The following is a 55,324-nucleotide window of genomic DNA, read 5'->3' as shown; positions in this document are numbered from 1 at the left end:
AGACCGTGAAAGCCTTCACGACCCCCACTCACCACTGACCACTTCCCACTCACCCCTAACCCCCACGCCGGACCCCTGACCTAAACTGCCTCCCATGACGGCCCGCGCGCTCTCTCCCTCCGCCGAGGATTACCTCAAGCACCTGTACCTGCTGGGGCAGCGCGGCAAGGTCAACACGCAGGCCCTGGCCGACGCCCTGGGTGTGATGCCCGCCAGCGTAACGGGGATGCTCCGCAAACTCAGCGAGCAGGGGCTGGTGGCCCACGCGCCGTATCAGGGCGCGAGCCTGACCGCCGAGGGGCAGCGGGTCGCGCTGGAGGTACTGCGGCATCACCGGCTGCTGGAACTCTTCCTGCACCGGGCGCTGGGCGTGCCGCTTGACGAGGTCCACGAGGAGGCGGAGCGGCTGGAACATGCCCTCTCCGAACGGCTGGAGGCGCGCATCGCGGCCTGGCTGGGCGACCCCACCCACGACCCGCACGGCGACCCGATTCCCACCCTGGCGGGCGAGTTGCCCACCCGCGCCGAGCGCCGCCTGACCCAGCTCGCGCCCGGTGAGGCCGCCACCGTGGCCCGCGTGCCCGACAGTGACGCGGCGGGGCTGCGCGCACTCGTTGCGGCGGGCCTCACGCCGGGGGTGCCCGTCACGCTGCGGCAGGTGGACGCGCCGCTGGGCACTCTGACCGTTACGCTGCGGGGTGGCGAGGCCCTCACCCTGGCCCTGGCGGTGGCCGCGCAGGTGCAGGTGCACGGAGACCGGGATTGACCACCCCCGCCCCCCGCCCCGGCTGGCGGCGGCAGCTTCAGGCCGCGCACCTGGCCCTGACCTTCCTGACCACGCTGCCCCTGCCCCACGTCCGCGAGGTCCGCGAGGGCGACTTCGCGCGGGCCAGCGCCTATTACCCCCTGGCGGGGTACGCGGTGGGCGGGCTGGTGGCGTTGGTGCTGTGGCTGCCGCTGCCGCTGCCGGAGGGCGTGCGCGCGGCCCTTGCGGTGGGGGCGTGGCTGGCCGTCACCGGGATGCTGCATTTCGACGGGCTGGTGGACAGCGCCGATGCCCTCTTCGCCATGAAAAGCCCGGAGCGGCGGCTGGAGATTCTGCGCGACGTGCATGTGGGGGCCTTCGGGCTGGCGACCGGGGTGCTGGCGCTGCTGGTGTTGTGGAGCCTGCTGGCCGCGCCGATTCCCGCCTACGCGCCCGTCGTCGCGGCAGTGGTCGCGCGGGGGCTGGTGCTGCTGCCCATAAACCTCTACCCGGCGGCGCGGCAGGAGTCGCTGGGCGCACGCTCGCGCGAGGGACGCTGGGGCGCGGCGCTGGTGCTGGCCCTGCCCGCCCTGCTGCTGCCGGGGGCGTGGGCGGCGGCCCTGGCCGCGCTGGTGGCCGTGCTGTTGGCCGCCCGTTTCTCCGCCGCGCGCCTGGGTGGGGGCCTGAACGGCGACGTGTACGGCCTGCTGGTGGTGACGGCGGAACTGGTCGCGCTGGGGGCGTATGCGTGGGGGCGGGGGTGAGGCGCGGCGGTCAGAGAAACAGGCCTGCCTCTACCCCGAAGTAGCGGCCCAGCGCGCGGGCGTGGTCGGCGGTCAGGGCGCGTTTGCGGTGCAGCAACTGACTGAGGGTACTCTGCTGAATGCCGGTCGCCTCGGCCAGTTGCTGCTGGGTCAGGTTGTTCTGCTCCAGGTAAAAGGCCAGCATGGCCGGACCATCCGCCTTGGGAACAGGAAAATGCTCCGCCTCATAGGCCATGATCCGGTGCATCAGCGTGTCCGCGAGGTCGGCCAGCGGATGCCCTGGCGTTTCGCCTATCTCGGCGTCGAGCGCCTTCAGAAAGATGGTCGCGCGCGCCAGATCGTCGCCGCTTTCGATGGGGGCAAACGCTTCCGGGGCCAGGGCGTGCAGGTGCTGCCAGGTGCGCGAGAGTTCGGAGAAGTTGGTCATCTCAGGGCCTCCAGTGGTCATACTGCCGGTGGGTCAGGGCGGCCTCGATATAAAACCGCTTGCCCACGAAATTGGGCCGGACAATCAGGCGGTACTTCTTGCCCCCGATGTCGAACACGATAAGGCCGCCCACCCAGTCGGCGCTGCCGAAGTCGGCCTTGACCTCGGCAAAAGAGCCGTACTCCCGGGAACGGACGTGCCGGTACCAGGCCCGGAGCGGCGCTGCGGCATCCGGATGCTCTTCCCCGAAGGCGAGCAGGGTACTCAGGGTGAGAACGTTCATCCCCATTGCCACAGTATCGCATATTGTAATAAGGCGGCGGGCCGGACGTGTCCTGGGTGTCCGCTGCCCGGTTAGAGTGGCTGTATCTCGCCCCTTACCCTCCACCTCATCCGCCACGCGCCCACCCTCCCGAATGCCGAGCGCCGCTATCCGCGCTCTGACGAGGACGCGCCCCTATCGGAGACGGGCCTAGCTCTCGCCCGCGCGCTGAGGCTGCCAGAGTCGGCCCTGGCCTTCACCTCCCCCAGCCTGCGCGCCCGGCAGACGGCGGCGCTGGCCGGGTTCCCCCACGCGCGGTCGGTCCCGGCGCTGGCAGAGGCCAACTTCGGCGTGATGGCGGGCCGCACCTGGGCCGAGCTGGAAGCCGCCCACGGGGAAGCGCCCCGCGCCTGGATTGACGCCCTGGCCGACCCCACCTCCGACCGGGGGCCGCCGGAAGGGGAGACGGGCCTGGCCCTTCACGCACGGCTGGAGGGCTGGCTGGCCGCCCTGCCTGACGCAGGCGAGGTGGTCGCCTTTACCCACGCGGGGCCGCTGCTGGCCGCCCTGCGCCTGACGGTAGGCCTGCGCGCCGCCGAGGTCAGGCCGGGCGGCGTCGCCACGCTGCGGCGGGCGGGCGGCGCGTGGTGGCTGGCCGAACTGCGCGTGCCCCCCGACCTCCCCTGACCTGCTGGTTGCTGGAAGCTGGCCGCTGGCCGCTCCCATGCCATCATCCCCCCATGCCCGCCACCCCCACGCGGCCCCCGCTCAAGCTGGCGACCTGGAACGTCAATTCGCTGAACGTGCGCCTGCCCCAGGTCATCGCCTGGCTGGAGGCGCAGCGGCCCGACCTGCTGGCCCTTCAGGAAACCAAGCTGGAGGACCACCGCTTTCCCCTGGCGGAACTGGAGGCGCTGGGTTACCACGCCGCCTTTTCCGGGCAGAAGACCTACAACGGGGTCGCGCTGCTGTCGCGCCTGCCGCTGACGGACGTGCAGGTGGGCATTCCTGGTTTCGCGGACGAGCAGCGCCGGGTATTGGCCGCGACGGTGGGCGGCGTGCGGGTCGTGTGCCTGTACGTACCCAACGGGCAGGCGGTCGGCTCCGGGAAGTACGCCTACAAGCTGGCATGGCTGGCGGCCGTCCGCGACTGGCTGCGGGATGAACTGACGCGGCACAGACGACTCGCCGTGATGGGCGACTTCAACGTGGCCCCCGAAGACCGCGACGTCCACAGCCCGAAACGCTGGGAGGGGCAGGTGCTGGTCAGTGAACCCGAACGCGCCGCCTTCCGCGACCTGCTCGCCCTGGGCCTGCACGACGCCTTCCGCCTGTTGCCCCAGCCCGAGCGCGTCTTCAGTTGGTGGAACTACGGGCGGCTGGCCTTCCCACGCAACTGGGGCCTGAGAATCGACCACGTGCTCGTCTCCGCCGCCCTGGCTGCTGAATGCCAGTCCTGCACCGTGGACACTGGCCCCCGCACCCACGAGCGCCCCTCCGACCACGCCCCCGTGCTGGCGACCTTCTCGACCCGCCTGCAGGAGACTCCCCCCACCGAATAGGGCCTGCCCCGCCTCTGCTGGCCGCTGGAAGCTGGTCGCTGGCTGCCCCTCACAACCTCACCCCCCGCCACCGCCCCGACGCGAAGCGCCACGCATACGCCACCGCCGCGAGCGCGATAAAGACCAGCGCCGACCCCCACGCGCCCGTCACGCCCGCGCGCGGGGCCAGCCATGCGGCTCCCAGCACCATCACCAGCCACGCCCCGGCCAGGGTCACGAGGAGGCGGAAGCGCGTGTCGCCCGCGCCGCCCAGCGCCCCGCCCAGCACAATCGCCACACCGTCGAAGACCTGATAGGCGGCCATGACGGCCAGGACGGTGCGGCCCACCGCCAGCACCTCCGGATCGCGGTTAAAGAGGCCGATGAGTGCCCCCGGCAGCGCCACGAAGAGGAGCGCCAGCACGCCCATCAGCGCGGCGGCAATCCCGGCCCCCCGCCAGCCGATGCGGGCGGCGATGTCCGGGCGACCCGCCCCCAGCGCCCGCGACAGCAGGCTCCCGGTCGCCGACGCCAGCGCGAAGGCGGGCAGGAACCCCAGGCTGGCGAGCTGGTTGGCAATCTGCGACGCGGCGAGTTCCACCGCCCCCAGCCGCGAAATGATGCCCTGAAAGACCGTGAAGGCCCCCACCTCCGCCAGTTCGGTGACGCCGGCGGGCAGGCTGACCCGCGCCAGCCGCGCCAGTTCCCCGCGGGCGGGCCGCACCAGCCCGAACGGCCCGAAGCGCGGCCCGTGCAGGCGGCCCAGCAGCCCCAGCGCCAGCCCGTTCTGGAGGCTCACCGCCACCACGGCGGCCCACGCCGCGCCCGTCACCCCCCACCCGAACCCGAAGATGAACAGCACCGCCAGCGCCGCGTTGACCACCATCACCAGCCAGGCGAGTTGCATGGGCGTGCGGGTGTTGCCCAGGCCCACCATCACCGAGAGGGCGGCGTTGCCCAGCAGCATCGCTGGAATCTCCCACACGCGGATATGGGCGTAGGTGCGCGCCACCGCGGTGATGTCCGGCCCCGGCCGCAGCAGCGCGAACAGCCCGTCCAGCAGCGCGGGGCCGACCAGGGCCAGCGGCAGGCCCACCAGCCCGCAGCTCAGGAACACGCTGGCCCAGCGGCGCACGCCCGCCGGGTCCCCTGCGCCCAGACTGCGGGCCACGAAGGTTGCGGCAGTGTTCAGGCTCCCGCGAAACAGCAGCACCAGCGTCAGCAGGCAGATGTTGGCAAAGCCCACCGCGCCGACCTCCAGCACGCCCAGACGGCCCATCAGCAGGGTGTCGGTCAGGCCGACCGCCGTGTAGGCGAGGTTGGAGAGCATCAGGGGCCAGGCCAGCCGCAGCAGTTCGCGGGTGCTGCCCTGCGGCGGGGTGCCCTGGGCGGGGGAGTCGGCAGACACGAGCGGCACGCTAGCACCCCGGGGTCGAGGGGGAGTGGCTCCGGGTAACCTCCCTGGGGCCATCCCCTAAACTCCGCACGTGCGTCCCTACCGGCAGGAGGATTTCGAGGCTTGTCTCGCGCTGTTTGACAGCAACACACCCAGTTTCTTTGCCCCGGAAGAACGCGCCGCCTTTGAACGCTTTCTCCTGAAGGGCAGTGGCCGGTATTTCGTGCTGGAGGAGGAAGGGCGCGTCGTGGCCTGTGGTGGGGTCGCGCTGGCCCCGGACGCCTATCCGGCATGTTCGGGAGGTGTTCCCCTGCCGCCGGACAGCAGCGGCCTGACGTGGGGCATGGTGGCCCAGAATCTTCATCGCCGCGGTCTGGGGACGCAGTTGCTTCAGGCCCGCCTGGGCTGGCTACGTGCCCACGCGCCCCACGTGCGCGAGGTGCGGCTCTCCACCAGCCAGTTCACTGCGCCCTATTACGCCCGCCAGGGCTTCCGCCCCCTGAACGTGACGCCGGACGGCTTCGCGCCGGGCATCGACGCGGTGGAGATGCGGCTGGAATGGCTGACCCCCGGACTGAATGGGGAAGGCCAGTCGGGTCAGCCATAGGCGCACTTCTGCTACCCTGTTCCCACCTGGGAGCGGGGAAGTCCGGTGAGAATCCGGCGCTGTCGCGCAACGGTATGCAGGCCCGGTCTGTAAGCCCGAATGCCCCTCAGGGACGCCCTGCCCGCGTGGCGGGGCACCTCTCGCCGTCAGAGGGCCACGCACCGAGCTTTGCACGCTGACACCGCTGCACCCGCTCTGGCCCCGGCTGGAGTGGGTTTTTCGCTGTGCGCCCCCTCCTGCTGCCGCCTCCATGCACGCCGCGGAGCCTTTCATGCGTCACCTCGCCCTGCTCACGGCCCTCGCGCTGCTTTCCAGCGCCGCCGCCACGAAATACCCCCTCACCGTCACCGACGATCTGGGCCGCACCGTCACGCTGAAGGCCGAGCCGAAGCGCATCATCGCCATGCTGCCCAGCCACACCGAGACGCTGATTGCCCTCGGGGCGGGGGACAAGCTGGTGGCGGTGGACCGTTTCAGCAACTATCCCAAAAACGTCACCGACAAACTTCCCAAGATGGGCAGTGCGTACCAGCCCAACCTGGAAGCCATCCTGGCCCTCAAGCCCGCTCTGGTGCTGGCCGACGAGTCGGCGGGGTCGCGCCTCACCGAGAAGCTGGCGGCGGCGGGCCTGACCGTGTACGGCGGCACCGCCCAGACCTACAACGAGGTCTTCGAGAAAATCGCCGTGCTGGGCAAGCTCACCAACCATGAGGCGGGGGCCACGCGCCTCATTACATCGATGCGCTCGGAGCTGAACGCGCTGCAAAAGAGCGTGGTGGGCCTGCCGAAAGTCAGCACCTACTACGAGGTGGACCCCGCCCCCTACAGCGTCGGCCCGAACTCCTTCATCGGCACGCTGCTGACCAAGGCGGGCGGGCAGACCATCGTGCCCGCGCGGCTCGGGGACTTTCCCAAGCTGGACCCCGAACTGATTGTCAAGGCCAACCCCCAGACGATGATTGGCCTGGGCCTGGACGACGCCCGCAAGCGCCCCGGCTGGCAGGGCCTTCAGGCAGTGAAGGCGGGGCGCGTGTATATGCCCACGCCCGAGGAACGTGATGCCCTCTCGCGCCCCGGTCCCCGGCTGCCCGCCGCCCTGCGCGCCCTGATTCGCTGGCTGCACCCGGAGGCGCTGAAATGACGGACGACGCGACGCAAGCACGCCGCGAGGCCGCCATGCGCGAACTGGCGGAGGCGCGCGACAGCCACCAGAAACGCGAGGACCTGAGCCGGGGCCGCCGGGGCCTCCTTATCGTCAACACCGGCAAGGGCAAGGGCAAGACGACCGCCGCGCTGGGGCTGATGCTGCGGGCGCACGGGCGGGGCCTGAAGGTCCGCATGTTCCAGTTTCTCAAGCACGAGAAGGCCAAGTTCGGGGAACACCGCACCCTCGACCTGCTGGGCATCCCCTACGAGGGCCTGGGCGACGGCTTCACCTGGCGCTCGCGCGACCTGGAAAACTCCGCGAGCCTGGCCGCCCACGGCTGGGAACTGGCGAAGGCGGCGATTCAGTCCGGCGAGTACGACCTCATCGTGCTGGACGAGTTCACCTACGCCCTCAAGTACGGCTGGGTCCCCTGGCCCGACGTGGAGGCGACCCTGAAGGCACGCGACCCGAAACTCCACGTGGTCATCACTGGCCGCGACGCCCTGCCCGAACTCGTGGCGCTGGCCGATACCGTGAGCGAGATTCAGCCCGTCAAGCACGCCTACGAGGCGGGCATCGGCGCGCAGCCGGGGATTGAGCACTGATGGGGAGGACGCGATGATTGTCTGTATCGGTGCGGGTCCCGGCCACCTCGACTTTCTGACGCGCCGGGGGGCGGAACTCGTCTCCAACGCCGATGTGGTCGCGGGCTTCGACGCCGTGGTGGATGTGGTGCGGCCCCTGCTGCTGGCGGAACAGCAGGTGGTCACGATGGGCTACCGCGACCAGGTGGCGAAACTGGCCGAGGTGGCCGAGCTGCACCACGCCGGGAAAAACTGCGTGGTGGTGTTCATGGGGGACATCCACTTCAGCGGCTTTCAATTTCTGGAGCGGGTGGAGACGGCCTGCGGACATCCGGTGGAGACGGTGCCGGGCATCTCCAGCGCGCAGATGCTCGCCAGCAAGGGCCGCGTGTGCTTCGATGAGACCACCTTTCTGACCTTTCACCGCCGGGGCGACCTGACGCCCTTCAAGACGCACCTGCGCGACGTGCTGCACGCCGGGCGCAACGCCATCGTGATTCCGCGCCCGTGGGACTTCATGCCGAAGGACGTGGCGGCGTACCTGCTCGCCCACGGCGCGAGTCCGGCGCACAAAGTCGAGGTCTGGGAGAACCTCTCCCGCGCCGAGGCGGAATGGACCGGCACCCTGGCCGAGCTGGAGGGCCACGACTTCTCCGACATGAGCATCCTGCTGATTCGCGCGCTGACGCCGATGCTGACGGGTTTGGAGGGCGAGGCGTGAACGACTATGCCATCGTGCTGGCCGCGCACGGCAGCCGTGACCCCGCGAGTGCCGCGCAGTTCGAGCAGCTCGCCGCGCGGGTGCGGGCGCTCGATCCGGACCGGGTCATCACCCACGGCTTTCTGGAGTTCAACGCGCCCACCCTCGACGAGGCCGCGCGGGAGGCAGTGGCAGCGGGGGCACGCGAAGTGGTGTTGGTGCCCGGCGTGCTGCTGGCCGCCACCCACGCCAAGAACGACCTGCCCAGCGAACTGAACGCGCTGCGCCAGGAGTTCCCCGACGTGACCTTCCACTACGGTGCGGCGATGGACCTGCACCCGGCCCTGCTGGAAGTCTGCCGCGAGCGTCTGATTGAGGCCGAGGCGGCAGCCGAGCGCGAAGTCCGCCGCGACGAAACGCTGTTGCTGCTGGTGGGGCGCGGCACCACTGACCCCGATGCGAACGGCGACGTTCACAAGCTCGCCCGCTTTCTGGAGGAGGGCCTGGGCTACGGCGCGAGCCTGGTCTGCTACAGCGGGACGGCGAAACCCGACCTGCCCACCGGCCTCGCCCGCGCCGCCCGCCTGGGCTTCGCGCGGGTGGTGGTGCTGCCCTACCTGCTGTTCGACGGGGTGCTGGCCCGCCGGGTGCGCGAGGCGGTGGCCGCCGCCGCCCAACGCTGGCCCGGCACCGAGTTCCTGACCGCCGGGCACCTGGGGCCGCACGAGAAGGTCGCGCAGGTCTTTCTGGAACGAGCGCGCGAGGGCGTGCAGGGCCAGGGCCACATGAACTGCTCGCTGTGCAAGTACCGCGTGGGCGTGGTCGGCTACGAGGCGCAGGTGGGTGCGCCGCAGGTGGGGCACCACGGGGCGGTGCGCGGGCTGCTGGCCGGGGGAGAGGCCCCGGAACGCAAAACCATCGCCCCCTACGAACCGCACCCCATCGAGCGCCAGTCCTTCGACATCATCGAGACGCTGCGGGATTGGTCTACCGTCAACCCCGCCGACCGCTACGCGATGCAGCGCCTCGTCCATACGGCGGGCACCCCCGACATCGTAGATGACCTGTACTTCTCGCCCGGCGCGACCGAGGCGGGTGTGATGGCGATTCTGCGCGGATTGACCGTCGTGACCGACGTGACGATGGTGCAGAGCGGCCTCAAGCGCGAGGTGCTGCGGACGCTGAACGTGTCGGTGTGGTGCGGCGTCCACGACCCCGAAACGCACCTGCTGAGTCGCGAGGCGGGTATCACCCGCTCCGCCGCCGGAATCCGCCGCGCCTACGAGAAGTTCGGCAACGACTGCATCGTCGCCATCGGGGACGCCCCCACCGCGATTTTCGAGACGGTGCGCCTGATTCGGGAGCGGCACTGGCGGCCGGGTCTGGTGGTTGGCCTGCCGGTGGGCTTCGTGGGCACCCGCGAGAGCAAGGCGGCCCTGCGCGCCTGCCTCAGCGTGCCGCGCCTCACCAACGCGGGCACGCGGGGGGGCAGCCCCTGGGCCAGCAGCGTGGTGAACGCGCTGATGATTGAGGCCCAGAATCGCCTCGCCGCCGTTGCCGCCGCTCCCGCCGGGACAGACGGGTGAGCCTCGCCATGACGCCGACGCCGCCCCAGCGCCTCGACCTCTCGCTGCCCGCACCCAACGGGTTGAAGCGGGGCTTTACCACCGGCAGCGCGGCGACGGCGGCCCTCGCGGCGGCGCTGCACCTCTTGCTGCGCGGCGAGACGCCCGAGCGCGTGACCATCCGCCTCCCGGACGACCTGCGGCTGGACATCCCCGTGCAGCAGGTCCGCCTCACCGACGCCGGAGCTTACGCCGAGGTCGTCAAGGACGGCGGCGACGACCCCGACGCCACCCACGGCGCGACCCTGTGGGTGACGGTCACGCCGAACGGCAGCGGGCACATGACCTTCCACGCCGGAGAGGGCGTGGGCACCGTCACCGCCCCCGGCATCCGCGTGCCGGTGGGCGAGCCGGCCATCAACCCGGTACCGCGCGAGATGCTGCGGCGGGCGGCGCTCGACCTCGCGGGGCAGGAGGGCTTCGCGGTGACGGTGGGCTGCGTGAACGGCGAGGCCATCGCCCGCAAGACCTTCAACCCCCGGCTGGGCATCCTGGGCGGCATCTCCATCCTGGGCACCACCGGCATCGTGGAACCGATGAGCCTGGAAGCCTACGCGGCGTCGGTGGAGGTCTACGCCCGCGTGGCCGTCCACGCCCGCCCGGACGCCGTGGTCTTCACGCCCGGCAAGCTGGGCCGCGACTACGCGCGGGACACCCTGAACGTGCCCCCGCAGGCCATCGTGCAGATGAGCAACTTCGTGGGGACGGCGCTGGACGCGCTGCAAGGGGCGCTGGAGGAAACCGGGCACCCACTGCCGCTGCTGCTCGTCGCCGGGCATCCTGGCAAGCTCGCCAAGGTCCTCAACGGCGACTGGAACACCCACAGCCGGCACAGCGGCATGGCGATGAACGCGCTGGCGCGGGTGGCGGCGGGGCTGGGGGTGGACGGGGAAACGGTGCGGGCGCTGGCCGACGCCAACACGGTGGACGCCTGCGTGGCGCTTCTGGCCGGCCACGGGCGCGGCGCGGAAGTCTGGCAGGAGGCGGCGCGGCAGGTCGCCCAAACCCTGCACGAGCGTACCCCCGGCGTAGGTCGCGTCCGGGTGGCCCTCTTTGCGCTGGACGGCACCGGGCTGGGGGAGGCGGAGGCGTGACCACGCCCGGCACCTTTTACGGCCTCGGCGTCGGCCCTGGCCCTTACGGTCTGCTGCCCGTCGCCGCGCTGGAGATTCTTCAGACCGCCGACCTCATCTACGCCCCCCGCTCCCGCGTTTCGCCCGATTCGGTGGCCCTCGCGGCGCTGGACGGCCTGCCCTTTCCCCGCGAGCGGGTGCGCGAGGTGGAGTTCCTGATGGACGGCGACGACGCCCGCATCGGGGAGCATTACGCGGCCCTGGCCCGCGAAATCGCCGCCCACCAGTGGGCCGGGCGCAGCATCGCCTACCTGACCATCGGGGACGCGATGACGTACAGCACGCTGGGCTACCTGGTGGCGGCCCTGACCCGCGAGGCCCCTGACCTCCCGCGCCGCGTGTTCCCCGGCGTGACCAGTTATGCCACCGCCGCCGCCCTCACCGGTTTCTCGCTGGGCGAGGGCAAGGAGCGGGTGCTCATCCTGCCCTGCCCCGACGACATGGCGGCCCTGCGCGCCGACATCCTCTCGCACGACGTGGTGGCCCTGATGAAGGTGGGGCGGCGCATGGCGGACGTGCTGGCGCTGCTGACCGAACTGGGCATCGCGGAACACTGCGCCCTCGCGCACCGCCTGGGGCTGGACGGGGAAGTTGTTCTGCCCTCGCTCGCGCCCGCCCCCGACCCCGGACGCCTGGGCTACCTGAGCGTCGTCCTGATTCGCCGCGAGGCTCCCCGGAGGTTTGCTTGAAGGTTTATTTCATCGGCGCTGGTCCCGGTGCCCCCGACCTCATCACGCTGCGCGGTGCGCGGTTGCTAGGCGAATGCCGCCTGATTCTCTACGCCGGGTCGCTGGTGCCCGAGGCCGTGCTGGAACACGCGCACCCGGAGGCCGAGACGTTCAACACAGCGGGCATGCACCTTGACGAGCAGATGGCCCTATACCGCCGCGCTCAGGCAGAGGGATTGAACGTGGCTCGCGTGCATTCCGGCGACCCGGCCATCTACGGCGCGACCGCCGAGCAGATGCGGGCACTGCGCGAACTGGATATTCCCTACGAGGTGGTGCCCGGCGTGAGCAGCTTTACTGCGAGCGCGGCCGTGCTGGGTGCGGAACTCACCCGTCCCAACGTCACCCAGACGGTCATCCTGACGCGGGTGTCGGGTCGGGCAAGTCCTGTTCCCGAGCGGGAGAACCTGCCCAGTCTCGCGGCGCACGGGGCCAGTCTGTGCCTGTTCCTGGGGGGCAACCAGCTTCCGCAAATCGTGGCGGACCTGCTCACCGCCTACCCGCCCGAGACGCCGGTGGCCCTGGTGCAGCGCGCCACCCAGCCCGACGAGCGCCAGCACGTCAGCACACTGGAGCGCCTGCTCTCCGAAATCCGCGTCAGCGAGTGGGCGCTGACCACCATGCTGATTGTGAGTCCCGCCCTCTCCGACCCCGACACCAGCAGCCGCCTCTACGACCCGGCCTATGCCCACCGCTTCCGCCGCGCGGAGAAGGAGGGGGCGTGACGGCGGCCCCGCAGAGCCTGGCCGTCTGGCCCGTCCGCCGCGAGTCGGAGGGGCTGGCCGGGCGGCTGGCGGATGAGTTGGGAGCGGCCCTGCACCGCCCCTGGCAGGACGCCGGACGGCAGAGGGACGCTTTCCGCGCTGCCTTCCACACCGCCCGCGCCTGGGTCTTTATCGGCGCGGCGGGCATCGCCACCCGCTTCGTGTCGGGGCTGCCGCACAGCAAGCTGACTGACCCCGCAGTGGTGGTCCTGGACGACGCCGCCCGCTTCGCCGTCGCGCTGCTGGGCGGGCACGAGGGCGGCGCGAATGCCCTGGCCTACCGGGTGGCCCGCCTGACCGGGGCCGTGCCCGTCGTGACCACCGCGACCGAGGCCGTGAAGCCCCTCACCCTGGGCATCGGCTGCCGCCGGGGCGTGAGCGAGGAACAGATTGCCGCCGCCGTGGCACACGCCCTGGGAGAGCACTCCCTGACGGACGTGCGCGAGGTCGCCACAGTGGACCTCAAGGCGAACGAGGCGGGCCTGCTCGCCTTCTGCGAACGCCACGGCCTGCCGCTGCGGATTTTCGCCGCCGCCGACCTGGAGGCCCGCCCCTTCGTGACGCGGCACAGCGAGTGGGTGCAGCAAAGCGTGGGCCTGAGCGGCGTCTGCGAACCCTGCGCCCTGCTCGCCAGCCCGCGCGGGCGGCTAACCGTGCCCAAGACCGCCCTGAACGGCGTGACTGTCGCCGTGGTGGAGGACCGGGGCGCGGCTGTTTTCGAGGAGAAGTTATGACGAGTCCACACCGCACCGGACATCTCAGCCTCGTTTCCGTGGGGCCGGGCGACCTGTCGCTGGTGCCCGAGCGTGCCCGGCAGGCGCTGACGCAGGCCGACGTGATTGTCGCCTACGACCTCTACCTGACCTGGGTGCGCCCGCTGCTGACCACGCAGGAACTCCTGACGCCACCGCTGACGCAGGAAAAGTACCGGGCAGAACTGGCGATTCAGAAGGCGGCGGAGGGGAAGCGGGTGGCCCTCGTCAGCTCCGGCGATATCGGCGTGTACGCGATGGCGGGCCTGGTCTTCGAGGACCTGCCCGAAGACCCCCCCTTCGGCGTGGAGGTGATTCCCGGCATCACCAGCGCCACCGCCTGCGCCAGCCTGCTGGGATCGCCCCTCACGCACGATTTCGCCACGCTGAGCCTCTCGGACCTGCTATGCCCCTGGGAGTGGATTGAGCAGCGGGCGAGCCACATCGCCCAGGCCGACCTCGCCGCCGTGCTGTACAACGTGCAGAGCAAATCCCGGCGCGAGGGCGTCTACCGCGTGCTGCGCCTGATGCTGGAACACAAGCGCCCCGACACCGTCTGCGGCGTGGTCCGCAACGCCTACCGCGAGGGCCAGGAGGTGCGCGTCACCACCCTGGAGGCCTTGCTGGGCGACGAGTTCGACATGCTCACTACCATCGTCATCGGCAACCGCTTTACCACCCGGAAAGGCCGCTGGATGTACACCCCGCGCGGCTACAACGACTGGCAGCCGGAGCGGGCGGGGGAGAGCGTGGCCGCGCCCCAACCCGAAGGCACTGTCTGGGTCTACAGCGGCACCCGCGACGGCAACGCGCTCGCGCTGCGCCTGGCTGAAACGGGCCAGCCGGTCACGCTGAGTGTGGCTTCCGACCTGGGGGCACAGGTGGCCCCGACGCACCCGAACCTGCACCTCTACAGCGGCCAGCCCGGTGTGGAGGCCCGCCGCCGCGCCCTGCGTTCGGCCCGCGCCGTGGTGGACGCCACCCACCCCTACGCGCAGGCCATCACCGCGCAACTGCGGGAGCTGACGGGCGAGCTGGGCGTGCCCTACCTGCGCTATGAGCGGCCCAGCGGCCTGCCCGAAGACACGAGCGGGCTGATTCTGGTGGACTCCTTCGAGGAAGCCGCGCGGGCTGCCCTTGCTTATGGCCGGGTCTTCCTCGCCACCGGCAGCAAGGACCTGGAAGCCTTCCTGCACGCCGCCCCCGGGGCGGAGGTCTTCGTGCGTCTCACCCCGCAGCCCGACGTGCTGCGCCGCGCTGGGGAACTCGGCATCCCCGCCGCCCGCATCTGCGCGATGATTGGCCCCTTTTCCCGCGAGTTCAACGCGGCGCAGTGGCGGGCCTGGAATATCGGCGCAGTCGTCACCAAGGAAAGCGGCGACGCGGGGGGCTTCGGGGCCAAACGCGAGGCGGCCCGCGAGCTGGGCCTGCCCCTCATCGTGGTGCGCCGCCCGCCGCCCGTGCCCGGTGCCTTTGCCACCGCAGGTGCGCTGCTGGACGCCCTGAACACTCTTTCCAAGGAGCTTGCATGACCTCTCCCAAGACGCCCGTCACCCTCGTCAGCGGTTTTCTGGGCAGCGGCAAGACCACGCTGCTGGGCAACCTGCTCAGCCAGACGCACGACCGCACCCTGGCCCTCATCGTCAACGAGTTCGGGGAGGTCAGCATCGACGGTCCGCTGCTCGAAACCCGCGAGGACGGCGTGGAACTGCACGACGTTCACGGCGGCCTGCTGGCCTACGGCGGCGAGGGCGACGCCTTCCGCCGCACGTTGCGCGCCCTGCTGGAGCGCCGCCACACCTTCGACCACGTGCTTATCGAGACGAGCGGCCTGGCCGTGCCCACCGCCGTGATGGTCACGCTGCAGGAGCCGGAGTTCGCCGCCGACTTCGTGCTGGACGCCACCCTGGTCGTGGTGGACACGCCGCTGCTGCTGGCCGGGGCCTTCGGCGCGGACGCGGGCGACGAGGCTGCCCGCAGCGCGGCCCGCGTGTTCGACGCGCAACTCGAATATGCCGATGTGGCCGTGCTGAACAAGATTGACGGCCTGAACGACGCGGATTTGCTTCAGGCCGAGGCGGACGTGCGGCACCGCGCCCCCCGCGTGCGCTTTCTGGAACTGGCCTACGAGGCGCGGCTGGACACGCAGCTCACGCTCGGCCTGAACCTGCACGGGAGCCGCCGCAGCGCCGCGCACCACGCGCCCGTCAGCGGCACGCCCGGCGACCTCGCGCAGCCGCTCCACGACCACAGCACCCTGGACGGCCACTCGCACGGCGACCTCGATGCCCACGTCCACAGCCTCAGCACCCACCAGCACTTCCACGAACACGACCCCGGCTGGCAGTCCTTCCGCCTCACCAGTGACGACGTGCAGAACGTGCCCGAACTGGTACGGACGGTGCAGAACGTGGCCCGCGTCTTCCCGGTGCTGCGCGTGAAGGGCTTCGTGCAGGGCGAGGACGGCACCCGGCACGCGGTGCAGGCGGTGCGCTCGCGGGTGGAAGCGCAGCCCGCTCCCGCGAAGGCGGACGCGCCCAACGAACTGGTTTTCATCGGCTATCACGTCAGCCGCAAGAAGGTCATCGAGGCGCTGCAAAAGGCGCTGCCGCAACGGTGGGCCTAGCGTGAGCGTGCCCACCGCCTCCCCCGTCACGGCCCGCGCGACCCTCACCCGCAGCGCGCCCTACCTGCTGGGCGTGCTGGGCCTGCACCTGCTGGCGCTCTCGCTGCTGGTCCCCTCCGCGCTCCAGAATCCCCTGGTGTGGGGGCTGGGCCTGACCGCCTACCTGTTCGGGATGCGCCATGCCTGGGACGCCGACCACATCGCCGTCATCGACAACACCGTGCGCAAGCTCCTCACGCTGGGCCGCCCCGCGCATGGGGTCGGGCTGTTCTTCAGCCTGGGGCATTCCAGCGTGGTGCTGCTGATGGCGCTCGTGGCGGCCGTCGTGGGCAAGGCGCTGCTGGGCGCGCAGGAGGATATCGGCCTGTTCGGGGGCTGGGTCGGCCCCTTCGTGGCGGGGGCGTACCTGCTGCTGGTCGCGGCCTTTAACCTGCACGCCGTCTGGCGCATGGGGCGCGGGGAGCCGGAGGGGCATCACCACGGCGGCCTGCTGGCCCGGCTGCTGGCCCCCCTGACCCGCCTGGTGAACCGGCAGTGGCACGTCTTCCCGCTGGGCTTCCTGATGGGCCTGGGCTTCGACACTGCCAGCGAGATTGCCCTGCTGGCACTCGCGGGGCAGGCGGGGCAGCAGGGGCTGACCTGGACAGCCATTCTGGCCCTGCCGCTGCTGTTCGGCGCGGGCATGACCCTCTTCGACACCCTCAACGGCGCGTTCATGACCCATGCCTACGCCTGGGCGCTGGACCGGCCGGGGGCCAAGCGTACCTACAACCTGCTGATTACCGGCCTGTCCGGGGTGCTGGCCCTGGTCATCGGGGTCGTCACGCTTGCGCAGTGGGCGGGGGAACACTTCCCGGCCGCCGCCCGCGCCCTGGCCGCCTTCCAGAGTGTGGACGTGTCCCCGCTGGGCTTCGGGCTGGCCGCCGCCGCCCTGGTGCTGTTCGTGGGGGCGCAGCTTTGGACGCGGGGCCGGCGGGCCTGATGCACCCCGGCGACCGCGAGGCCCTCTGGCGCGTCCTGCGTGCCCGGCGTGACCACCGCCATTTCCGGCCCGACCCCGTGCCGCCGGAAGCCCTGGAGCGCGTGCTGGACGCCTTTCGCGTCGCCCCCAGCGTGGCCCTCAGCCAGCCGTGGCACGTCACGGTTGTCCGCCGCGCCGAACTGCGGGAAGCGGTCCACGCGAGCTTCACGGCCGTGCGGACACGCGAGCGGGAGCGCTTCGGCGGTGAGCGCCGCGCGCTGTACGACACCCTCAAGCTGGAAGGCATCCGCGAAGCGCCCGTGGGCCTGCTGGTCAGCTTCGTGCCGCCCACGGACGCGGTGCTGGGCACGACCAGCCTGCCCGCCGCGCTGGAATACAGCGTGGTCAGTGCCATCACCCTCGCGTGGCTGGCCGCGACCGCCGAGGGGCTGGGCCTGGGCTGGGTGAGTCTGGTGGAACCGGAGCCTCTGCGCGAAGCCCTCGCCCTGCCGCCCCACGTCCGGCCCCTCGCGTACCTGTGCCTCGGCTTTCCGGCCCTGGACCTCAAAGAACCGCTGCTCCAGACCGTCGGGTGGGCGGGGGCGCGTCCCCTGGCCGTGGACTGGCGCGACTGAAGGAGATTGACGTGACCAAGCCCACCTCCCGCCAGCCCACCTCCAGACAACGTGTCACCCGCGCCGACGGCCGCACCATCAACGTGGTCCGCAAGCGCGGGCACCTGAGCTACTGCTTTCACGGCTGCTGCTGCGGGCGCACGGATAAGGGCTACCCCGCCGCTCCCGAAGGCGTGTACAAGGAGGAGTGGACGCGGCGCAAGATGAGAAACGCTGTCCACCTCACCAAGGGCGGTTGCCTGGGGCCGTGCTCCCTCGCCAACGTCGCCCACCTCGTCTTCGACGGGCACGACGTGTGGTTCCACTCGGTGAACGACGCCTGGCTGGTGCGGGCCATCTTCGACTACATCGACGCGATGCTGGCGGCCGACGGCCACCTGCCCCCGCCCCCGGAACTGGTGGAATACACCTTCAACTATTACGCCTGGGATGCGGCGGGCGGGGCACCGGGCGCAGCGGTGGCCCTGCCGCTGGCGACCCCGGAGGCTCCCGCCGCCCTCTCCGGCTTTGCCCTCCTGACCCACGCCGACACGGACCTGCTCAACCTCCGCGCCGCGCAGGAGACGCTACCGCCCGATTTCGGCCCGGTGACGGGGGTGGCGCTGGGCGGCATCCGGTCGGACACGCAGATGGGCACGCTGCTGTTGGGGGCGGTGGGGCAGGCCGAGGTCGTGCTGGTGCGGATTCACGGGAAGTTCTCGGCGGTGCCGGGGGCGGAGCTGCTGCTCTCGCATGCCCGGAAAGCCGGGCAACACCTGCTGCTCGTCAGCGGCACGAACGAACCCGATGCGGAACTGGCTGCCCTGAGCCTCGCCCCTGCCCACACGCTGGACACCGCCCGCGCCTACCTCGCCGCGAGCGGCTGGCAGAACACGCGGGAGTTGCTGCTGTCCCTCAGCGACACACTGCGCCTGACCGGCTACGGCGCGCAGCCCCCACTGGCCCTGCCTGAGCACGGGATTTATCACCCCGACCTGCCGGAAAACGCCACGCTGGCCGACTGGCAACGCCTCCGCACGCCGGGCCGTCCCGCCGTGGGCGTGCTGCTGTACCGCGCCCACGCGCTCAGCGGCAACACGGCCTTTATCGACGCGCTCGTGACCGCGCTGGACGAGGCGGGGGCGGACGCGCTGCCGGTGTTCACGACCAGCCTCAAGGATGTGGACGGGGCCGGGGACCCCAAAGCCTTCGCCCTGCTGCGCGGCGAGGTGGACGCCCTGATTTCTACCCTCTCCTTCGCCATGGCCGACGTGCAGGCTGGGGACGTGACGGCGGCGGGGGCGAACGTCGGCGCGCTGGAACGCCTCGGCGTGCCCGTCGTGCAGGGCCTCACCAGCGGCGGGGCGCGTGGGCCGTGGGAAACGAGTGCGCGGGGCCTCAATCCACTCGACACCGCCATGAACGTCGCCCTGCCGGAGTTCGACGGACGGATTATTGGCGTGCCCTTCGCCTTCAAGGAGCAGGAAGCGGGGGAGGCCCGCCGCCTGGCCGCCGACCACGAGCGCACCGTGCGGCTGGCCGGCATCGCCGTGCGGCTGGCGCGGCTGCGGCACCTGCCCAACTTCGACAAGCGGCTGGCCTTCGTCTTCACCAATTCCACCGCGAAGGCGTCTCAGGTGGGCAACGCGGTGGGGCTGGACTCGGCGGCGTCGCTGCTGCGTATCCTCCACGCGCTGAAGGCGGAGGGCTACGACGTGGGCGAGCTGCCCGCCACGAGTGATGAACTGATGCACGCGCTCATCGAGCGCACCTCCTACGACACCACGCAGCTCACCCCGGCACAGCTCGCGCAGGCCGCCGCCCACGTCCCGGCCGACCTCTATGCCCGCTGGTTCGCCGACCTCCCCGACAGCCAGCAGCGGCGGATGCGCCAGCAGTGGGGCAACCCGCCCGGCGAGGCGTATGTGCATGACGGGGCGCTGGCCCTCGCGGGGCTGCACTTCGGCAAGGTGTTCGTGGCGCTGCAACCCCCGCGCGGCTACGGCATGGACCCCGACGTCATCTACCACACGCCCGACCTCCCGCCCACCCACCACTATCACGCCCTCTACCGCTGGCTGCGCGAGCCGCCGGAGCTGGGGGGCTTCGGCGCGCACGCGCTGGTGCATGTGGGCAAGCACGGCACGCTGGAATGGTTGCCCGGTAAGGGCGTGGGCCTCAGCGCGAAGTGCTTTCCCGACTCGCTGCTGGGCGACCTGCCGCTGTTTTACCCCTTCGTCATCAACGACCCCGGCGAGGGTACGCAGGCCAAGCGCCGCGCCCACGCGACCATCCTCGACCACCTGCCGCCGCCGCTGACCCGCGCGGACACTTACGGCCCGCTGGCCGAACTGGCCGCCCTGGTGGACGAGTATTACCAGCTCGAACTGCTCGACCCCTCCAAGCTGCCGCTGCTTCAGGGCCAGATCTGGGAATTGGTGCAGCAGGCGAACCTGGGCACCGACCTGGGCCTGGATTTGGGAACGGTGCTCCGGCGCGACCACGGCGACCACGTCCACGAGTGGGACGACGAGTTCACCGAGGAAGGCGTACCCGTGACGTTGAGTGAGATGAACGGCTCCGACGTGGCGCACCTGCTCGAAGACATCGACGGGTATCTGTGCGAGCTGGGCGCGGCGCAGATTCGGGACGGGTTGCATACTTTCGGGCAGGCTCCGGAGGGCGAGCAGTTGCCGGAAATGCTTCGCGCCCTGACCCGGCTGGCGAACGCAGACGTGCCGGGCATGAACGCGGGGCTGGCGGCAGTGCTGGGGCTGGACCTGAACGCCCTGCTGGATTCGCCTGGAACGCGGTTGGACGCACGCCCCGACCTCGACGCACTCGCGGGCCGCCCCGTCCTCACGCACGGCGACGCCCTCGAACTCCTCGACGAACTCGCCCTGCACCTCTACCAGACCTTGCAGGCGCGGCACTTCGACCCCGCCGCCATCCCCGATGTGCTGGCCCTCGCGCTGGGGGTGCGCGACGATGACGGGACGCTGCCGCAAACGCTGGCCTACGCCTGCCGGGTCCTGAAACCGAATCTGGACGCGACGACGGATGAAATCACTCACCTGCTCGCGGGCCTCTCCGGGCGGTATGTGCCTGCCGGGCCGAGTGGGGCACCGTCGCGCGGGCTGGCGCACATCCTGCCCACCGGGCGCAACTTCTATGCGGTGGACCCTCGCGCGCTGCCCTCTCAGGCGGCGTGGACGGTGGGGAGCAGCCTCGCGCGGGAGGTGCTGGAACGGCACCTGAAGGAAGCCGGGACGTACCCCGAACACGTCGCCATCAGCGTATGGGGCACCTCTAACATGCGGACGCAGGGCGACGACGTGGCGCAGATTCTGGCGCTGCTGGGCGCACGGCCCCTCTGGCACCCCCAGAGCCGCCGCCTGACGGGCGTGGAACTCGTTCCCCTCGCGGAACTGGGCCGCCCCCGCATCGACGTGACGGTGCGCCTGAGCGGCTTTTTCCGTGACGCCTTCCCGCACCTCATCGCCCTGCTCGACGAGGCGGTGAACCTCGCCATGCAGGCCGACGAGCCGGAGGAACAGAACTTCCCCCGCAAGCACTACCTGACCGACCTGCGGGAGCGGCTGGCCGACCTCCCGCCCGAGGAGGCGCAGGCCCGCGCGAGTTACCGCCTGTTCGGCAGTGCCCCCGGCACCTACGGCGCGGGCATCCTCGACCTGATTCACGAGGGGAACTGGCAGGACGAGGCCGACTTCGCCCGCACCTTCATCAACTGGGGCGGGTACGCCTACACGGCCGCCGAGGCAGGCACCGACGCCCGCGAGGACTTCCGCGCCCGCCTCTCGCAGACGCAACTCGTGCTGCACAACCAGGACAACCGCGAACACGACATCTTCGACTCCGACGATTACTTGCAATTCTTCGGCGGCATGATTGCTTCCGTGCGTTCCCTCAGCGGCACCCAGCCCCGGCACTACTTCGGGGACACCGCCAACCCCGAACGGGCGCGCGTGCGCGACCTGGGCGAGGAGGCGCTGCGGGTGTACCGCTCGCGGGTGATCAACCCCAAATGGCTGGAGGGCATCCGCCGCCACGGCTACAAGGGCGGGCTGGAGCAGACGGCGACGGTGGATTACCTCTTCGGCTTCGACGCGACCGCCCAGATTGCCCATGACTTCATGTACGAGGGCGTGGCGCAGGCGTATGCGCTTGACCCGGAGAATCAGGCGTTCCTGCGGGAATCGAACCCCTGGGCGCTGAACGCGATTGCCGGGCGGCTGCTCGAAGCCCACGCCCGCGACCTCTGGACACCCGAGCAGGCGACGCTGGACGCCCTACAGAACCTGCTCGCGGAGAGCGAGGGACTGCTGGAGGACCGCGGCGAAGCGGCGCGGGTGGGGGGATGACCCTGCCCACCCCCTTTCCCCGCTGGCGGGCGCAGGTGCTGGCGGCCCGCTCGGAGCGCTGGCGGCCGGAGCGCGACCGGGCATTCTGGGCGCGGCACGCCGCCGAGTACGACCACAATATGCCGCCGCTGCCGCAGACGGTGGCCTGGCTGCGCGCCCGGCTGACTGGCCTGGAGAGCCTGCTGGATGTCGGCGCGGGCACCGGCCGCCTGCTGCTGCCGCTGGCGGACGTGGCGGCGCGAGTCACGGCGCTCGACCCCTCGCCGCACATGCTGGAGCAGTTGCGAGGCAAGCACCCGCCGGGGCATGTGCAGGTGCGTGAGCAGTGTCTCGCCCAGGCTGCCGCCGACCCTGGCCTGCCCCCGCACGACGCGGTGCTGGTGGCCTGGGCGCTGGCCTACGAGCCGGAACTGGAAACGGCCCTGCGCCGCCTGCTCACCCTGACCCGCCGTGACCTCTATCTGCTGGAGGACGACGGCGAGGGCAGTCCACATGTCCGCTTGCGCCGCGAAGCGAGGGACCAGACCCCGCCGCGCCGCGCCACCCTGCTCGCGGAGGCGCTGGCCGCGCTGGGCCTGCCGTGTGAACGCTGCACCATTCCGGAGGAACTCACCCTGACTTTCCCATCCACCGCCGCGCTGCTGGAATACTGCCGCCTGCTGCCGCCGGAAGCCGAAACGCTGCGCTGTTTGGCCCCTTTTCTGACCCCCTGTGGCGAGGGCTGGCGCTACCGCTGGACCTTCGCGGTGCATGTGCTGCACGTGCCGCTGGGGGGCCGCGCATGACCCCCCTCTACCCCCTCTCCGCCGTGGCCCACCAACCGGAGCTGCTGCTGGCCCTCTCCCTGCTGGCCGTCTCGCCCGACATCGGCGGCGTGCTGATTCGCGGCGACCGGGGCGCGGCCAAGAGTACGGCGGCGCGCGGGCTGGCGGCCCTGCTCCCGCCCGCGCCGGACGGCAGCCCCGCCCCCTTCGTGAACCTGCCGCTGGGCGCGACCGAGGACCGCGTGGTGGGCACCCTCGACCTCGACGCGGCGCTGCGGGGCGAGGTGCGGCTGAAGCCCGGCCTGATTGCGGGCGCGGATGGCGGCGTGCTGTACATCGACGAGGTGAACCTGCTGGCCGACTACCTGGTGGACGTGCTGCTCGACGTGGCCGCGATGGGCGTCAACCGCGTGCAGCGCGACGGCCTGAGCGCCGAATACCCCGCCCGCCTCGCGCTGGTGGGCAGCATGAACCCCGAGGAAGGCACGCTGCGCCCGCAATTCCTCGACCGCTTCGGCCTGTGCGTGGACGTGCAGGCCCCGGCCGACCCGGTGCAGCGGGCCGACATCGTGCGCCGCCGCATGGCCTTCGAGGCCGACCCGCCGGGGTTTGCCGCCGTCTGGGAAGCCGAGGAAGCCGCGCTGGCCGCCCGCCTCGCCGCCGCCCGGCAGTGCCTGCCGCGTGTGCGCGTGCCGGATGCCCTGCTGGACAGCATCGCCGCCCTGAGTGCCGGGGCGGGTGTGCGGAGCTTGCGCGCCGACCTGGTGCTGTACCGCGCCGCCCGCGCCCTGGCCGCGCTGGAAGGCCGGGGGGAAGTGCGCGAGGCCGACCTGCACCGCGTCGCCCCCCTCGTTCTGGCGCATCGCCGCGACCCACGCCTGCCGCCCCCGCCGCCACCCCCCGCACCCCCGCCCGAAGCGGACCCGCCTTCGCCGGAGGAAACGCCGCCCCAACCTGAGCAGAACGGCCCTCCCGCCCCGCAGGACACGCCGGAGGAGGTCTTCGCGCCCACCGCAAATGCCGTGCCCCTGACCCTGCCCCCCGCGCCCGCCCCCGGTGCGCGCCGGGGCGAGGGCGGGCCGGGCCGCGTGGTGCGGAGCGTGCCCGACCCGCAAACCGCCACGCTGGCCGTGCCCGCCACCCTGCGCGCCGCCCTGACGCGCACGGCGGTGGCTGGAGGGGGCACCGTCACCCTCACCCGTGAGGACTTTCGCGCCCCCGTCCGCGAGGAGGTCACGGGCCGCCGCGTGCTGTTCGTCGCGGACGCGAGCGGCAGCATGGGCACCCGCGAACGGATGGGAGCCGTCAAGGGCGCGATGTTGGAGGTGCTGGCCGAACAGGGGCGGCGCGACCGGGTGGCCCTGCTGACCTTCCGGGGGGCGGGAGCCACGCTGGCCCTGGACTTCACGACCGACGCTGCCGCCGCCGAAGCCGCCATCACCGCCGCACCAACCGGTGGCCGCACGCCGCTGGCCCACGCGCTGCACCTGGCCGCCGAGGTCTTGGCCGGGGAGCGGCACGCCCAGCTCGTGCTGTTCACCGACGGCCGCGCGAACGTGCCGTTGACGCCCGGCGGGGACGCCTGGGCCGACGCCCTCGCCGCCGCCCGCGCCCTGCAGGGCGTGCTCGCCCTCGTCGTGGACACCGAGACGGGGCATGTCCGGTTGAACCGCGCGGCGCGGCTCGCGGAGGTGCTGGGGGCCGACCTGACTACCCTGGAGGGGAACCGATGAAACGCCTCGTCCTCGCCGCTCCGCATTCGGGTAGCGGCAAGACCACCGTGGCCTCGCTGCTGTGCCTGGCGCTGCGGCAGCGCGGGCTGAAGGTGGCCCCCTTCAAGCTGGGGCCGGACTATCTCGACCCCACGCACCTCACGCGGGCAGCCGGGCATCCCGCCCGCAACCTCGACTCGTTCCTGCTGCCCCCCACGCGGCTGCGCGAACTGTTCGCCCGTGCCGCGGCGGGGGTCGACATCAGCATCTTGGAAGGCGTGATGGGCCTCTATGACGGCCGCGACCCCGCCAGCGACGCCCACTCCACCGCCGACCTCGCCCGCCTGCTGGAAGCCCCGGTGGTGCTGGTCATCGACGCGGGCGGCAGCGCGCGGACGGTGGCGGCAGTGGCGCATGGTCTGCGCTCCTTCGGTCAGGGGCAGGGCGGGCCAGACGTGAATGTGGTCGGCGTGATTCTCAACCGCGTGGCGGGCGAGCGGCATGCTTCTCTCTGCGAGGTGGCCCTCTCGCAAATCGGGCTGCCGGTGCTGGGGTTCGTCGCGCGGGACCAGACCCTGCACCTCCCCGCCCGGCACCTGGGGCTGCTGAGTGCAGAGCAGGCGAGCTGGGATGAAGAGGACGCGCTGCGAGCCGCCGCGACCCTGCGGCTGGACGCGCTGCTGGCGGCAGCGGACGCGCCCGCGTTGCCCCTGCCCGCACCCGCCCGGCACCGCCCCGAACGCCGCGCCCGCATCGCCTACGCGCTGGACGAGGCGTTTCACTTCTACTACCCCGACGCGCTGGACGCCCTGCGGGACGCGGGCGCGGAACTCCTGCCCTTCAGCCCATTGCGGGACGCCGGATTGCCGCCGGACGTGGGCGGCGTTCTGCTGGGCGGCGGCTACCCGGAAGCGCACGCGGCCGACCTGTCGGCCAACGGCTCCCTGCGGGCGGCCCTCCGCGCTTTTGCCGCGACCGGCCGTCCCGTGGTCGGGGAATGCGGCGGCCTGATGTACCTGGGCGAGACGCTGGAGGACGAAGGAGGCCGCCTGTTCGAGATGTGCGGCGTCATCCCCTACCGCACGCGCATGGCCCCGCGCCTGACACTGGGCTACCGCGACGCGACCGCGCTCAGCCACTCGCCGCTCGCCCCGACCGGTGCGGTGCTGCGCGGCCACGAGTTTCACCACAGCGTGCTGACCCACGCCCCCACGCACCCCGCCTACGCCTGGACCGACGCGGCGGGCACGCGGGTGGAGGAGGGGTACGCGCGGGGCAACGTGCTGGCGAGCTACCTCCACCTGCACTGGGGCGCGACGGCGGAGATGGCGGAGCGGGTGGTGGGGATGTGTTCGTGAGGGGGGAGGCGGTGCGCGGGACGCGGTGCGCGGTGTTGCTGGCGCTGGTGCTGGATGGGTTGGGGGAACCTCCGGTGCGGTGGCATCCCGTCGTATGGATGGGAAACTTCCTGAAGGCGGCGCGGGGGCGCTGGGAGGGCACCACACCCGCGGAGCAGTTCCGGGAAGGTGCGGCGGGTTGGGCGGTCGGGGCAGGGCTGGTGGGCGGAGTGGGGATGCTGGCGGCGCGGCTGCCGGGCGGCTGGGTGACGCGGGGCGTTCTCCTCAAGCCGTTGCTGGCGCGGCGGGCGCTGTTCGGGGCGGTGGGGGAGGTCCATGCGGCCCTCGCGGCGGGCGACCTGCCGGGGGCGCGGCGGTTGCTGGCGTGGCACTTGGTCAGCCGGGACACGTCCGAACTGAGCGCGGCGGAGGTCGCGGGCGCGTGCATCGAGAGTCTGGCGGAGAACCTCAGCGACAGTGTGGTCGCGCCACTGCTGTGCTTCCGGGTGGGTGGCTTGCCACTGGCGGCCCTGTACCGCTACGCCAACACCGCCGACGCCATGTGGGGCTACCGCACGCCCGAACTGGAATACGCCGGGAAGCTGGCCGCCCGTGCCGACGACCTGCTTAATCTGGCCCCCGCCCGGCTGACGGCCCTCTGCGCGCTCCTGGCGGCCCTTCCCGCCAGGCTGGACGCTCCCGGTGCCTTCCGGGTCTGGCGGCAGGATGCTCGCAACACGGCCAGCCCCAACGCCGGACATCCCATGAGTGCCTTCGCCGGGGCGCTGGGCGTGCGGCTGGACAAGCGGGGCGTGTATGTGCTGAACGTGGGCGGACGCGAACCCACCGCAGCGGACCTTCCCCGCGCGCTGCGCCTCGCCCGCCTGACGCTGGCGCTGGCCGTCCTCACCCTGCTGTGGCCTTCCCGGAGTCGCTGTGGCTGACCTGCCCCCCCTGCTGCCCCGCGCGCCGCACGGTGGGCCGACCGCCCGGCTCTTCACGGGGCTGGATTTCAGCGTGAACGCTAACCCCTACGGCCCGAATCCCATGCTGGTGCGGGTACTGCGGGAGGCCGACCACGCCCACTACCCCGACCCGACCTACCGCGAGGTGCGGGAACGGCTGGCGGCCTGGCACGGCGTAGACGTGGACGAGGTGGCTCTGTCGGTGGGCGCGTCCGACCTGCTGCACCGGCTGGTGCGGGCCTTCCTTCCCCCCGGCGGCACGCTGCTGAGCCTGCACGCCCCGTTCGGGGAACTCGCCCGCGCGGCCGCTTTAGCGCGGGCACGGGTGGAGGTCATCAAGGACCTTCCGGAGCAGCTTCCCCCTGGCACGGCCCTGGTGTACGTCGGCCACCCCCACAACCCCACCGGGCGGCGGTCCACGCCGGAAGAACTCGGGCGACTGGCGGACACCTGCGCCACCACCAACGCTCTCCTCATCGTGGACGAGGCGTATGCACCCTTCCTCCCCGCGCACCGCCTCCCGCGCACCGCGTCCCTCCTCCGCCTGCTCTCGCCGGGCAAGGCACACGGCTTGGTCGGTGCCCGGCCCGCCTATGCCCTGGCCGCACCGGAGGTCGTGGTGCGGCTGGACAACCTCGCGCCCGCGTGGCATCTCCCCGCGGGTACGGCAGCGGTGCTGGCGGCGTTGCCCGAGGTGGGGGACTTCTTGGCGGAGACGCTGCCGCGGGTACGCCGGGACGCACAGGAGCTGGCCGCTGCCCTCCAGCGGTTCGTGGCAGTGGAACACCACAGCACGCCATACCTGACCCTGGAAGTCGGGGACGCGGCGCGCGTGACCGCCGCCCTGCTCGAACATGGGGTAAGGGTGCGCGACTGCACCAGCTACGGTTTTCCCGACCGCATCCGCATTTCGACCCGTCTGCCGGGGGAGAATGCGCGGCTGGTGGCGGCCGTGCGGGCCGTGCTGGAGGGAGGACACTGTGGGTAAGGCTGTCATGGTTCAGGGCTGCACCAGCAACGCGGGCAAGAGCTACCTGTGCGCCGCGCTGTGCCGTGCCCTCTCGGACGAGGGGCTGCGGGTCGCGCCCTTCAAGGCCCAGAACATGAGCAACAACGCCGGGGTCACGCCCGCTGGGCTGGAAATGGGCCGCGCCCAGCTCGTGCAGGCGCAGGCCGCGCGGGTGGTGCCCGACGTGCGGATGAACCCCGTCCTGCTCAAGCCCGAGGCCGACACCCGCTCCCAGGTCGTGCTGCTGGGCCGCGCCAACCCGGAACTGACCGCCCTGGGCTGGCGCGAACGCAAGGCGCATCTGTGGCCGCATGTGCAGACCGCCCTGCATAGCCTCCTAGCCGAGTACGACGTGGTGGTCATCGAGGGCGCGGGCAGCCCCGCCGAGGTCAATCTGCGCTCCTCCGACATCGTGAACATGCGGGTGGCGCGGGAAGCCCAGGCGTCCGTCCTCCTCGCCTGCGACATCGACCGGGGCGGGGCCTTCGCGCACCTGCTGGGGACGTGGCACTGCCTGACGCCGGAGGAACGCGCCCTGCTGCGGGGCTTCATCCTCAACCGCTTCCGGGGCGACCCGCGCCTGCTGGCCCCCGCGCCCGAGTGGCTGGAACAGCAGACCGGTGTGCCGACGGTGGGGGTGGTGCCGATGCTGGATATTCCTTTGCCGGAGGAAGACGGGGTATCGCTGCCCGAAGGGCCGAGCGGAGCGAGAAGCGAAAGGCGGGCCGGGCCGCCCCGGTCCGCTCATGACGGCGGCTTCGTCGCCATTGCCCGGCTGCCGCGCGTGTCCAACCTCGACGAGTTCGCGCCGCTGGGGCCGCTCGCGCGCTGGGTGGCCTCGCCCGCCGAGCTGGAAGGGGCGCGGGCCGTCATCCTGCCGGGCAGCAAGAGTACCGCCGCCGACCTCGCGTGGTTGCGAGCGACCGGGCTGGCGGGGGCGGTCACGCGGGCGGCGCAGGCGGGCGTGCCGGTGCTGGGCGTCTGCGGCGGCTTGCAGATGCTGGGGCAGACGCTGACCGACCGGCACGGCATCGAGGGTGGGGGAGAGGTGCCGGGCCTGGGCCTGCTGGACCTCCAAACCGAGTTTGCCGTGGACAAGACCACCCGCCTGACCACCTTCACCGACGTGGAAACGGGCCTGCATCTTCGCGGGTACGAGATTCACCACGGGCAGACGGCGGCGGGAAGTGGTGTGCAGGAACTCGCGCCAGGGCTGCTGTGGCGTTCGGGCAACGTGCGCGGCACCTACCTCCACGGGCTGCTGGAAAACCCAGCGTATCTGGAACGGTTTCTGGGGTGGGCGGGTCTGTCGGCCCCTGAAGGGCTGGACAGCCTCGACGCCCGCCTGGACGCCATCGCCGCGCGGGTCAAGGCGAGCCTGGACTGGAATCTTGTGCGGGGGTGGCTGTGATTGCCCCTGCCCATCTGGTCTTTGTCACGGGCGGCGCACGCAGCGGCAAGAGCGCCTTTGCCGAACGCCGCGCCGCCGCTTCCGGGGAGGGCGTGACCTACCTCGCCACCGCACAGGCCTTCGACGCCGAGATGGAAGACCGCATCCGCCGCCACCGCGCCGACCGCCCGGCGGGCTGGCAGACGCTGGAAGAACCGCTGGAGGTGCCTGCCGCCGTTCACCGCGTGCAGACGCCCGTGCTGCTGCTCGACTGCCTCAGCCTCTGGGTCAGCAACCTGATGCTGACCGACCTCCCCGACGAAGCCATCCTGGCCCGTGCCGATACCCTGCTGACCGCCGCCCGCACCCGCCCCGGCCTGACCGTCCTCGTGACGAACGAGGTGGGCCTCGGTATCGTCCCCGACAACGCCCTGGCCCGCCGCTACCGCGACCTGCTGGGTTGGGTGAACCAGCGCGCCGCCGCCGCCAGCGACGAGGCGTGGCTGCTGGCGAGCGGCCTGCCCCTGCAACTCAAGCCCACGCCTTTCCTGACCCCTCACCCCTAATCCCTAATACCTCCCAAGGAGTCCCATGCACCCCGACCTCGCCGCCCTCATCGCCGCCGTTCACCCCGCCGACCCCGCCGCCATGGGGGCCGCCCGCGAGCGGCAGGCCCAACTGACCAAGCCCACTGGGGCGCTGGGCGACCTCGAAAGTTTGGCCGTGCGGCTGGCGGGGGTCTTCGGGACCGAGAAGCCTCATCCGCGCGGGGTGGCGGTGCTGGTGGCGGCGGGGGACCACGGCGTGGCGGCAGGCGGCGTCAGCGCCTATCCCCCCGAGGTCACACCCGCGATGGTGGCGAACTTCCTGGCCGACACGCCTGCCGGGCCGGGCGGGGCCGCCGTCAACGCCATTGCCCGCACGGTCGGCGCGCGGGTCTACGTGATGGACGCGGGCGTAAATGCCGACCTGCCCAACCACCCCGCCCTTGTCAGAGCGGCTGTGCGCCGGGGCACGCGCGACCTGCGCCGCGAGGGAGCCATGACCCGCGAGGAGGCCGAAACGCTGGTGCTGGCCGGGGCCGCCCTGGCCCGCCGCGCAATAGAGGAAGGCGCGGACCTGCTGGTTCCCGGCGAGATGGGTATCGGCAACACCACGCCCGCCGCCGCCCTCACCGCCCGGCTGCTGAACCTCGACCCGCAGGGGGTGACAGGCCGCGGCACCGGGGTGGACGACGCCACCCTCGCGCGCAAGGTGGAGGCCGTGTGCGCGGCTCTGAATCGCCAGGCCAGCGACCCCGCCGACCCCCTGGGTGTGCTGGCCGACCTGGGCGGCTTTGAAATCGCGGCGATGCTGGGGATGATGCTCCAGGCCGCCGCCCTGAGACGCGCCGTGATTCTCGACGGGTTCGTGGAAGGCAGCGCCGCGCTGGTGGGCATGGCCCTCGCCCCTGCCCTGTGTGACTTCCTGTTCCCGGCGGGCGAGTGTGCCGAGGTCGGGCACGCGGCGCAACTCGCGCACCTGAACCTGAAGCCAATGTTCCGTCTGGGCCTGCGCCTGGGCGAGGGCACCGGGGGCGTGCTGGCCGCGCCGCTGCTGCTCTCGGCGGCGGCCACCCTGCGCGAGATGCGGACCTTCGCCGAGGCGGGGGTACCGGGGGGCAGTGAGGGCTAACCACGGTGTCCAGCATTTCTGTCCTGTTCGCTGGCCGCTGGAAACTGGTGGCTGTTCGCCCTACCCCTCCAGCAGCTTCCGCAGGTGGTACAGCTGGGCACCATGCCATTCCGCCCGGTCCTCCACGTGGGGCTGGATGCCGTCCACATAGCCCAGCGCGCGCAGCAGTTCGCCTGCCCGCAGCCCGTCGGCGTGCAGGATGCGCAGCTCCTCCAGTGGTAGAAGGTCGGTCCAGGCGGCCAGATAGGCGGCGTGGGCCTCCTCCACGGCCTCGGCCGGGGCTTCCGCGAAGTACGCCGCGTTCGCGTCCAGAAAGGGATGGAGGCGGCAGGCGTCCGACCAGTCCAGCACGGTGAAGCGGCCCGCCCCGTCCACCACCACGTTCCCGCCGTGCAGGTCGCCGTGGCCCAGCGTGAGCGGCAGCGGGCTGGCGGCCAGGCGGGCGAGTGCTGCTTCCAGTTCGGGCCGCCGTGCGTGCAGGGCTGCCGCCTCCTCGGGGGTCAGGCCGCCCTCCTCGCCCACCAGCAGGCAGGCGTCCGAGAACAGGTCGTCCAGCCGGGCGCGTAGAAAGCTGGGGCTGCGGTCTTGCAGGGGCAGGTGCGGCAGCAGGGGCACGCTCCGGCGCTGCACCCAGGCCAGATGCCGCATCAGCGCGGGCAGGTCCGGGGCGTCCTGGGTCTGTCCGGCCCCCTTTAGCAGCAGAAACCCGCGTTCCTCGTCGGCGGCCAGCACGGGTGGGGCTGCGCCGGGCAGTTCGGTGGCGAGCGGGGGCGTGACCCGCACCTCCCGCCCGAAGAAGTCCGGCACCGCCTTGAAGTACACCCGGCCCCCGGTCGTCTCCACCTGCCACAGCAGGCTGATTTGCCAGTGTTTCAGCACCATCGGCTCGCCCACTCGCGCACAGCCCTGCGCGGCGAGTTCAGCGTCCAGCCAGGCCAGCGCTCCGGCCTGCCAGTCGGGGTGCATCCAGGGGGCGCGGCGGGACGTGGCGGGCAGGCGGGCGGCCCCGGCCCAGTCCCGCTCGGGGCCGGTCAGGGCATCCGGGGGTCGCCAGTCCAGCCCGTCCAGGCCGTCGGTATGAAGCTGCCAGACCGTCTCCGCGCGCAGCACCCCGTCCTGCTCCCCCAGCGCCCGGAAGTGCAGGCGGCGCAGCAGGCGTGTTCCCGGCGGTGCGGCCTCGCGCACATGCTGCCCGTAGTAGGTGGGCATGGCGACGGTCACGGTCTGGAGGGCCACCCGCTCGCCGTCCGGGTGAAGGAACAGCAGGTGCAGGGCTGTCTCGCGGCGTGGAGCGGACATGCCCCAGGCTGGCACGGGCCGGGCGCGGCACACATCCGCCCTTTGGCCCAGATGAGGAGCGCGCTTCCCTTCCCATGCCCCGCTGACCGCGTACCCTACCCCCATGCCCGACCCCGACCGTGAACTCAATTTCGCCCGCGAGATTCTGGGCAGCCGCTCCTTCCGGGATGTGCCCGACGAGGAGGTGCTGGCGGAGGCCGAACGCCTGCTGGAGGGGTGGATGTCCGGCGAGGTCCGCATGGAGCGCCCCAAGCTCTACGACCACTACGCCCTGCTGCTGCTGGCCCTGACCCGCCAGGTCCGCGCCCTGGAAGCGCGCGTGGCCGCGCTGGAAGGCCGTGATGCCTGACCCCACACCCCGCGTCAAGGTCTGCGGCACCACCTCCCTCCACGACGCCCTGCTCTCCGCCGAGGCCGGGGCCGACGCCCTGGGCTTCATCTTCGCGCCGGTCAGCAAGCGAAGGGTGTCGCCGGAGGTGGCGCGCGAGGCGGGGTTGGCGGTGGGGCCGGTGGTGGCGCGGGTGGGCGTCTTCCTGAACCAGGGGCTGACGGAGGTGCTGCGGACGGCTGAGGCGGCGCGCGTGAGTGCCGTGCAGCTTCACGGCCCGCTGTCAAGTCTTTACGTGCGGGAGGTCGCCCGGTATCATCCCGTTCTGCGCGTTCTGCGTCCCGCTGATCTGGGACAGCCGGACGCGCTGGAGGTCCTGAGTCTCCCCGGCGTCACGCCCATGCTGGATGCCCCGGAGCCGGGAGGTGGCGTGCCGCTGGACTGGGCCGCGCTGCGGGACGTGTTCCCGGCGGGCGCGTGGCTCGCCGGAGGCCTGGGACCCGCGAACGTGGCCGAGGCGGTGCGGGTGCTGCGCCCCGCCGGGGTGGACGCCGTAAGCCGCCTGGAAAAGGCCGCAGGTGTGAAGGACGTGGAACAGGTCCGGGCCTTTATCCAGGCCGCACGTCTCCAGGCCGCGCCGGGCACGTGAAAACGAAGTTATCCACAGGCTAGCGTTTCACTGTGGATAACTTCGCCGAAGCGGGAGCGCCTCCATCCCTAGGTCGAAAACAGCGTGCCAGACGCACGGAAGCCCAGCCACTGCTGCGGGGCCGTTCCCCTTTCTCCACAGGTTATCCACAGGGCCTGTGGATAAGTTTGTGGATAACTTCCGGCCTCCGTGGGGTGGGCATCCTGTTTTCGCGTCACTGTCGCGCTTTCTGCCCGAACCAGCCCCGGATGACCTGCCCAGCTTCGGCCACATCGCCGGGGGTGCCCAGGTCCACGCCTGCCCCGGCGAACGGCACGCGGGCCAGGGTATGGCCCTTCACGCGCAGGTCTTCCAGGTTGCCGTGGTCGCTGCCCAGGACCACCCGCGCGCCCGCATGCAGCAGGCCGGTCAGCAGGGCGTCCGCCCGTTCCAGATAGGCCCGCCCCGCCCGCAACACCTCCGGCGGCGTGGGCGTGCGGCCCCGGTGCCCCAGGTGGTCCCCGAACCACAGGTCGCACACGATGAGGTCATGCTCGCGGGCGGCCCCGGCCAGCGCCTCGCCCAGCCGCGCCACCTCCGCACGGGGCGTCTGCGGCGGCCAGGGTTCGGCGTAGCCCAGGCCCAGGGTCGCGGGCACGGACGGCACGCCGGGCGGATTCAGGGGCAGTCCCGCCGCCAGGAACGAGAAGGGGAAGCAGCCCATGCGGGACCGCCGCGCTCCCCTCTGGGCCGTCTGGGCGGCGAAATACGCGGGCGGGTAGTGGTTGGCGAGGGCCACGCGCGCCCCCGCTGCTGCCAGCCTCCCCGGCAACGCGGACGCCCGCAGCAACTGCTGCAAGGTCGGCCCTGGATGCGGCCCGAAGTGTTCGCCCATCACCCGCACCGCGTCCTGCCCCGTCAGCCAGCACGCCTGCCCGGTCCCCGACTGCGGCAGCCCCGGCACACCCAGCGTCGCGTCGAGCGCGCGTCCGGCCTCCACCAGCGGGCGCAGGGTCGGCAAGTCCGCCTCCCACACCGACCCGGGCGGCGCGTCGGCAGGGTGGCCGACGCCGTCGAGCGCGAGCCACACCAGTCCGGTCATGGGGGGACTCTAGAGCCGTCAGCGAACAGCCGTCAGCATTCAGCAGAACAAACCAGACCTGATCAGCAGACAGCCCCAGCGGGGGCCGGGGCACTCTTGCTGAAAGCTGACCGCTGACGGCTGAAAGCTCTCCTACCCCCGCGCGTACATTCCGCCCACAAAAAAGGCCAGCGCGACGAACACCAGCGAGGCGACCGACACCCACAGGGCTTTGCGAGCGTGGTCCTGCTCCGAGGTCTTGGGCAGCCAGTAGTACAGGACGAGCAGGCCCAGCGCCCCGGCTCCCCCGATGTAATGGACGTACTTCTGAAGGGTGCCTATGCCCTGATCCAGCAGCTTGATGCCGATCATGATCTGCACCATCAGGGCGAGCTGGGCCGCGATGAACACCCCCTGTTCTGTCCGCCCGAACCGTTTCAGGCTGAGAGCGCCGCGCCCGGTCGTGACCACCGTAACCAGAGAGGTCAGCAGCACCAGGGCACCGACGAGCAGGTGGAGCTGGGGTTGCAGGATGATTTCGTCCATATTCCTTCTCCTCGAAGTTGACGTGATGGGAGCCATACCGGCTTTCGGCAGGCGTGCTTACTTACCGTAAGGTAAGGCGTGGAGGATGTCAAGACCGCTGTCTGCTGGCGGGCTGGACGTCATGCGTCTTCCGAAAAGTTCCGGGGAATCCGTCTAAGTCATCTCCCGTATCCTTTTGCCTGCTGGCGGCCCGCTACACTCCCCCCATGAGTGTCCTGCGTGTGGCGGCGGCGGCCTATCCGGTGGATTTCCACCCCGACTGGGCCGCGTATGAGGCGAAGGTGACGGCCTGGGTCGCGGACGCAGCCGGGCAGGGGGCTGACCTGCTGGTGTTCCCGGAATACGCCTCGCTCGAACTCGTCAGCCTGCTGCCGCCCGCGCTGCACCACGACATCCTGGGGCTGCGGCCCGCGCTTCAGGCGTTGTTGCCCGACTTCACGGCGCTGCACGCGCGGCTGGCCCGGCGGCACGGGGTGGCCCTGGTGGCGGGCAGCTTTCCGGTGGCGCGGGGGGGCGGCTACGTGAACCGCGCCCTGGTCTTCGGCCCGGACGGCACCCTAGGCGGGCAGGACAAGCTGCTGATGACCCGCTTCGAGGCCGAGGAGTGGGACGTGGCCCCCGGCGAGGGCGTGTGCGTGTTCGCGTTGCCGCTGCGGGGCGGAGCCGTGGTGCGCTTCGGCGTCGCCATCTGCTACGACAGCGAGTTCCCGGCCCTGGCCCGCCAGCTCGCGGAGGGCGGGGCGGAGGTGCTGGTGGTGCCCTCCTTTACCGGGGCGCGGTCGGGATACACCCGTGTCCAGGTGGGCAGCATGGCCCGCGCGCTGGAAAACCAGTGCTACGCCGTCCACGCGCCGCTGCTGGCCGACGCCGACTGGACGTACGCGGTCGAGCAGGCGGTCGGGCAGGCGGGTGTCTACGCCCCCGCCGACCACGGCCTTCCCGAGACGGGTATCGTCGCGCAGGGGGCATGGAACACGCCCGGCTGGCTAGTCACCGACCTCGACCTGAACCTGATTCGCCGGGTGCGCGAGGATGGCCACGTCCTGAACTGGCGCGACCGCCACGCGGCGCAGGACCGACCCGGCCCCGCCCAGATCGTGCCGCTGGGGGCCGCCGTTCATGGTTGAGGCTCCCGTCGTCCGCGCCCTGACTGCCGCCGACGCGCCCGCCTACCGCGAGGTACGGCTGACCGCGCTGCAAACGGACCCCCTCGCCTTCATTACCACCGCCGCCGAGTTCGCGGTGCGGCCCCTCCCGGACATCGCCGTCCGGCTGGACCCCACTGCCGACGCTGTCACGTTCGGCGCGTTCATGGCCGGGGAACTGGTCGGCATCCTGACCGTCTCGCGGGAGGAACGGCCCGCGCTGCGGCACCGGGGCAACGTCTTCGGCGTGTCGGTCCTGCCCGTCGCGCGGGGGCGGGGCTGCGGGGACGCCCTGCTGCGGGCCGGAATTGCCCATGCCTGCACCTGGGTCGGCGTGACTGCACTGCACCTGGGCGTGACCGAGACGCAGCACGCCGCCCGCCGCCTGTACGAGCGGCACGGCTTCCGGGTGTGGGGCACGCAGCCGGACGCGGTGCGGCACGAAGGGCGCGGGCTGGCCGAGCATCACCTGAGCCTGGGATTGTGACCGGCGGCGCGGCTCCGGTGGGAACCCCGCTCTCTCCTGTCCCGTACCCTGGGGCATGACCCCCAACCGACCGGCACGCACAGACGTGTCCACGGGCCGCCGCATCGTGTACCACCTGGGGCAGGTGCTGGTGGTGGTGGGCATCCTGCTGTTCCTGAGCGTCTTCCTGACCTTTTTCGGGACGTTCGGTACGCTCTTACAGGCCCCCTTTCCCGGGGGTGACCCCCAGGGCGGGCCGGCGCAGGCGTTCGGTGGCCTCTTTTCCTCGTTCATCCGCGCGCCTATCGGCATCGTGGTCATCTGGATCGGCATGGCGCTGATGGCCGTGGGGCGGCGGGGCGTGGCGGGTAGCGGCCTGACGCTGGACCCGCAGGGCACCCGCACCGACGAGGAACCCTGGAACCGCGCCCAGGGCGGGATGCTGGAGGACACGCTGGACGCCGCGCCCACCCTCAAGAACGCCCTGACGGGCCAGCCCACGGTGGTGAAGGTCCGCTGCCGCGCCTGCGGGGCGCTGAACGACGAGACGGACCGCTACTGCGGCCAGTGCGGGAAGCCGCTGTAGTGCCGTAAGCAGGGGCCGTCCTCCGCCACCTGACGGATGCCCGCGCCCCGCGCCTGCTCTAGCCTGCCGCATGGCCCCCACCTTCATCCGCCCACCCCGCCTCGCTCCTGGCTCCCGTGTGGCCGCCCTCAGCCTCTCCAGCGGCTTCGTGACCGAGGTGATGAACCGTTACCACGTGGGCGTGCGGCAGGTGGCGCAGACGTTCGGGTGGGAGGTGGTGCCCGCCCCCAACGCGCTGCGCGGCCCGGACTACCTGGACGCTCACCCCCAGGCCCGCGCTGACGACCTGCACTGGGCGCTGCAAAACCCCGATATAGATGGCATGGTCAGCATCATCGGCGGGGACGACAGCGTGCGGCTGCTGCCCTTTCTGGACCCCGGCCTGATTCGCGCCCACCCCAAGGCCTTCCTGGGGTACAGCGACTCCACCATCACCCTGATGCAGTTTCTGCGCGCGGGCGTGATGGCCTACCACGGCCCCTCGCTGCTGACCGACCTGGCGGAAAACGGCGGGATTCACCCCTTCGTGGCGCAGGGCATTCGCCGCGCCCTAGTGGACGCTCCCGCCCCCTTCGACCTCGCCCCCGCCCCCGAGTGGACCCAGGCCCGGCAGGACTGGGAGGACGAGGCATTGCAGGAGGTGCTCCGCCCCTTCGAGCCGGGGGACGGCTGGATGTGGCTCCAGGGGGAGCAGGCCGCCGAGGGGCACCTCGTGGGCGGCTGCCTGGAGGTGCTGGACATGCTCAACGGCACGCCCGGCTGGCCCGCACCGGGGCTGTGGGACGGCGCGGTGCTGGCGCTGGAGACGAGTGAGGACGTGCCCCCGCCCGCGCAGGTCGGCTACTGGCTGCGGAACTATGCCGCGCAGGGCATCCTGGGCCGCGCCGCCGGCCTGCTGCTGGCCCGCCCCCGGAGCTACACCCCCGACATGGTAGAGGACCTGTACCGCTGGGTCCGCCGCGTCCTGGCCGAGGCAGGCCGCCCGGACCTGCCGGTGGTGGCGAACGTGGACTTCGGGCACACCAGCCCCCAGCTCACCCTGCCGCTGGGAGGGCGCACCCGCCTCGACCCGGCGGCGGGGCGGGTGACGGTGACGCCCTAGGCGAGGAACCGCTCCCACCCGACTTCCGCACCCTTTCCCGCACCCGCCCGCTATCATGGCCGGGTGCGGCTGCTGCTGCTGTCCGATATCCACGCCAATTATCCCGCCCTGGAGGCGGTGCTCCGTGATGCCGAGGCGCGGCGCTTCGATCAGGTGGTTCACCTGGGGGACGCGCTGGGCTATGGCCCCCATCCCCGCGAGGTGCTGACCGCCCTGCGTGACCTGGACGCCCGCTGCCTGCTGGGCAACCACGAACAGATGCTGCTGGAGTATGCGGGCGGCCGGCGCGAGAAGCAGGGGAGCGTGGTGTCGGCGGCGCTGCTGTGGCAACTGGGCCGCCTGTCGGGAAGCGACCTGGCCTGGGTCCGGTCCTGGCGCGACGGCGTGGACGACCCCGACGTGGGCGCACGCTATCGCCACGGCACCCCGGTCAGTCTGGACGCCTACACCGACTCCGTGACCGCCGCCCGCGAGGCCTTCGCGCAGTGGCAGGGGCGGCTGGCGTTCGTGGGACATACGCACGTGCCCGCCGTCTACGCCACCCTCAATGCCCCGGTGGGTGAGTGGATCAAGGCCCAGACCTTTGCCGAGGGCGGCAGTTACCTGGTGCCCCCCTCCGCCCGCGTGATCCTGAACCCCGGCAGCGTCGGCCAGCCGCGCGACGGCAACCCCCATGCCAGCTACGCCATCTTCGATACCGGGCGCGGGCACTTCGAGGTCTTCCGCGTGCCCTACGACGTGGCCCGCACCCAGGAAGCCGCCCTGGCCGCGGGCCTGCCCCCGGTGCTGGCGGCACGGCTGGCGATTGGAAAGTGAGCGGGACGGACGTGCAGAGGCTGCGGCGACGGGGATGCGGGAGGCAGGACGCGGTGCGCGGTGAGGGAAGGTGCCCCACCGCGTCCCGCGTCCCGCGCACCGCGCACCCATGACCACCTCCGCCGCCCTCCTGCACGGCCCGCTGCTCGAACAGACGGGCGTCTTTCGCGGGAATGCCCTGCTGCTGACCGGCCCGGCGCGGGTGGGCAAGCGGGACGTGGCGCTGGCGATCGCGGCGCAGCACAACTGCACCGGCACGCGCGGCATGTACGGCGAGGCGTGCGGTGTGTGCCCCTCCTGCCGGGCCTTCGCGGCGGGAGCACATCCCGACCTGCTGCTGGTGGAGCCGCGCGCCACGACCACGACCGGCAAGGCGGCGCGGCGCAAGATCATCCCCATCGGCGCGATTCTGGCCGGGCGCGACAAGGGCCGCGAGTACGAGACGCACGTCTTCGAGTTCCTGGAGGTCCGGCCCACCTTCCGCCGCCGGGTGGTGATCGTGGACGGCGCGGAACACCTGGGGCAGGAAGCCGCCAACGCGCTGCTCAAACTCGTCGAGGAACCGCCGCACGGGGCGCTGTTCGTCTTCCTGGCCGAGGACCTCCGCTCGGTGCTTCCCACCATTCAGAGCCGCAGCGCCCGCCTGAGCGTGACCCCGGCCCCCGACCGCGCCATCGAGCGCCGCCTGACCCTGGAGGGCGAGTCCCCCGACGCCGAACTGGTCGCCTTTGCCGCCGGGCGCGCGGGTGTGCTGACTGAGCGGGAAGCGGTGCGGGCCGCCCTCGCCGACGCCGCCGAGTTCACGGACGCGCTGGAACGGGGCCTGCTGAGCGCGCTGGAGGCCGCCGAGCGCCTGGAAAAACGCTGGAACGCGGCCTGGCACCCGGAAGCCCTGCGCTTCACCTGGCGGGGCCGTTCCCCCCACGAGCGCGCCCGCGCCGACACCGCCCTGGACGCCCTGCAAGGGGCGCTGGAAGCCTATGCCAGCCCCAGCCTGAGCTTTCAGGTGTTCGCGTTGCGGCTGCGGGAGGCGTTCGGGGAGGGGTGAGCCCCTCGCCGCTGCCTCCAAGAGCCGCTGCTCCCAGGAAAAGGGGCCGCCTGACCCTGGCCGGGTGGCGGATGCGCGCCGCCGCCACCCATGCCACAGTGCGGGGATGCCGTTCCAGAAGTTCCTCCCCGACCCCCGCCTGCGCCCGCTGGTGCGGGTGTACTGGCAGATGGAGGAAGTTCATCACGCGGGTCAGGAGGAGCACCGCTTTCTGCCGGAACGCTCGGTGCGGCTCACGTTCCTGGCGGGGTCGTCCTGGCGCGGGGCGGTGGATGGCGGCGACCTGGAGCCTCTGCCGCAGGCGGCGCTGGGCGGCCTGACGCTGCAACCACAGCGGGTCGTCTCGGTGGGCCTGACGCGGGTGCTGGGCGCAGAGCTGTACCCGTGGGGCGCGCGGCAACTGCTGGGCTGGCACGCAGGAGTGGCCGACCTCGACCTGGCCGAGCAGTACGGGGCCGACGTGCGGGCCATCTGCGCCCTGCTGCACCTGGAGCGCTGGGAGGAAGCGCGGCAGACCCTGGAAGCCTGGCTGCTGCGCCTGTGGGCCGAACGCGCCGTGGAAACCGGCAAGGGCGTGCGGGCGGGCGCGCAACTCTACATCTCGCTGGGGAGCGCACGCCTCGGCACGCTGGCCGAGGAGCTGAACATCAGCCCCCGGCAACTGGAACGGCAGTTTGTGCGGGAGGTCGGCGTGAACGCCAAGACGCTGGCCCGCCTGATCCGCTTCGAGGAAGTCCACAACCGCCTGCTGCTGGACCCGTCCCTGCCCCTGGCCCCGTTGGCCCACGACCTGGGCTTTTCCGACCAAGCCCACCTGACGCGCGAGTTCCGGGCGCTGAGCCAGATGACGCCGCGCACCTTTGCCCAGTGGGCCGAGAAACGCTGGCGGCCCGTCTGGGAAAGGGAACTGGAGGGCGCGCCGGTTGGGGTGCCGGGGCTTGAGCTGATGCAGGACCGGGCGGACTGATACGGATTCCGATTGAAGGGTGTTGAAAACACCCGGAAATCCGACCAGAGGGAGAAGGAACAAGGGCGGATTTCGGAAGATGGATGAACAGGCGGTGCCCTCCCGACTGTTCAGGAATTGGACGGAATCCGTATGAGGCGAGCTTTTATCTCAACCGGAGGCGAGGGCTTCCTTGGCCCGGAGTGAGGGACCTGGTGGGTCACACGCCCCCTCACCCGTTGCTTCGCAACGCCCTCTCTGCTGCGCAGCTCTACGAGTCCCGTAGGGGGAGAGGGTCAAAAGAGCGAAAACGTCAAGGCATCAGCGAATCGACTCTTCTCTGCCAGAGGCGTCCTGAACCCAGTCAAGACAAAAGCCTGGGCCTGAGGGGGGAGGTTCTCGCCCTTTCCGGCCACCGGGTGCGGTGTCGTGTTTTTTCAAGACCCGGCCCTGGCCCGCCTCTTACCCTGGGCGACATGACTGGGCCTGTTCACAAAAGACCGCTTCTCTTTCTGCTCGCCACCACCTTCCTGTTCTCCGTCGGCATATCACTGGTGTTTCCGGTGCTGCCCTTTATCGTCATGGAGTACGTGCCACAGGCTGCGCAGCAGGCCGCCGTGATCGGCTGGCTGGCGGCCTCGTTCGCGCTGCTGACGTTCTTCTCCGCGCCGGTGCTGGGTGCGCTCAGCGACGCCTACGGGCGGCGTCCGGTGCTGATGCTGAGCCTGCTGGGGTCGGCGGTCGGCTACCTGCTGTTCGGCATCGGCGGCAGCCTGTGGATGCTGTTCCTGGGGCGCGGCATCGACGGCCTCACGGCGGGCGGCATCAGCGCCCTGTTCGGCTACGTGGCCGACACCACGCCCGAGGAGGAACGCGGCAAGACCTTCGGGCAGATCGGGGCGGTGTTCGGGGCCGGGTTCATCGTGGGACCGGCCATCGGTGGGCTGCTGTCGCATTTCAGCCTGAGCGCGCCGATGTTCGCGGCCGCGGCCGTGTGCGTGCTGAACCTGCTGTGGGGCTATTTCATCCTGCCGGAAAGCCTCGCGCCCGAGCGGCGCAGCAGGCAGTTCGACGCCGCCCACCTCAACCCCCTCACGCAGCTGCGCGGGGCACTGGCCTTCCCGCTGGTTCGCCGCCTGGTCACGGTCAGCGTGCTGTTCACCCTGCCCTTCTCGCTGATGCAGATTGCCCTGTCGCTGCTGGCCCGCGACACGCTGGGCTGGGGACCGGGGCAGGTCAGTACGGCTTTTATCGTGGTGGGCGTGTGCGACATCATCGGGCAGGGCTTCTTGCTGCCGCACCTGCTGCGCTGGCTGGGCGAGAAGCGCGTGGCGACCGTGGCCCTGGGCATGGGCGTGCTGGGGATGACCTGCATGGCGCTGCTGCCGCTTCTGCCCTCTGCCGCGCTGCTGTACGGCAGCGTGCTGCTGTTCGCGCTGGGCGAGGGGATTTTCAATGCCACGCTGGGCGCGATGATCTCGGTCGCCACCCCCGCCGACGCCCAGGGCCGCGTGCAGGGCGGGGCGCAGGCGTTCGGGTCGCTGGCGCAGGTCGTGGGGCCGCTCGGCGGCGGGCAACTGTACTCGCGCCTGGGGCCGGGCGCGACCTTCGGCATGGGCGCGGTGCTGGTGGCGCTGGCCCTGGCGCTCCTGACCGGAAGCCGGGTGCAGGCTGTCCAGGCGCAGGAAGCGGTGGGCTGACCCACCACCCCTGCGCCCCTGCCCCGCCGCTCCGCTCTAGACTCACCCCATGACCAAGGCGCGAGAACATGGCCCCGCCCGCGTATGGACCCTGCCCACCGGGGCGATTCAGGAAAACGCGGTGCTGGTGGCCGGACAGGATGGCGAGGGCTTTCTGATCGACCCCGGCGACGACGCGGAGGCGCTGCTGGCCCTGGTGCGCGGCTCGGGCGTCACGGTGCGCGGCATCCTGCTCACGCACGCGCACTTCGACCATATCGGGGCAGTGCAGCCCCTGCGGGAGGCGCTGGGCGTGCCGGTGTACCTTCACCCCGCCGACCGGCCCATCTACGAGCGCGGCGCGGAGTCGGCGGCCCGCTGGAACCTGCCCTTTACGCAACCCGCGGCCCCCGACGCCGGGATTGCCCACGGCCAGACCTTCCAGGCGGGCGACCTGACCCTCACCGCCCGCGAACTGCCGGGCCACGCGCCGGGGCATGTGGTGTTCGTGGGTGACGGCTTTGTGGTGGCGGGCGACACGCTCTTTCAGGGCAGCATCGGGCGCACCGACCTGCCAGGCGGCAACCATCCGCAACTGATCGAGGGCATCGGGCGCGAGCTGCTGAGCCTCCCCGACGAGACGGCGGTGTATCCGGGGCACGGCCCGGCCACCACGGTCGGGACCGAGCGGCGCACGAACCTCTTTTTAAGATGACGTGAAGCTTTACCCTGAACCCATGCCACGGATTCCGGCCCCAGCCGTTCTCCTTCGGGAAAGCGCCGAAGGCTCACGCCATTCTGGAATCCGTGTGGGTCGGGCGGGGGTGGTCTGATGCCCGGCACAGGTGGGGGTGCGGGGGCGCTGCTGGAACAGACCCTGACCGACCTGAGTTACAGCACGAACACCGCCAACGCCCTGATTCACCTCTACCGGGCGGAGGTCGGCAAGATGACCGCCTACCGCCAGCGGCTGGATATGACCACCAACTGGTCGGTGGTGACGACGGCGGGTCTGGCTTCCTTCGCGCTGGGCGACCCCAACAACAGCCACGCCACCTTCCTGTTCGCCATGTTCATGAACTATTTCTTCCTGCGCCTCGAAGCGCGGCGCTTCCGCACCTACGAGATTGCCCACCACCGCGTCCGCATCATGGAGCGCTTCTTCTTTCCCGCGATGCTGGGCGACCGGGTGGAACCGGGCTGGCACCAGCTCCTACTGGCCGAACTCGCCAAGCCCCGCAGCCCCATGAGCCGCGCCGACGCGCTGGGCTGGCGGCTGAACCGCAACTACCTCTGGATCTACGCGGCCGTGTTGTTCGCCTGGTTCGCCAAGCTGGATCTGGAACAGCCCAAGGGCTGGGTGTTGGAGTTCCCCGCTGCCCTCTCGCTGGCCGACATCGGCAACTTTCCCGGCTGGCTGGTCTTTCTGGGCGTGTTCGTGTTCTACGGCTACCTGATCACGCTGGCGATCCGGGCGGCGCGGACCTATCCGCTGGAAGAGGGGTAAGGGGGCAGTGGGTTGTGGTCAGTGGTGAGTGGGTGAAGGGCCTCTCCCAACAGGCCTTCCCGCCCTGAATGACATGGCCTCCGGGTCCACTGACCACTCACCACTGACCACTCACAGCCTGCCGTACCTGTCCTTCCCGCCACACCTGCACTCCCGCCAGCAGCGCCGCCTGAGCGGGCAGGCTCCACAGGTAGAGGCGGGGACGGCGCAGCAGCAGGCAGACCCCCAGCGCGAGCAGTTGCGTGCTGAGGCCCAGGTTCACGGCAATCCGGTTGATGGCGCGGGGCGTGTAGGCGCGGCGGTCGGCGGGGGTGGGGACGGCTCCCGCTGCGGCCCGCAGCCTGCGCTCGAACAGTGCCCCCAGCAGCCGTTCCTGCGGCGTGAAGTACAGGGCGTAGAAGAGTTTCAGGGCGGCCAGCACCTGCGGGTGGTCCGCGGCCTGGATGGGCGGCTCGCGGAACACTGCGCCCCGCGCGGCGCGGTGGTCGCGCTCCCAGAGGTAGTCCACGCTCAGAATCAGGCTTTGCAGCAGTGTGAGGGGCAGGCCCCAGCGCCCGGCCAGACCGACCAGCACGGCGGCATTGACCACCACGTCCATCTCGGAATCCAGGTAGCGGCCTGTCTCGGTGGTCTGACCGGTGGCGCGGGCGAGTTGGCCGTCCAGGTTGTCCAGCAGCGTCTTAGCCTGGAGGAGCGCGGCGGGCGTGAGGCGGTGGCCCCGGCGCAGCAGCACCCCGGCCAGCACACCCAGCGCCGTGTGGGTCAGCACGACCGCCAGCGGGTTCACGTTCCGGCGCGCCAGCGGGGGCAGGAGCCGCTCGGCCAGGGGCCGGAAGAGGCTCTCGGCGGCGCACTCGCGGGCGGGGCGGGCCTTGGCGTGGCTCATGCGCGGGCGTCACCCCTCCCGTTCCGGCGTATTAGCGCCTGCCACCACTGCCGCGCGGCGGTCCCTTGCGGACGCCGGCGTAGCGGTTGCGCTCCTTGCGGCGTTCGGCGCTGCTGGTCACGGCCTTGCCGGTGCCTCTGGCCCCGCCCCGCTGCTGCGCCGTCCTGTTCTGTGCCAGCCGCCGCGGCACGAAGGTATCGACCGTCAGAAAACGCGCCAGCGGCACATACAGCACCAGCACGAACAGCAGCGTGCCCCACCAGGTGTCCAGGTACTTCCCCAGCCCCGCCGCCCGCAGCACCGCCGAGAGCAGCGACGCCAGCAGCGCGAAAATCAGCACCCGCACGAACAGCTTCAGCAGCTTGCGGGGCGTGAAACCGGGGTCCGGGTCGGGCGTGGTCAGCCAGCGCCAGGGGTTCAAGAGGCCTCCCCGGCCTCATCTGCGGTGTCTGGGGCGGTGCGGGCCGCAGCCCCCAGCGTCACCCGGTCGCGGAAGGCGGCCAGCTCGGGCCACTCGGTCTGCCCGGCGTCCACGTCAATGACCAGGGCGGGCTTGTGGGTCATGGCCGCCAGCCGGTTCAGCGCGGCCCGGTGCGCCCCGTCCCGCGCGGGCGAGGCCAGCAGGACGCCCCGCACGGCGCTCTTGCCCTCCAGCAGCTTCAGCGCGCCGAACAGCTCCTTTTCACCCGCTGGAGCGCGGGCCGCGTTTTCCAGCCGCTCGCCGCGCTCCGCGACCTGGGCGGCGGGCAGGTCCGGCAGGTAGACGCCGTGCAGCCCCAGCGCGTCCAGGGCCTCCCGCAGCCCCCCGCTCAGGTCCGGGTCGGCCAGCAGGGCACGGGGGCCAATCACGGCGACCGTCACGCGTGACCCCATGTTCAGGCGCGGCATCTCGGCCCGCTTCTCCGCCGCCAGCGGCTTGACGCGCTCCAGCGCCAGCCGCACCCGGCCCGGATTGCGGGTGAGGCGCTGGCCCAGCTCGGTCGCCGCCGCGACCATCTCCGGCCCGCCGTCGGGCAGGGCGAGAAGCTGGGGCAGGCCGCTGATGCGCCGCGGCAGCAGGTCCGTCAGCGCCTCGCCCCAGGCGTCACTCGCCACCGCCGGGGTCTGGGGCAGCAGCACCAGGTCCACCCGCCCGAGTTCCAGCACCCGCCCCAGCGCGAGCTGCACCTGCACCGGCTCGTCCGGCAGGCTGTCGCGGCCCAGCGCCAGCGCCCCCGCGGCGGGCAGGGTCGGCACCGCGACCTCCACCCCGAGTTCTTTCAGGAAAGCGGCCCAGTACCGCCCGTACCGCGCCCCCAGCGTATCCAGCAGTCCGACCTTCACGGGGGCAGTCTACAGGGAGCGGCAGAGAATAAAGTCTTTCCATGTTCCCAGATTTCAGGTTGGAGAGGGTCGAACTCTCGGGAGCCACCTTGCGCGTCCGCCACGGCGGTTCCGGCCCGCCGGTCCTGCTGCTGCACGGGCACCCGCGCACGCACACGACCTGGCACCGGGTGGCCCCCCTGCTGGCCGGACAGCATACGGTCGTCTGCCCGGACCTGCGCGGCTTCGGGCAATCCTCGCAGCCGCACGACACGCCGGACCACGCCGGTTCCTCCAAGCGGGCCAAGGCACGCGACTGTGTGGAGCTGATGACTCATCTGGGATTTGACCAGTTCGCCATCGTGGGCCATGACCGGGGGGCCTACACGGCGTTCCGGGCCGCGCTGGACCACCCCGGAGTCATCACGAAGCTCGCGGTGCTGGACGCCGTGCCCATCGCGGAAGCCCTCCAGAGATGCGACGCGCGCTTTGCCGCGGCCTGGTGGCACTGGTTCTTCTTCGGGCAGCCCGAGAAGCCCGAGCGGGCGATTCTGGCCGACCCCGACGCCTGGTATGGGAACATGCCCGGCAAGGCCGCGCAGATGGGCGCGGAGAACTACGCCGACTACCGCGCCGCCATCCACGACCCCGCCGTGGTTCACGGCATGGTGGAGGACTACCGCGCGGGCCTGGGCATCGACCGCGAACATGACGAGGCCGACCAGCGGGCCGGGCGGCAGGTGCGTTGCCCCACCCTGGTGCTGTGGTCCCTGGAGGACGACCTGGAAGACCTGTACGGCGACGTGCTGGCGGTCTGGAAGCCCTGGGCGGCGGACCTGTGCGGCCACGGCATCGACTCCGGGCACCACATGGCCGAGGAAGCGCCCGACGAACTCGCGGCGGCCCTCCTCGCCTTCCTGCACGGTGGTTGAGCGGCCCGCTTTCTCCCGTATCCTGCCCCGCATGACCGCCGACCGCCTGACCCTGCCCGAATCCCTGCGCCGCGTGTTGCCCGCCGCCCGCTGGGAGGCCGTGACGGAGGGGTGCAGCGGCGCGGGTGTGTGGCGCTCCCAGAAATACGTGGTCAAGGTGCAGGAACGCGGCGGCCTGCCCGTCAGCACGCTGCTCCAGGAGCGCGAGCGCCTGCGCTGGCTGTGGGGCCGCGTGCCGGTGCCCGCCGTGGTGGGCTTCGAGACGACCCCCACCCACGAGTACCTCGCCATGACCCGCCTGCCCGGCATCCCCATGAGCGACCCCGACGCCCTGCTGCACCCCGAGCGCGTCACCGACCTGCTGGCCCGCTCTCTGCGCGAACTCCACGCCCTGCCCGCCCGCGAGTGCCCCTTCAACATGTCCCTGCCCGTCACCCTGCGCCTGGCCCGCGAACAGGTGCAGGCCGGGCTGGTGGACGAAACCGACTTCGACGAGGAGCGGCAGGGGAGAAGTGCGGCCGACCTCTTCAACGAACTCGTCCGCACCCGGCCCGAGAAGGAAGACATCGTGGTCACGCACGGCGACCCCTGCCTGCCGAACCTCATCCTGAACGGCAAGTACGTGGAGGGCTTCGTGGACGTGGGCCGCGCGGGGCTGGCCGACCGCCACGCGGACCTCGCGCTGGCCCACCGCAGCCTGACGCACAACCTGGGGCCGGACCACGCCGAGCGCTTCCTCGACCTCTACGGGCGCGCGCTGGTGGACGAGGGCAAGCTGGCGTATTACCGCCTGCTGGACGAACTGTTCTGAACGGTTACTCCGCCTGCTGACGGGTCAACAGGCCGCGCAGGTACCGCAGGGGCTGAAACCCGCCCACCGCGTGGTCGGCCCGCCAGAGGCGCTCGCGGGCACCTTCCGTGTGCAGGTCCTCCAGGTGGAACGCTGCTCCGTCGTGGCGGGCGTCGTACTCGTACCGCATGGACTTCACCTTCCTCGTGGGCTTCCGGGGAAGCCGGGCCTTTTCGGCGGCGAATGGCGGACGGGAGGCCACCTTCGGACACCCTGACCGTACGCGCCTCCAGTGGGCCAGCGCATCCCGAAGATGGCCCAGGCTGCCTCCGCCAACTGGCGGAGAGGCCATGCTCTACTTGCCCCGTGCGCGCCCTTTCCCTGCTCGTGACCCGTCGCCCGTGGCTGGTGCTGCTGCTGTGGGGGCTGCTCGCGCTGCTCAGCGCCTACCCGGCCTCGCTGGCCCCCCGCCACCTCAGCGCCAACCCCGGCGAACTCAGGAACGCCGAGAGCAGCCGCGTCACGGCCCTGCTGCGGGAGCGCTTCGGGGAAAAGGACACGAACACGGCGCTGCTGGTCACGCGCTCGGTGCCGCCGCTGACCACCCCGCGGGGCCGCGCCGCCTACGACCGCTTCGTGGCCGGGCTGGAGGAGGTGCCGGGCGTGACGCGCGTGCTGCGGGCCGGGGCACAGGGGGCCGTGCCCACCGTCAGCCCGGACGGCAAGCTGGCCCTGACCGTCGCGCAGATTCCGCTGCGGGAAGGCGCGACCCAGACCCTCGCCCGCGTGCGCGCTTACGCCGCCGCTGCCGAATCCCCGGCGCTGGACGTGCGCGTGACCGGCGGGCAGGCCATCGCCGACGACTTCACCGCCTTCGCGGAGGGCGATACCAAGCGCAGCGAGTTCGCCGCGCTGCCCCTCACGGCGCTGGTGCTGCTGGGTGTGTTCGGGGCGCTGGTCGCCACCGGGCTGCCGCTGCTGGTGGGCGTGCTGAGCATCACCGTGGCAATGGCGGGGCTGTATGGCCTGACCCACCTGACCGAGGTGTCCACCTTCGCCCAGAGCGTGATTACGATGCTGGGCCTGGGTGCGGGCATCGACTATGCCCTGCTGATGGTCAACCGTTTCCGCGAGGAACTGGCCCGCGGGGGCGATGCGCGGGCGGCGGCGGCCCGCACGGTCCTGACCGCGGGCCGCAGCGTGCTGTTCAGCGGCCTGACCGTGGCGATTGCGATGGCCGCGCTGATTCTGCCGCCCATCGCCTTCGTGCGCTCGATGGGGCTGGGCGGCGTGCTGGTCGTCCTGCTGACGGTCCTCACCAGCGTGACGGCGCTGCCCGCGCTGCTGGCCCTGCTGGGCGAACGGGTGAACAGCCCGCGCCTGCTGCGCCTGACCTGGAGCCAGAGCGGGGCGGCGTCGGGGGCCTGGACCGCCTTCGCCCGCCGCGTGACCGCCCGGCCCTGGCTGGCCGTGGTCCTCAGCACCCTCTTTCTGCTGCTGCTCGCGCTGCCCGCCCGCGACATGCGGACCGGCTACGCGGGGGCCTGGGGCCTCACGCCCGGCGTGGAGAGCCGCGACGCCCTGGCCGACGTGCGCGACCTCGGCGCGGGCGGCCTGCTCAGCCAGTTCGAGGTGATTCTCGACCTGGGAGGGGAGAGGTACGGCCCGGCGGACCGCGCCCGCTTCCGGCAGGTGGTGGCCGACCTGCGCGCCCTGCCCGGCGTCCAGACCGTCGTCAGCCCCTTTCTCACGCCTGCCGACCTCGTCGGAAACGCGGGGGGCGGGGGAACAGACGCGCTGGGGGCAGTCAGCCTGCTCACCCGCCGTTCCTTCAGCGCCGACCGCCAGCTCCTGCGCGTGACCGTCGTACCCGACCGTTACCTGCGCGCCGACCAGATTGAACCCTTCGAGACGCGGCTGCGGCAGACACTTTCCGCCAGCGGCTTCCGCTTCCTGCTGGGGGGTGCCCCCATCGGTGAGCGCGAGTTCAGCCACGCCATCACGGACGCGCTGCCTGCCGCCGTCCTGACCGTCTTTGCCGCGACCTTCCTGCTGCTGATGGTGGCCTTCCGCAGCCTGCTGGTGCCGCTCAAGAGCATCCTGATGAACACGCTGACGGTCGGCGCGGCCTACGGCGTGGTCACGCTGGTGGTGCAGAAAGGCTTCCTGGCCGGGCCGCTGGGCATTCCGGGCGACGTGGGCGTGCTCGATTCCAGCCTGCCGCTGCTGCTGTTCGCCGTGCTGTTCGGTCTCAGCATGGACTACGAGATTTTCCTGCTGTCGCGTGTACAGGAAGAGGTGCTGCGCGGCCACCCCAACGACGAGGCCGTGGTGCTGGCGGTGGGCCGCACGGCCCGCATCATCACCTCGGCGGCGCTGATCATGTTCATCGTCTTCTGCGCCTTTGTGGTCGGGCGCGTCGTCGCCAACAAGAGCATCGGCCTGGGGCTGGCGGTCGCTGTCGCGCTGGACGCCACGCTGGTCCGGCTGGTGCTGGTGCCCGCCTTCCTCAAGCTCGCGGGGCGTTGGAACTGGTGGTTGCCGGGGTGGCTGGACCGGTTGTTGCCACGGGTGCGGGTCGAACACTGAGGGCAGGCCCCGCGCAGAGATCGAAAGATACGCGTAAGAAACCGGGCGTTAACTTGAAAGCAGCTCTACAGCAATCCCAGAAGTCCCCCCGGAGGCGAGATGCTCACCGTGAATCTGCACCTGTGCAATGGCGATGTGGTGGCCCTCAGGATGACGCGCTCTCAGCAGGACCGACTCAGCCGCACGCTCAATCAGGCCCACCTCCCGGCCACACCGTTCGAGGTGAAGGGGGAAGGGGGCCATTTCCTGATTCCCTGGCGCTCCATCGCCTACATCTCCACCCAGCCCCAGGCCGAGGTCGCGTCCGTACCGACCCAGACCGCCGTTTGACGGGCTGACGGAACGGCGGGAGGGTTACCTTTTCTGGGCCTGGCCCGCCCGCTCGACCACCGTTCCCGCCGTATCGATCGGCAGGTCCAGCACCCGCCCCGTCAGGCCGTTCTTGTTCATCACGCCGTGTAGATAGCGGTGCAAGTGCTTAGTGCTTTCGCGTGTGTCGTGAAAGCACAGCACCGTCGGCCCCGCGCCGCTGAGGGCCGCCCCCAGTGCGCCGTGCCGGTGCGCCTCCTCCAGAATGTCGCTGAGGCCGGGCACCAGCGGCGCGCGCCAGATCTGGTGGATGTAGTCCTGCATGGCGTGGCGCAGCAGGTCCAGCCGCCCCTGCGCGAGCGCGGCGGCCAGCAGCGCGGCGTGCGAGAGGGCGTGAACGGCGTCGGCGCGGCTGTATTCCCTGGGCAGCACGGCACGGGCCTTGCTGGTGCTGAGTTCGAAGTCGGGAATCAGCACCGTCACGCCCAGGTGGGTAGGCGGGTCCAGCCGGACATAATGCGTGCCCAGCTTGTCCAGCGTGGCGACCACGATGCCCCCGAACAGCGCCGGGGCGACGTTGTCGGGGTGGCCCTCCTCGCGGGCGGCCACGTCCAGCAGCGTCTCGTCGCTCAGCGGCCTTCCCAGCAGCTCATTGCCCGCCACGATGCCCGCGACCAGCGCAGCGGCACTCGACCCCAGGCCGCGTGCCAGCGGCACCTCCGTCTCTATCTCCACGCGGGCCGGGGGGAGGGGCTGCCCGGCCCGCTTCGCCGCCAGCTCCATCGCCCGGTACACGTAGTTGCTCTCGTCGGCGGGCGTGCCTTCCAGTTCCGGCCCCAGCGGCACCACCTCCGTCACCGCCTGCTTCGTGACCCGCAGCGTGGTAAAGAGCGGCACACTCAGCCCCAGGCTGTCGAACCCCGGCCCCAGATTCGCGCTGGAGGCGGGCGCACGGACGGTAAAGGTCATGGGTACGCTCCCGGCGCGCAGACGACAGCGGGCAGAGAGCAGAGGCCGCCCCGCTTTCCCCGCGCACCGCGCACCGCGCCCTGCCTCCCCCTCAAAGAATGCTCTCCAGCACCCGCTCCATGCTGGCCTCCACCGCCTGCGGCGCTTCCACCGCGCGTAGGGCCGCGTCGGGGTCCTTCAGGCCGTTGCCGGTCAGGACCGCCACGACCGTCTGCCCCGGCGCGAGTCGCCCGGCGGCGTGCAGCTTCAGCAGGCCCGCGACCGGGGTAGCGCTGGCCGGTTCGCAGAAGACGCCCTCCCGCGCCACCAGGTTGTAGGCGTGCATGATTTCCTCGTCGGAAACCATGTCGAACAGGCCGCCGCTCTCGCGCACCGCCGCGCGGGCCAGGTCCGCACTCGCCGGATTGCCGATGCGGATGGCGGTGGCGAGTGTCTGCGGCTCGTCCACGATGGCGTTGCGGACAAAGGGCGCGGCCCCCTCCGCCTGAAAGCCCCACATCTGCGGCAGGGTAGGGCTTTTCCCGGCCTGCTGGTACTCGGTAAAGCCCATCCAGTACGCGCTGATATTCCCGGCATTGCCCACCGGAATGGCGAGGAGGTCGGGGGCGCGGCCCAGCGTGTCCACGATCTCGAAGGCCCCGGTCTTCTGCCCTTGCAGGCGGTAGGGATTGACCGAGTTCACCAGGGCGATGGGATGCTCGGCACTGATCTGCCGCACCAGTTTCAGGGCGGCATCGAAGTTCCCGTTGATCGCCACGATGCGCGCCCCGTAGGCCAGCGCCTGCGCGAGCTTGCCCAGCGCGATGTTCCCGTCGGGAATCAGCACGATGCACTTCAGGCCCGCGCGGGCAGCGTAAGCGGCGGCGGCGGCGCTGGTGTTTCCGGTGCTGGCGCAGATGATGGTGTCCGCCCCGTCCTCGATGGCCTTGGCGACCGCCATCACCATGCCGCGGTCCTTGAAACTCCCGGTGGGGTTCAGCCCCTCGTACTTCAGGTACAGGTCCACCCCCAGGCGCGCACTCAGCCCCGGCGCGGGAATCAGGGGCGTGCCCCCCTCATGCAGGGTCAGGGCGGGTGTCCGTTCAGTCACGGGCAGGTACTCGCGGTAACGTTCGATCAGTCCGGGCATGCTCAAAGCTCCTCCGTGGGGTCAGCTCCGCCCATGCTAGCGGCCTCTTTAGGCCCGCGCTTCCGGCAAGTAAGACAGGTCCGGCCACCTAGCCTGGCGTCAGCTTTTGGTCAGAGATGAGGCCGCCTGGGGCGCTTTCTGTACCTCAGCCTTAACGGAGCTTCGCGGGACATCCATCCCACCTTTGGGCAGCCTTGAGAAGGTAATGAGAAACACACTGGGGGGGGGCAGCGGGTTTCATTGTGCAATCACAACGAACAGCAGCTTTGTTCGAAACTCAACGTCCTGGAGGGAAGAAGATGAGTTGGATTATCCTGATTCTGGTTGGTGCCCTGTGCGGTTGGCTCGCAAGCCTCATCATGAAGACCGATGCCCAGCAGGGTGCGGTCGCGAACATCCTGATCGGTATCGTCGGCGCACTGCTCGCACAGTGGATCTTCGGCAACCTGCTCGGCATCGGCGGTGCCTACGCGGCAGGCAACGGCTTCAACTTCTGGAGCATCATCTGGGGCATCGTCGGCAGCGTCATCCTGATTGCCATCCTCAAGGCGCTGCGCGTCCTGCGCTGACACACGGCACTTTCTGAACGGCAGCCGGACTCCTCGGGGTCCGGTTTTTCTTGTGATCTCCATCCTTCCTGTTTCTTCCGGTGTGCTACAGTTGGAAGGCTTGCCTGACCCTGCCCGGCGTGGCACTGGCCTTTTCCCAGGTCACCGCCCCCGGCACAACAACGGGGCTGGCTCCAAGAAGGAGTACGAACATGTCGAAAGTGTGCGAAGTGTGCGGTAAGGGACCGATCGTGGTGAACTCGGTCGTTCGCCGTGGTAAGGCCCGCCGTGAGGGCGGCGTCGGTCGCAAGACCACCGGTATCACCAAGCGGGTCCAGAAGCCCAACCTCCAGCCCCTCACCGTCAACCGGGGCGGCGTCTCCGTGCGGATGCGCGTCTGCACCAAGTGCCGCAAGAGCCTGGTCTGAGTCCAGCCCCTTCCCCGCAAGAAGCGAGCGCGCCCCCGTCCTAAATGGATGGGGGCGCTTCCTTTTGGTGCCGGGTGTGCCGGTTCATACGGATTCCGGATAATCCGTTACGGCCCCTCTCCTGCGGAGCTTTGCAAGTCCGCTGCGCTGCGGTGCCTCCACTCCTATCCGTCACTGTTTTTCCTTCTCCCTCCGGTCGGGTTAACCAGCGACTGCATCACTGATTAACCGGAATCCTTTCAGACCTTCGGCTTGCGCTCGCCCATGAAGCTGGCGATCAGGAGCAGCAGCGTTCCCACGACCACCAGCGAGTCCGCCAGGTTGAAAATCGGGAAGTCCCCGGCGTTCAGGGCGCGCGTGATGGCGCTCAGCGGCGGCGCGTGGAGCATGTCTGTGACCCGCCCGAGGCGTAGCCCGTCGATGGTGTTCCCGATGGCCCCGGCGGCAATCATGCTCAGCACCACCGTCAGAAAGCGGCCCTGGGGCCGCACCACCAGATAAACCAGAATCCCCAGCCCCACCAGCAGCCGCCCCAGCGCCAGCGGCACGGCGGACCCCGAAAAGAGGCTCCAGGCCGCCCCGGTATTGAAGGTCAGCACCCAGTCCAGCACGCCCGGCAGAAAGGGAACGGGCGCGGCCCCATAGGTCAGGTTCGCCAGCGCCCACGCCTTGAGCGCCTGATCGGCGGCAACCAGCAGGGCGGCGAGCAGCAGCGGGACCCAGGCGGGAAAGGTTCGCTGGCGATCAAGCAGGGTGGGCACGGGCGCAGTATAGGGCGGTGCTCGGAAAGGTGGCCGAAGCTTTCTGGGCTGAACGGAGTGCCGTCCCAGGGAACCGCCGGGGGAGACACGCCGCACCACGGGCAGGGGCCGCGTCACATTGTCCCCGCGTGCCCCGCCGACAATAGGCCGCATGGCGAACGTGGAATCCTTCGATCTCGACCACACCAAGGTGCAGGCTCCCTATGTGCGGCTGGCTGGCGTCAAGACCACCCCGCGCGGCGACCAGATCAGCAAGTACGATCTGCGTCTGCTGCAACCCAACCAGGCGGCGATTGACCCGGCAGCTATTCATACGCTGGAACACCTGCTGGCCGGGTACCTGCGCGACCACCTCCAGAACGTGGTGGACGTCTCCCCGATGGGCTGCCGCACCGGCATGTATATGGCCGTGATTGGCGAGCCGGACGAACAGGGCGTGCTGCGTGCCTTCGAGGCCGCCCTGCGCGACACCGAGGCCCACGACCGTCCCATTCCCGGCGTCAGCGAGCTGGAATGCGGCAACTACCGCGACCACGATCTGGAGGCCGCCCGCCAGCACGCCCGCGACGCCTTGACCCAGGGTCTCAAGGTGCAGGAAACGATTCTGCTGCAACGCTGAGGCGAATGCTGCGGCCCCACCCGGTCCTGAGTGGCCGGGTTTTTTGTGGCTAGGACAGGTTCTGTGGCCTGTGGCGTTGCGGCTCAAGAGGACGTTGAGGGGCGGGGGTTGACAGAATTCTCCAACGCCTGTATCTTTTCTGAGCCTCGGTTGAGGCGAGCAGCATGACAAGCGAAGCGTGCGAGTGAAGCACATACTGCAAGAAACAATCTCCTCCGTTGGAGGGGTTGCAAGAAGCTTCTGTCCTGCGGGGCAGAAGTGGACAGGTCAAGATAG

General features: G+C 71.0%; 58 protein-coding genes. 45 read left to right on the top strand and 13 right to left on the bottom strand.

Annotated features, from left to right (window positions below; genetic code table 11):
• Positions 1–94: 94 nt before the first annotated feature.
• Both ABEA67_RS14850 and ABEA67_RS14845 read left to right on the top strand, forming a co-directional pair.
• Positions 95–766, top strand: coding sequence for a metal-dependent transcriptional regulator (locus ABEA67_RS14850; RefSeq protein ID WP_345466589.1), 672 nt, complete (start codon positions 95–97; stop codon positions 764–766).
• Positions 763–1,509, top strand: a complete 747-nt coding sequence (locus tag ABEA67_RS14845) for an adenosylcobinamide-GDP ribazoletransferase (RefSeq protein ID WP_345466588.1) — start codon at positions 763–765, stop codon at positions 1,507–1,509. The genes ABEA67_RS14850 and ABEA67_RS14845 overlap by 4 nt, the downstream gene beginning before the upstream one ends.
• Positions 1,510–1,519: 10 nt before the next feature.
• Here ABEA67_RS14845 and ABEA67_RS14840 read toward each other — a convergent pair whose 3' ends face one another.
• Together ABEA67_RS14840 and ABEA67_RS14835 are read right to left on the bottom strand one after the other, a co-directional pair.
• Complete coding sequence (locus ABEA67_RS14840; RefSeq protein ID WP_345466585.1) at positions 1,520–1,936, bottom strand: helix-turn-helix domain-containing protein; 417 nt, start codon at positions 1,934–1,936, stop codon at positions 1,520–1,522.
• A 1-nt stretch (position 1,937) separates the two neighbouring features.
• Positions 1,938–2,219, bottom strand: coding sequence for a type II toxin-antitoxin system HigB family toxin (locus ABEA67_RS14835; protein WP_345466583.1), 282 nt, complete (start codon positions 2,217–2,219; stop codon positions 1,938–1,940).
• An 84-nt stretch (positions 2,220–2,303) separates the two neighbouring features.
• Between ABEA67_RS14835 and ABEA67_RS14830 the strand changes: the two genes are divergently transcribed.
• Positions 2,304–2,885: a histidine phosphatase family protein gene (locus ABEA67_RS14830; RefSeq protein ID WP_345466662.1), complete on the top strand. Its 582-nt coding sequence runs from the start codon at positions 2,304–2,306 to the stop codon at positions 2,883–2,885.
• A gap of 53 nt (positions 2,886–2,938) precedes the next feature.
• Positions 2,939–3,760 carry an exodeoxyribonuclease III gene (gene xth, locus ABEA67_RS14825; RefSeq protein WP_345466581.1) on the top strand — a complete coding sequence of 274 codons (822 nt, stop codon included), beginning with the start codon at positions 2,939–2,941 and terminating at the stop codon, positions 3,758–3,760.
• 49 nt (positions 3,761–3,809) lie between these two features.
• Here the strand turns inward: xth and ABEA67_RS14820 are convergent, their stop codons facing one another.
• Positions 3,810–5,147, bottom strand: a complete 1,338-nt coding sequence (locus ABEA67_RS14820) for an MATE family efflux transporter (RefSeq protein WP_345466580.1) — start codon at positions 5,145–5,147, stop codon at positions 3,810–3,812.
• 79 nt (positions 5,148–5,226) lie between these two features.
• On the opposite strand from ABEA67_RS14820, the gene ABEA67_RS14815 reads away from it, so the two are divergent.
• From ABEA67_RS14815 to cobT, 22 genes are all read left to right on the top strand, one after another.
• Positions 5,227–5,742, top strand: a complete 516-nt coding sequence (locus ABEA67_RS14815; protein ID WP_345466578.1) for a GNAT family N-acetyltransferase — start codon at positions 5,227–5,229, stop codon at positions 5,740–5,742.
• 271 nt (positions 5,743–6,013) lie between these two features.
• On the top strand, positions 6,014–6,883 hold the full coding sequence (locus ABEA67_RS14810; RefSeq protein ID WP_345466576.1) for an ABC transporter substrate-binding protein: 870 nt from the start codon (positions 6,014–6,016) through the stop codon (positions 6,881–6,883).
• The gene (cobO, locus tag ABEA67_RS14805; RefSeq protein WP_345466575.1) at positions 6,880–7,494 is read left to right on the top strand and encodes a cob(I)yrinic acid a,c-diamide adenosyltransferase; all 615 of its coding nucleotides are present in this window, start codon (positions 6,880–6,882) and stop codon (positions 7,492–7,494) included. The genes ABEA67_RS14810 and cobO overlap by 4 nt, the downstream gene beginning before the upstream one ends.
• Before the next feature lie 13 nt (positions 7,495–7,507).
• A complete protein-coding gene (locus ABEA67_RS14800) occupies positions 7,508–8,194 on the top strand; it encodes a cobalt-precorrin-7 (C(5))-methyltransferase (protein ID WP_345466573.1) in 687 nt (228 codons plus the stop codon).
• Complete coding sequence (locus ABEA67_RS14795; protein WP_345466571.1) at positions 8,191–9,759, top strand: precorrin-8X methylmutase; 1,569 nt, start codon at positions 8,191–8,193, stop codon at positions 9,757–9,759. The genes ABEA67_RS14800 and ABEA67_RS14795 overlap by 4 nt, the downstream gene beginning before the upstream one ends.
• A gap of 8 nt (positions 9,760–9,767) precedes the next feature.
• Positions 9,768–10,892: a cobalt-precorrin-5B (C(1))-methyltransferase CbiD gene (gene cbiD / locus ABEA67_RS14790; protein ID WP_345466570.1), complete on the top strand. Its 1,125-nt coding sequence runs from the start codon at positions 9,768–9,770 to the stop codon at positions 10,890–10,892.
• A complete protein-coding gene (cobI, locus tag ABEA67_RS14785; RefSeq protein ID WP_345466568.1) occupies positions 10,889–11,620 on the top strand; it encodes a precorrin-2 C(20)-methyltransferase in 732 nt (243 codons plus the stop codon). Before cbiD ends, cobI begins: the two co-directional genes overlap by 4 nt.
• Complete coding sequence (gene cobM / locus ABEA67_RS14780; protein ID WP_345466565.1) at positions 11,617–12,384, top strand: precorrin-4 C(11)-methyltransferase; 768 nt, start codon at positions 11,617–11,619, stop codon at positions 12,382–12,384. Before cobI ends, cobM begins: the two co-directional genes overlap by 4 nt.
• On the top strand, positions 12,381–13,157 hold the full coding sequence (locus ABEA67_RS14775; protein ID WP_345466564.1) for a cobalamin biosynthesis protein: 777 nt from the start codon (positions 12,381–12,383) through the stop codon (positions 13,155–13,157). The genes cobM and ABEA67_RS14775 overlap by 4 nt, the downstream gene beginning before the upstream one ends.
• Positions 13,154–14,707 carry a precorrin-3B C(17)-methyltransferase gene (cobJ, locus tag ABEA67_RS14770; RefSeq protein WP_345466562.1) on the top strand — a complete coding sequence of 518 codons (1,554 nt, stop codon included), beginning with the start codon at positions 13,154–13,156 and terminating at the stop codon, positions 14,705–14,707. The genes ABEA67_RS14775 and cobJ overlap by 4 nt, the downstream gene beginning before the upstream one ends.
• A complete protein-coding gene (locus tag ABEA67_RS14765) occupies positions 14,704–15,801 on the top strand; it encodes a CobW family GTP-binding protein (protein WP_345466560.1) in 1,098 nt (365 codons plus the stop codon). The genes cobJ and ABEA67_RS14765 overlap by 4 nt, the downstream gene beginning before the upstream one ends.
• Position 15,802: 1 nt before the next feature.
• On the top strand, positions 15,803–16,783 hold the full coding sequence (locus tag ABEA67_RS14760) for a HoxN/HupN/NixA family nickel/cobalt transporter (protein WP_345466559.1): 981 nt from the start codon (positions 15,803–15,805) through the stop codon (positions 16,781–16,783).
• The gene (bluB, locus tag ABEA67_RS14755; protein WP_345466556.1) at positions 16,759–17,397 is read left to right on the top strand and encodes a 5,6-dimethylbenzimidazole synthase; all 639 of its coding nucleotides are present in this window, start codon (positions 16,759–16,761) and stop codon (positions 17,395–17,397) included. The genes ABEA67_RS14760 and bluB overlap by 25 nt, the downstream gene beginning before the upstream one ends.
• Positions 17,398–17,408: 11 nt before the next feature.
• Positions 17,409–21,758: a cobaltochelatase subunit CobN gene (locus ABEA67_RS14750; RefSeq protein WP_345466554.1), complete on the top strand. Its 4,350-nt coding sequence runs from the start codon at positions 17,409–17,411 to the stop codon at positions 21,756–21,758.
• The gene (locus ABEA67_RS14745) at positions 21,755–22,543 is read left to right on the top strand and encodes a class I SAM-dependent methyltransferase (protein ID WP_345466551.1); all 789 of its coding nucleotides are present in this window, start codon (positions 21,755–21,757) and stop codon (positions 22,541–22,543) included. Before ABEA67_RS14750 ends, ABEA67_RS14745 begins: the two co-directional genes overlap by 4 nt.
• Positions 22,540–24,255: a VWA domain-containing protein gene (locus tag ABEA67_RS14740; RefSeq protein WP_345466549.1), complete on the top strand. Its 1,716-nt coding sequence runs from the start codon at positions 22,540–22,542 to the stop codon at positions 24,253–24,255. The genes ABEA67_RS14745 and ABEA67_RS14740 overlap by 4 nt, the downstream gene beginning before the upstream one ends.
• The gene (locus ABEA67_RS14735) at positions 24,252–25,592 is read left to right on the top strand and encodes a cobyrinic acid a,c-diamide synthase CobB (RefSeq protein ID WP_345466548.1); all 1,341 of its coding nucleotides are present in this window, start codon (positions 24,252–24,254) and stop codon (positions 25,590–25,592) included. Before ABEA67_RS14740 ends, ABEA67_RS14735 begins: the two co-directional genes overlap by 4 nt.
• Positions 25,583–26,515, top strand: a complete 933-nt coding sequence (gene cbiB / locus ABEA67_RS14730) for an adenosylcobinamide-phosphate synthase CbiB (protein ID WP_345466546.1) — start codon at positions 25,583–25,585, stop codon at positions 26,513–26,515. Before ABEA67_RS14735 ends, cbiB begins: the two co-directional genes overlap by 10 nt.
• Positions 26,508–27,524 (top strand): pyridoxal phosphate-dependent aminotransferase, encoded by a 1,017-nt coding sequence (locus ABEA67_RS14725; protein ID WP_345466544.1) that lies wholly within the window; start codon positions 26,508–26,510, stop codon positions 27,522–27,524. Before cbiB ends, ABEA67_RS14725 begins: the two co-directional genes overlap by 8 nt.
• A 7-nt stretch (positions 27,525–27,531) precedes the next feature.
• Entirely contained in the window at positions 27,532–28,956 is a 1,425-nt protein-coding gene (locus ABEA67_RS14720) for a cobyric acid synthase (RefSeq protein ID WP_345466659.1), read from the top strand.
• On the top strand, positions 28,953–29,501 hold the full coding sequence (cobU, locus tag ABEA67_RS14715) for a bifunctional adenosylcobinamide kinase/adenosylcobinamide-phosphate guanylyltransferase (protein ID WP_345466542.1): 549 nt from the start codon (positions 28,953–28,955) through the stop codon (positions 29,499–29,501). The genes ABEA67_RS14720 and cobU overlap by 4 nt, the downstream gene beginning before the upstream one ends.
• A 25-nt stretch (positions 29,502–29,526) precedes the next feature.
• Positions 29,527–30,609 (top strand): nicotinate-nucleotide--dimethylbenzimidazole phosphoribosyltransferase, encoded by a 1,083-nt coding sequence (gene cobT / locus ABEA67_RS14710; protein ID WP_345466540.1) that lies wholly within the window; start codon positions 29,527–29,529, stop codon positions 30,607–30,609.
• A gap of 60 nt (positions 30,610–30,669) precedes the next feature.
• Here the strand turns inward: cobT and ABEA67_RS14705 are convergent, their stop codons facing one another.
• Positions 30,670–31,908: a phosphotransferase gene (locus tag ABEA67_RS14705; protein ID WP_345466538.1), complete on the bottom strand. Its 1,239-nt coding sequence runs from the start codon at positions 31,906–31,908 to the stop codon at positions 30,670–30,672.
• Positions 31,909–32,011: 103 nt separating this feature from the next.
• Here ABEA67_RS14705 and ABEA67_RS14700 point away from each other — a divergent pair, with 103 nt between their 5' ends.
• Together ABEA67_RS14700 and ABEA67_RS14695 are read left to right on the top strand one after the other, a co-directional pair.
• Entirely contained in the window at positions 32,012–32,257 is a 246-nt protein-coding gene (locus tag ABEA67_RS14700; protein WP_345466536.1) for a hypothetical protein, read from the top strand.
• The gene (locus tag ABEA67_RS14695; protein ID WP_345466534.1) at positions 32,250–32,885 is read left to right on the top strand and encodes a phosphoribosylanthranilate isomerase; all 636 of its coding nucleotides are present in this window, start codon (positions 32,250–32,252) and stop codon (positions 32,883–32,885) included. Before ABEA67_RS14700 ends, ABEA67_RS14695 begins: the two co-directional genes overlap by 8 nt.
• 214 nt (positions 32,886–33,099) lie before the next feature.
• Here the strand turns inward: ABEA67_RS14695 and ABEA67_RS14690 are convergent, their stop codons facing one another.
• Together ABEA67_RS14690 and ABEA67_RS14685 are read right to left on the bottom strand one after the other, a co-directional pair.
• The gene (locus ABEA67_RS14690) at positions 33,100–33,966 is read right to left on the bottom strand and encodes a metalloenzyme domain protein (protein ID WP_345466533.1); all 867 of its coding nucleotides are present in this window, start codon (positions 33,964–33,966) and stop codon (positions 33,100–33,102) included.
• Positions 33,967–34,098: 132 nt separating this feature from the next.
• Complete coding sequence (locus tag ABEA67_RS14685; RefSeq protein ID WP_345466531.1) at positions 34,099–34,491, bottom strand: hypothetical protein; 393 nt, start codon at positions 34,489–34,491, stop codon at positions 34,099–34,101.
• Between the two features lie 206 nt (positions 34,492–34,697).
• Between ABEA67_RS14685 and ABEA67_RS14680 the strand changes: the two genes are divergently transcribed.
• From ABEA67_RS14680 to ABEA67_RS14635, 10 genes are all read left to right on the top strand, one after another.
• Positions 34,698–35,618, top strand: a complete 921-nt coding sequence (locus tag ABEA67_RS14680) for a carbon-nitrogen hydrolase family protein (RefSeq protein ID WP_345466529.1) — start codon at positions 34,698–34,700, stop codon at positions 35,616–35,618.
• Positions 35,611–36,123 carry a GNAT family N-acetyltransferase gene (locus tag ABEA67_RS14675; RefSeq protein ID WP_345466527.1) on the top strand — a complete coding sequence of 171 codons (513 nt, stop codon included), beginning with the start codon at positions 35,611–35,613 and terminating at the stop codon, positions 36,121–36,123. The genes ABEA67_RS14680 and ABEA67_RS14675 overlap by 8 nt, the downstream gene beginning before the upstream one ends.
• A 55-nt stretch (positions 36,124–36,178) precedes the next feature.
• A complete protein-coding gene (locus tag ABEA67_RS14670) occupies positions 36,179–36,688 on the top strand; it encodes a DUF7577 domain-containing protein (protein WP_345466525.1) in 510 nt (169 codons plus the stop codon).
• 70 nt (positions 36,689–36,758) lie between these two features.
• Positions 36,759–37,790: a S66 family peptidase gene (locus ABEA67_RS14665; protein ID WP_345466523.1), complete on the top strand. Its 1,032-nt coding sequence runs from the start codon at positions 36,759–36,761 to the stop codon at positions 37,788–37,790.
• Positions 37,791–37,853: 63 nt separating this feature from the next.
• The gene (locus ABEA67_RS14660; RefSeq protein WP_345466521.1) at positions 37,854–38,606 is read left to right on the top strand and encodes a metallophosphoesterase family protein; all 753 of its coding nucleotides are present in this window, start codon (positions 37,854–37,856) and stop codon (positions 38,604–38,606) included.
• Between the two features lie 109 nt (positions 38,607–38,715).
• Positions 38,716–39,654, top strand: coding sequence for a DNA polymerase III (locus ABEA67_RS14655; RefSeq protein WP_345466519.1), 939 nt, complete (start codon positions 38,716–38,718; stop codon positions 39,652–39,654).
• A gap of 106 nt (positions 39,655–39,760) precedes the next feature.
• A complete protein-coding gene (locus ABEA67_RS14650) occupies positions 39,761–40,621 on the top strand; it encodes an AraC family transcriptional regulator (protein ID WP_345466518.1) in 861 nt (286 codons plus the stop codon).
• A 455-nt stretch (positions 40,622–41,076) separates the two neighbouring features.
• Positions 41,077–42,300, top strand: a complete 1,224-nt coding sequence (locus ABEA67_RS14645; RefSeq protein ID WP_345466516.1) for an MFS transporter — start codon at positions 41,077–41,079, stop codon at positions 42,298–42,300.
• A gap of 49 nt (positions 42,301–42,349) precedes the next feature.
• Entirely contained in the window at positions 42,350–42,994 is a 645-nt protein-coding gene (locus tag ABEA67_RS14640; RefSeq protein WP_345466514.1) for an MBL fold metallo-hydrolase, read from the top strand.
• Between the two features lie 117 nt (positions 42,995–43,111).
• Positions 43,112–43,786 (top strand): DUF2270 domain-containing protein, encoded by a 675-nt coding sequence (locus ABEA67_RS14635; RefSeq protein WP_345466512.1) that lies wholly within the window; start codon positions 43,112–43,114, stop codon positions 43,784–43,786.
• 97 nt (positions 43,787–43,883) lie between these two features.
• Here ABEA67_RS14635 and ABEA67_RS14630 read toward each other — a convergent pair whose 3' ends face one another.
• Genes ABEA67_RS14630 through ABEA67_RS14620 form a run of 3 tightly spaced genes read right to left on the bottom strand, consistent with a single transcriptional unit; the run spans position 43,884 to position 45,995 of the window.
• Complete coding sequence (locus ABEA67_RS14630; protein WP_345466510.1) at positions 43,884–44,672, bottom strand: CDP-alcohol phosphatidyltransferase family protein; 789 nt, start codon at positions 44,670–44,672, stop codon at positions 43,884–43,886.
• Between the two features lie 31 nt (positions 44,673–44,703).
• Positions 44,704–45,093: a hypothetical protein gene (locus ABEA67_RS14625; RefSeq protein WP_345466508.1), complete on the bottom strand. Its 390-nt coding sequence runs from the start codon at positions 45,091–45,093 to the stop codon at positions 44,704–44,706.
• Positions 45,090–45,995 carry a hypothetical protein gene (locus ABEA67_RS14620; protein ID WP_345466506.1) on the bottom strand — a complete coding sequence of 302 codons (906 nt, stop codon included), beginning with the start codon at positions 45,993–45,995 and terminating at the stop codon, positions 45,090–45,092. The genes ABEA67_RS14625 and ABEA67_RS14620 overlap by 4 nt, the downstream gene beginning before the upstream one ends.
• Before the next feature lie 41 nt (positions 45,996–46,036).
• Here ABEA67_RS14620 and ABEA67_RS14615 point away from each other — a divergent pair, with 41 nt between their 5' ends.
• Both ABEA67_RS14615 and ABEA67_RS14610 read left to right on the top strand, forming a co-directional pair.
• Positions 46,037–46,906 (top strand): alpha/beta fold hydrolase, encoded by an 870-nt coding sequence (locus ABEA67_RS14615; RefSeq protein WP_345466504.1) that lies wholly within the window; start codon positions 46,037–46,039, stop codon positions 46,904–46,906.
• A 31-nt stretch (positions 46,907–46,937) separates the two neighbouring features.
• The gene (locus tag ABEA67_RS14610; RefSeq protein WP_345466502.1) at positions 46,938–47,717 is read left to right on the top strand and encodes an APH(3') family aminoglycoside O-phosphotransferase; all 780 of its coding nucleotides are present in this window, start codon (positions 46,938–46,940) and stop codon (positions 47,715–47,717) included.
• Positions 47,718–47,721: 4 nt separating this feature from the next.
• Here the strand turns inward: ABEA67_RS14610 and ABEA67_RS14605 are convergent, their stop codons facing one another.
• Positions 47,722–47,895, bottom strand: coding sequence for a hypothetical protein (locus ABEA67_RS14605; RefSeq protein WP_345466499.1), 174 nt, complete (start codon positions 47,893–47,895; stop codon positions 47,722–47,724).
• Positions 47,896–48,062: 167 nt separating this feature from the next.
• Between ABEA67_RS14605 and ABEA67_RS14600 the strand changes: the two genes are divergently transcribed.
• Together ABEA67_RS14600 and ABEA67_RS14595 are read left to right on the top strand one after the other, a co-directional pair.
• Positions 48,063–50,285: an MMPL family transporter gene (locus ABEA67_RS14600; protein WP_345466497.1), complete on the top strand. Its 2,223-nt coding sequence runs from the start codon at positions 48,063–48,065 to the stop codon at positions 50,283–50,285.
• Positions 50,286–50,384: 99 nt separating this feature from the next.
• Complete coding sequence (locus ABEA67_RS14595; RefSeq protein ID WP_345466495.1) at positions 50,385–50,615, top strand: hypothetical protein; 231 nt, start codon at positions 50,385–50,387, stop codon at positions 50,613–50,615.
• Between the two features lie 24 nt (positions 50,616–50,639).
• On the opposite strand, the gene thrB is transcribed toward ABEA67_RS14595, so the two are convergent.
• Entirely contained in the window at positions 50,640–51,563 is a 924-nt protein-coding gene (gene thrB, locus ABEA67_RS14590; protein WP_345466493.1) for a homoserine kinase, read from the bottom strand.
• A gap of 91 nt (positions 51,564–51,654) precedes the next feature.
• Positions 51,655–52,692: a threonine synthase gene (gene thrC / locus ABEA67_RS14585; RefSeq protein ID WP_345466491.1), complete on the bottom strand. Its 1,038-nt coding sequence runs from the start codon at positions 52,690–52,692 to the stop codon at positions 51,655–51,657.
• Between the two features lie 299 nt (positions 52,693–52,991).
• On the opposite strand from thrC, the gene ABEA67_RS14580 reads away from it, so the two are divergent.
• A complete protein-coding gene (locus ABEA67_RS14580) occupies positions 52,992–53,261 on the top strand; it encodes a GlsB/YeaQ/YmgE family stress response membrane protein (protein ID WP_345466488.1) in 270 nt (89 codons plus the stop codon).
• Between the two features lie 191 nt (positions 53,262–53,452).
• Positions 53,453–53,668, top strand: a complete 216-nt coding sequence (gene rpmB / locus ABEA67_RS14575) for a 50S ribosomal protein L28 (RefSeq protein ID WP_345466485.1) — start codon at positions 53,453–53,455, stop codon at positions 53,666–53,668.
• 239 nt (positions 53,669–53,907) lie between these two features.
• On the opposite strand, the gene lspA is transcribed toward rpmB, so the two are convergent.
• Positions 53,908–54,429, bottom strand: a complete 522-nt coding sequence (lspA, locus tag ABEA67_RS14570; protein WP_345466482.1) for a signal peptidase II — start codon at positions 54,427–54,429, stop codon at positions 53,908–53,910.
• A gap of 151 nt (positions 54,430–54,580) precedes the next feature.
• Between lspA and ABEA67_RS14565 the strand changes: the two genes are divergently transcribed.
• On the top strand, positions 54,581–55,048 hold the full coding sequence (locus ABEA67_RS14565; protein ID WP_345466479.1) for an S-ribosylhomocysteine lyase: 468 nt from the start codon (positions 54,581–54,583) through the stop codon (positions 55,046–55,048).
• The last annotated feature ends 276 nt before the right edge of the window (positions 55,049–55,324 follow it).

The sequence above is a fragment of the Deinococcus carri genome (assembly GCF_039545055.1).
GTDB lineage: Bacteria > Deinococcota > Deinococci > Deinococcales > Deinococcaceae > Deinococcus > Deinococcus carri.
This window is presented reverse-complemented; position numbering and strand designations above follow the sequence as displayed.

Bases quoted from the DNA above. Each gene is read 5' to 3' on its own strand.
- ABEA67_RS14685 (WP_345466531.1), bottom strand. From the start codon at position 34,491: ATGGACGAAATCATCCTGCAACCCCAGCTCCACCTGCTCGTCGGTGCC.
- ABEA67_RS14695 (WP_345466534.1), top strand. From the start codon at position 32,250: ATGCCTGACCCCACACCCCGCGTCAAGGTCTGCGGCACCACCTCCCTC.
- ABEA67_RS14720 (WP_345466659.1), top strand. From the start codon at position 27,532: ATGGTTCAGGGCTGCACCAGCAACGCGGGCAAGAGCTACCTGTGCGCC.
- ABEA67_RS14580 (WP_345466488.1), top strand. From the start codon at position 52,992: ATGAGTTGGATTATCCTGATTCTGGTTGGTGCCCTGTGCGGTTGGCTC.
- ABEA67_RS14700 (WP_345466536.1), top strand. From the start codon at position 32,012: ATGCCCGACCCCGACCGTGAACTCAATTTCGCCCGCGAGATTCTGGGC.
- cobJ (WP_345466562.1), top strand. From the start codon at position 13,154: ATGACGAGTCCACACCGCACCGGACATCTCAGCCTCGTTTCCGTGGGG.
- cbiD (WP_345466570.1), top strand. From the start codon at position 9,768: ATGACGCCGACGCCGCCCCAGCGCCTCGACCTCTCGCTGCCCGCACCC.
- ABEA67_RS14690 (WP_345466533.1), bottom strand. From the start codon at position 33,966: ATGACCGGACTGGTGTGGCTCGCGCTCGACGGCGTCGGCCACCCTGCC.
- ABEA67_RS14705 (WP_345466538.1), bottom strand. From the start codon at position 31,908: ATGTCCGCTCCACGCCGCGAGACAGCCCTGCACCTGCTGTTCCTTCAC.
- ABEA67_RS14635 (WP_345466512.1), top strand. From the start codon at position 43,112: ATGCCCGGCACAGGTGGGGGTGCGGGGGCGCTGCTGGAACAGACCCTG.
- ABEA67_RS14680 (WP_345466529.1), top strand. From the start codon at position 34,698: ATGAGTGTCCTGCGTGTGGCGGCGGCGGCCTATCCGGTGGATTTCCAC.
- ABEA67_RS14640 (WP_345466514.1), top strand. From the start codon at position 42,350: ATGACCAAGGCGCGAGAACATGGCCCCGCCCGCGTATGGACCCTGCCC.
- ABEA67_RS14840 (WP_345466585.1), bottom strand. From the start codon at position 1,936: ATGACCAACTTCTCCGAACTCTCGCGCACCTGGCAGCACCTGCACGCC.
- ABEA67_RS14650 (WP_345466518.1), top strand. From the start codon at position 39,761: ATGCCGTTCCAGAAGTTCCTCCCCGACCCCCGCCTGCGCCCGCTGGTG.
- ABEA67_RS14655 (WP_345466519.1), top strand. From the start codon at position 38,716: ATGACCACCTCCGCCGCCCTCCTGCACGGCCCGCTGCTCGAACAGACG.
- ABEA67_RS14675 (WP_345466527.1), top strand. From the start codon at position 35,611: ATGGTTGAGGCTCCCGTCGTCCGCGCCCTGACTGCCGCCGACGCGCCC.
- ABEA67_RS14665 (WP_345466523.1), top strand. From the start codon at position 36,759: ATGGCCCCCACCTTCATCCGCCCACCCCGCCTCGCTCCTGGCTCCCGT.
- ABEA67_RS14740 (WP_345466549.1), top strand. From the start codon at position 22,540: ATGACCCCCCTCTACCCCCTCTCCGCCGTGGCCCACCAACCGGAGCTG.
- ABEA67_RS14670 (WP_345466525.1), top strand. From the start codon at position 36,179: ATGACCCCCAACCGACCGGCACGCACAGACGTGTCCACGGGCCGCCGC.
- ABEA67_RS14765 (WP_345466560.1), top strand. From the start codon at position 14,704: ATGACCTCTCCCAAGACGCCCGTCACCCTCGTCAGCGGTTTTCTGGGC.
- ABEA67_RS14615 (WP_345466504.1), top strand. From the start codon at position 46,037: ATGTTCCCAGATTTCAGGTTGGAGAGGGTCGAACTCTCGGGAGCCACC.
- ABEA67_RS14610 (WP_345466502.1), top strand. From the start codon at position 46,938: ATGACCGCCGACCGCCTGACCCTGCCCGAATCCCTGCGCCGCGTGTTG.
- rpmB (WP_345466485.1), top strand. From the start codon at position 53,453: ATGTCGAAAGTGTGCGAAGTGTGCGGTAAGGGACCGATCGTGGTGAAC.
- ABEA67_RS14565 (WP_345466479.1), top strand. From the start codon at position 54,581: ATGGCGAACGTGGAATCCTTCGATCTCGACCACACCAAGGTGCAGGCT.
- ABEA67_RS14595 (WP_345466495.1), top strand. From the start codon at position 50,385: ATGCTCACCGTGAATCTGCACCTGTGCAATGGCGATGTGGTGGCCCTC.
- cobT (WP_345466540.1), top strand. From the start codon at position 29,527: ATGCACCCCGACCTCGCCGCCCTCATCGCCGCCGTTCACCCCGCCGAC.
- thrC (WP_345466491.1), bottom strand. From the start codon at position 52,692: ATGCCCGGACTGATCGAACGTTACCGCGAGTACCTGCCCGTGACTGAA.
- ABEA67_RS14735 (WP_345466548.1), top strand. From the start codon at position 24,252: ATGAAACGCCTCGTCCTCGCCGCTCCGCATTCGGGTAGCGGCAAGACC.
- thrB (WP_345466493.1), bottom strand. From the start codon at position 51,563: ATGACCTTTACCGTCCGTGCGCCCGCCTCCAGCGCGAATCTGGGGCCG.
- ABEA67_RS14645 (WP_345466516.1), top strand. From the start codon at position 41,077: ATGACTGGGCCTGTTCACAAAAGACCGCTTCTCTTTCTGCTCGCCACC.
- ABEA67_RS14810 (WP_345466576.1), top strand. From the start codon at position 6,014: ATGCGTCACCTCGCCCTGCTCACGGCCCTCGCGCTGCTTTCCAGCGCC.
- xth (WP_345466581.1), top strand. From the start codon at position 2,939: ATGCCCGCCACCCCCACGCGGCCCCCGCTCAAGCTGGCGACCTGGAAC.
- ABEA67_RS14850 (WP_345466589.1), top strand. From the start codon at position 95: ATGACGGCCCGCGCGCTCTCTCCCTCCGCCGAGGATTACCTCAAGCAC.
- ABEA67_RS14800 (WP_345466573.1), top strand. From the start codon at position 7,508: ATGATTGTCTGTATCGGTGCGGGTCCCGGCCACCTCGACTTTCTGACG.
- ABEA67_RS14745 (WP_345466551.1), top strand. From the start codon at position 21,755: ATGACCCTGCCCACCCCCTTTCCCCGCTGGCGGGCGCAGGTGCTGGCG.
- cobO (WP_345466575.1), top strand. From the start codon at position 6,880: ATGACGGACGACGCGACGCAAGCACGCCGCGAGGCCGCCATGCGCGAA.
- ABEA67_RS14630 (WP_345466510.1), bottom strand. From the start codon at position 44,672: ATGAGCCACGCCAAGGCCCGCCCCGCCCGCGAGTGCGCCGCCGAGAGC.
- ABEA67_RS14835 (WP_345466583.1), bottom strand. From the start codon at position 2,219: ATGAACGTTCTCACCCTGAGTACCCTGCTCGCCTTCGGGGAAGAGCAT.